Raw genomic sequence first — 57671 nt, 5'->3', positions numbered from 1 at the left:
TTTAATTCACCTTCTGCAAATTTATTAAATATTATCATCTTTTCTTCCAGCATATCTTCTGGTTTTTCTACTTGTTCTAAGCCTGATATTAAATCTTTTATCTTAACATTGCCCATGTCCTTGTTAATTTTTATAACTTTTCCATAGCGTTGTTTTATTTTATTAATTTCATTATCCTCTAATCCGTATGCTAATATGCACTTAATATTAGGAATCATAATATCACCGCCTTCACTTATATATAAATTTGGCTACATTTTAGTAAAGTGTTGATACATGTATAAATCAATAAATTTAATTACATATATCAACACATATTTAAACTAAAACTTTTTTATTTTATAAACTATTCTTCAATTATTTCTGGTTCTCCATATGTTTCACCTTGAGTATCAACAGTCATCTTTTCAATAACTTGATCTTCATAAGGTCTGTCTTGCATATCTCTTTTTGCTGCAACTATTTCATCTGCAATTTCAATTCCTTCAATAACTTTACCAAATGATGCATATTGACCATCTAAATGAGGCGCATTTGCAACCATAAGGAAGAATTGGCTTCCTGCTGAATCTGGATGCATAGCTCTTGCCATAGATAATACACCTTTGCTATGTTTTAAATCATTTTTGAATCCATTAGATGTGAATTCACCCTTTATACCATATCCTGGGCCACCCATTCCTGTACCTTCTGGACAACCGCCTTGTATCATAAAACCTGGTATTACTCTATGGAATATTAATCCATCATAAAATCCTCTATTAATTAAATCAATAAAATTCTTAACTGTATTTGGAGCTATTTCTGGATATAATTCAGCTTTTATTGTTCCTCCATTTTTCATCTTTATTGTAACAATTGGATTTGCCATAAAAATTCTCCTTTCAAACATTACGATATTTAATATATTTCATATATTTATATAATATAAATATATATTTTCACTTAGTGCAATTTCATAACATATATTATTAGCTAAAATATTTGCATAAATTCATTTATATGCTAATTAAGAAATTTCTATTAATTTTTTAGAAAGTTCTATGGTCTTTTCGCTTCCATTTGAATTTATTATAGTTATACTACCTTGTTTCTCTTCAGTATTCAATAAATTCTTTTCTCCTAACCTTCTTCTTAATTCTTGAGAAGTACCAAGTCCACCATCTATTATAGGTATATCTTTATCAATTACTTTATATAATGTTTCTTTTATAAACGGATAATGAGTACATCCTAAAACAACTACACCTATATCATTATTTTTATATGGATTAAACTTTTCTTTTAAGTATTCTTCTAATTCTTCTCCACTTAGTATACCATGCTCTATAAATTCAACTAATTTAGCACATGGTAATGATACTATATCATAATCTTCACCGTATTTTTCCATTAAAGATTTAAATTTTTTTTCCTTTAAAGTCATAGGTGTAGCCATTATTATTATGTTGCCTTTTCTATTGTACTTAGTTGCTAATTTTAATGCTGGTTCTATACCTATTATAGGAATATTTTTATATTTACTTCTAACTAAATCTATTGCAGCACTAGTTGCAGTATTACAAGCAACTACTATTGCCTTTACATTTTTCTCTAATAATAATTCTACTGCATCAACTGTAAGAGTTTTAACTTCTTCAACAGTTTTAATTCCATAAGGTGCATTTTTAGAATCTCCAAAATATATATAATTTTCATTTGGCATTAAACGAATAGCTTCTTTCATTACACTTAATCCGCCTACCCCTGAATCAAAAAATCCTATAGGCCTATTTTTTTTCTCCAAAGTGTTCACACTCCAATTTTCCTATATTATCTAATAAACATTTTATTACTTTATTAAAAATAAATCTATATTGAATTATTTTTTATGTATAATTTTATTCCATATTCTATTTACAATTATACTATAATTATTAAATTAAAAATTTAGCTTTAAATATATTGACAGTATAGTATACTTGTAATAGAATTTTTATAATTAATAAATACGAATATTTTTATGTTTTATTTATTGTTTGTTCGATATATATCAAAATTAACTCTAAATTGCGAAAGGATGTGAATAGCAACTTACAGAATTATCTGTAACTGCTTATTATATGAATAATTTACTTTATGTTATTAAAAAAGAGAATCATAACGCTAAAGATCTAAATGCAATATTAAATGAAAATAGCCAAATTAAGTTCGTCTCATTTGTTGGTATTGATTTATCTGGTAATGATACTGATGAAAAAATTCCAGTTAAGCTTTTCTTAGAAAATATAGATTCATACTTAAACGGAATTGCTGTTCAAACAGATGGTTCTTCAGTAGTATTGCCTGGTATTGCTACATTGAACAATGCTAAAGTTGATATGATTACTGATCTAGATAGCAAGTGGTTTGTTGATTATAACTTTAACTTTATAGACCATGAGACTAACAGACCTGTAGGTACATTAAGAATACCATGCTTCTTATACCATGATAACAAACCTGTTGATTCTAGACACATTCTTAAAGCATCTGTCTCTGCTGTTAAGGACACTCTATCTAACTTATTTAAAAACAAACCTGAACTTTTAAATATTTATGATATTACCCCTGATGATATAGATGATATAATCGTTACTTCTGCCACTGAATTAGAATTTTGGGTTAAAACACCTAATGAAAATGCTGAAGTAGAAGAATTATCAACGTCTCAAGTACTACATGAACATTATTGGACTAGAACAAAAGGAGCTGTTAGAACAGCACTTGAAGAAACACTTCTTTTAATGGAAAAATATGATTTTGAACCTGAGATGGGTCATAAAGAGGTTGGTGGAGTAAGAGCTAAATTAAATTCATCTGGTAATTTTGATCATGTTATGGAACAAATAGAAATAGATTGGAAGTATTCAGATGCACTTCAATCTGCTGATAATGAGTTATTTGTAAGAATATTAGCTCAAGAAACTTTCAGAAGAAATGGTCTTGAAGTAACATTCATGGCTAAACCAATAGAAGAAGTAGCCGGATCTGGAATGCATACCCATTTAAGTATTAGTTTAAAATTAAAGAACGGAAAAATAATAAACATATTTAATGGTCCTAAAAATCACTTCTTAAGTGTAATAGGATATGGGGCTATAATGGGAATTCTTAAAAACTATGAAGTTATGAATCCATTTATTTCTTCAACAAATAATTCACTTAAGAGATTAAAACCCGGATTTGAAGCACCAGTATGTATAGTAACTTCACTTGGTAAGAGTCCTGAAAATCCATCAAGAAATAGATCTATCTTAGTTGGATTAATTAGGGATTTAGATTCTCCTTTAGCTACTAGATTTGAGCTTAGATCTCCAAATCCACATTCGAATACTTATATTACAATGGCAGTTTCTTATATGTCAATGCTAGATGGTATATTATATGCTGTAAACAAAACAGAAGATGAATTACTTGCTGAATTATCAAAGAAACCAGGTGAAGATGCCGATTATCTTGAAAAAGAAAGAGCTTATAGAAGTGAAGCAGATGTATTTGAAGACTTCTCAGAAGATGAAAGAAATAAATTCTTTGGTATAGCTCCTGCAACTATTTATGAAAATTTATCACAATTAGATAAATACCCTGAAAAAGTTGAAATATTAAAGAAAAATAATGTAATGACATCAGAAATAATAAATAGCTTTAAATTAGCTATATTACAAAGATGGACTACTGAAATTATTCACAGAATAATTAATAATTACATTAATGAAATAAGATCATTTTCATCACTTCATTCATTAGATAAAGCTTTAGACTTAGATGTGTCTAACTGGATGAAAATAAATGATCTAAGAATGTATATAATGAAAGATACTTATACTACTAAAAGTTTATTTACAAGAATTAAGATAGCATTTGTAAGTAAAGATTACGCAAAAGCATCAGAATTATATATTGAACTTGAAGATAAAATGAGACTTCTTAGAAATTTATATTCTTCTTATAGAAAAAATCTTTTAGATATATAAACAAAGTTGTATTTAAATGATACTTAAAATATAAAACTTAATAATCTTAAGTATTTTCTAAATAAAAAATGGGTGATAAAGTTTGTGCTTTTTCGCCCATTTTTTATTGCAAGTTTTGTCTAAATATCCTATATATGATATAATAAAGTGTAATTGTTTAACAAAAAACTTTTTTCTATATTCTGATATAATTATATACTTATTTGAATTTATGGGAATAATATTATATTATAATATTAATTATGAGGTGCTAATCATGCGTTTAATACCAATTGAATGTGTAAAAAAAGACACTATATTAGGTAAAACTATATATGATTCCGAGGGTAGGATTTTGTTAAAAAAGGGTGTAAAATTAACGCAACCTTTAATACAAAAAATCAAGCAGTTAAGTATACTTTCAATATATATAATCGATGAATATAGTGATTATGAAATAGAAGATATAATAAAACCTGAACTACGTCAAAAAGCTATTAGAATTCTTAAAGAAACATTTAATGATATTCAAAGAGTTTCTTCACTTCATAGCTTTGAAAAATGCTCAATTAATAATTATTCAAAACATGAACTAAAATATTTTGAAAATATAAGTACTATCTCAGAAGAATTATTAGATAATATATTATCTAATAAAAATTTATTAATTTCTTTAGTAGATATAAAAAATATGGATAATTATACTTATCAACACTCTGTAAATGTAGCTGTTTTATCTTTAGTTTTAGGAATAAGTTTAAAACTCCCAAAAAGAAAGCTAATTCAATTATGTAGTGGTGCATTGCTTCATGACATAGGTAAAACATTTATAGACAAAGATATACTATTAAAGCCTGGTAAATTAACTCCTGAAGAATTTGATGTTATAAAAAAACATCCTGAAAGAGGATATAATTTTTTAAGCAATTTATATAATATTAATTCTAATAGTAAATTAATAATATTACAGCATCATGAACGAGTAGATGGCTTAGGTTATCCTTTCGGATTAAGTGAAAATAAAATTAATTATATGGCTAAAATAGTAAGCATTGCAGATGTATATGACGCTTTAACGTCTGATAGACCATATAAGCGTGCTATGTATCCTGGTGATGCATTAGAATACATAATGTCTAACTCAGGAACTTTCTTTGATTATGAAATGGTTAAAGTATTTTCTAGAGTTATAATACCGTTCCCAAATGGAACTATAGTATGTTTAAGTAATGGTGATGTTGGCATAGTTGAAGAGACTTTTCCAAATTATCCTCTTAGACCTCAAATAAAAATATTAAAAAGTGATAACAAGAAAATTATTGGATCTCGTATTAATTTATTGACTGAATTGTCAATAGTAATATCCAGTATAAAATATGAAGCATAAAAAAATGTTACAATAATTAAATTGTAACATTTTTTACTTATAACTTATTTATTTAGCTATATCAAATACTTCTAAGTTCTTACTTTTATCAAATTCTTCTAATTCAACATCTGCAATTGCTCTTAGTGTATCTAATGCAGTAATAACTCCTAAATTTCTCTCAACAGCTGCTCTTCTAATTAAGAAACCATCTCTCTTAGAGTCATTACCTTTAGTTGGAGTGTTAACTACTAAATCAACTTCTCTATTTTTAACTATATCTAAAATATTAGGCTTTTCTTCATCTATCTTACGAACTTCTTCTGCATATATTCCTTCTTCTCTTAATAAATTGCATGTTCCTATTGTTGCTATAAACTTATAACCAACTTTAGCAAGATCCTTAGCTATCGGTAAAAATTCTGCTTTATTATGCTTATTAATTGTTGCGAGTATTTTGCCTTTTTCCTTTGATGGATACATATTAGCACCTACAAAACCTTTATAAAGAGCTTCTTTTAAATTTCTACCTACTCCTAAAACTTCTCCTGTTGATCTCATTTCAGGCCCTAAGCAAACTTCTACATTCGGTAATTTCTGAGTTGAGAATACTGGAACTTTAACTGAAACTAGTTCTGGTTCTTTATATATATCTACTCCATATCCTAAATCATTTAATTTAGCCCCCATCATAACTTGTGTAGCTATATCAACAATTGGTACTTTGCTAACCTTACTTATATAAGGTACCGTTCTTGATGCTCTTGGATTAACTTCAATTACATACAAGTTTCCTTCAAACTCTATGAATTGAATATTTATCATTCCTTTTATTCCTATTGCTAAAGCCAACTTCTTAGTATATTCTAAGATTTTCCCCTTAATTTCATCACAAACATTTTGACTTGGATACATAGTTACACTATCCCCAGAGTGAACTCCTGCTCTTTCTAAATGTTCCATTATGCCTGGTATAAGAATATTTTCCCCATCAGATATAGCATCTACTTCTATTTCTCTACCCATTAAATATTTATCTATAAGTATTGGATTCTTTTTATCTTTTGCAAATGCATTAGTTAAGTAGAAAATTAATTCTTCTTCATCATGAGTTATTTCCATTCCTTGACCACCAATTACATAAGACGGTCTAACAAGTACTGGAAATCCTAATCTTTCTGCTTCTTCTAATCCCTCTTCTACTGACCATATACCTTTACCTTTAGGTCTTGATATATCTAATCTTTCTAATAGTTCATCAAATTTTTCTCTATCTTCTGCCATATCTATTTGATCTGCTGTAGTTCCTAAAGTCTTAATATTTTTTTCCTTTAAGAAATTAGCAAGTTTAATTGCTGTTTGACCACCAAATTGAAGTATTACTCCATATGGATTTTCCTTTTCAATTATATTTAAAACATCTTCTTCTGTTAATGGTTCAAAATATAACTTATCTGATATATCAAAATCAGTACTTACAGTTTCAGGATTATTATTTACTATTATAGTTTCAATATCAAGTTTCTTTAATGCTTTTACACAATGAACTGATGCATAATCGAACTCAATTCCTTGACCTATTCTTATTGGACCTGACCCTATTACTATTACTTTTCTTCTGTTTGATACTTCAACTTCATCATATTGTTCATAAGTAGAATAGTAATATGGTGATAATGCTTCAAATTCTCCTCCACAAGTATCAACCATTTTATATGATGGTTTTATGCTCCAAATATCTCTTAATCTATATATATCTTCTGGACTTACCTTTAACATATCTGCTATTGCTTTATCAGAAAAACCTTTTTTCTTTAAGTTTTGTAACCATTCTTTATCTAAATCTTCTATCTTGCTTAATTTTAATCTTTGTTCTTCTTCAACTATCCATTTAATTTTTTCTAAGAAGAATTTATCTATACCAGTAATTTTATTTATTCTTTCAATCATGTAATCACGTCTTAACATTTCTGCTAAAGCGAATATTCTTTCATCATCTGGTTTCATTACCAACTCTTTAAGTTCTGACATACTATGTTCTTTAAATTTTTTATGATCTAAAGAATATTTTCCTATTTCTAAGCTTCTTATTCCTTTTAAAAATGCTTGCTCAAAATTAGCTCCTATAGCCATTATTTCTCCGGTTGCCATCATCTTAGTTCCAAGCTGTCTATCAGCACCAAAGAATTTATCAAAAGGCCATTTTGGTATTTTTATTACAATATAATCAAGTGTTGGTTCAAAACATGCATATGTCTTTTGAGTTACAGCATTTTTTATTTCATCTAATCCATATCCAAGAGCTATTTTAGCTGCAAGTTTTGCAATAGGATATCCTGTTGCCTTTGATGCTAAAGCTGAACTCCTTGAAACCCTAGGATTAATTTCTATTACTGCATATTCAAATGTATTCGGATTTAATGAAAACTGAACATTACATCCTCCCTCTATACCTACAGCATTTATTATATTTATAGATGCTGTTCTAAGCATTTGATATTCCTTATCCGAAAGTGTTTGTGACGGTGCAACAACTATACTATCACCTGTATGTATACCCACAGGATCTATGTTTTCCATATTACATACAGTGATGCAGTTTCCATAAGAATCTCTCATTACTTCATATTCTATTTCCTTCCAGCCCTTAACACTTTTTTCAAGTAAAACTTGACCTATTGTGCTTAATTGAAGACCTGATTCTAGTATTGTTCTTAACTCTTCTTCATCATCTGCAATACCGCCACCAGATCCACCTAATGTGTAAGCTGGTCTTACTATAACTGGATATCCAATTCTACTAGCAAAATCTATACCTGCTTGTAAGTCAGTAACAATTTCACTTTTTATAACTGGTTCTCCTATTCTGTTCATCATATCTCTGAATAGCTCTCTATCTTCGCCTTCTTTTATAGATTCAATAGATGTTCCTATTACTTTTACATCATATTTTTCTAAAATGCCTGAATCATGTAATTCTACAGCAAGGTTAAGTCCTGTTTGACCTCCCATTCCTGCAAGTAAACTATCTGGTCTTTCTTTCGCAATAACTTTTTCAATAAATTCTAACGTTAAAGGCTCTAGATATACCTTATCTGCAACTTCTTTATCAGTCATTATTGTTGCTGGATTAGAGTTTATTAAAACAACTTCTATTCCCTCTGATTTTAAAGCTTCACAAGCTTGAGTTCCTGAATAGTCAAACTCAGCTGCTTGACCTATAACTATTGGACCTGATCCTATAACTAAAACTTTTTTTATATCTTTATTTAATGGCATTTATCTTCATCCTCCTATAGTGCATATTTTAAAAATTTATCAAATATATATTCGCTATCCTTGGGACCCGCTGATGCCTCTGGATGGAATTGGACTGAGTATATTGGTAAAGTCTTATGCTTTAATCCTTCTACAGTTCCGTCATTTATATTTACATGAGTTACTTCAACATCTTCTGGTAATGTTTCTACTACATAACCGTGATTTTGAGAAGTTATATGAACTATATTTTCTTCTAAATCTTTAACTGGATGATTGCATCCTCTGTGACCAAACTTTAGCTTTGTAGTTTTTCCACCTAAAGTTAATGCTAATAATTGATGTCCTAGACAAATACCTACAATAGGCTTTTTACCTACTATTTTTTTTACATTTTCTATAACAAAATCTAAATCCTCTGGATCTCCAGGTCCATTAGACAAAAATACTAAATCTGGATTAACACTTAAAATTTCTTCTGCACTTGCTGTTGCAGGAAATACTGTTAACTTACAACCTCTTTTTTTGAAATTAGTTATTATATTTTGTTTTATTCCAAAATCCATTATAGCTATATGTTTTCCACTTCCGTTAATTACATACTTTTCTTTAGTAGTAACATTCTTTACTGCTTCTTTATTAGAAAAACTAGCTATTTTTTCTTTTATAGATTTATCATCTAAATCTTCTAATGCAATGATTCCTCTCATTGTTCCACTGTTTCTTAAAACCTTAGTTAAAGCTCTTGTATCAATGCCCTCTAATCCAATAACCTTTCCTTGCTTTAAGAAATCTTCTAGTTCTAATTCACACCTAAAATTACTTGGTAAATTGCATTTTTCTCTAACGATAAATCCTCTAACCTTTATTGAATCTGATTCCATGTCCTCAAGATTTATACCATAATTCCCTATTAAAGGATAAGTCATAGTTACTATTTGACCATAATAAGATGGATCTGTAAGTACTTCTTGGTACCCTGTCATTCCAGTAGTAAATACTACTTCCCCAATACTTTCTTTTAAATATCCAAAAGCCTTACCTTCAAAAACCATACCATTTTCCAATATAAGCTTTGCTTTCATAATTAATCCTCCTTAATCTATGTTTTAAAATTTATATTTTTATATAAAATAAAAGGATACTAAAGAGACAACCATAAAAGAGAGCTCTTTACTATCCAAACATATTTATCAAGTATACTAATTGCTTTAAACAAAGCTGTATTATTTTTTTCTAACTCATAATATATCATAGAAATAGACTCCTTTCTGGCCTCACTGGACCAATTTAAAGTGTATCTTTAGACAGATATTTATTTATATATATTTACCTTGTTTCTTATTGTAGTTTATCGTACATATACTGTCAAGAAAAATAGATTATTTTTTATTTAAATATATTTACTATTATTTTTGACTATAACAATTTTATAAGAATAATTTACAAACTAATTATTATATACATTCTTGTTTGAAGAATCTAACTCTTTAGCAAGATTTATTATCTTTTTAAAATCATTAATTAAATCAACTGAGAGTTTTTCTGCTTTGCTGTAGATTTCTCTTATAGTATTATCATTAATATTTGATTTTAATCTTGATATTATGTCTCTTCCATAAGAGTGGAATACTTTGTGTTTTTCATCTATTTCATTCCAAATTACTAATATTTTTTCATTTTTAGGCTTCATAGAATAATAGAAATGTCCAAATCCACACTTATGTTCATTTACTTGAAGTGCTGATATTTCTCTATCATTAACAATTTTACTTAAAGTTTGTAGCCAGTTTTGATGAGCTGTAATTGCTTTATTAATTGTTTCTATAAACAAATTATTAGTTATCATATAATATTCATCATTAACTAAAGTACCTATTATTTTAGATGCATTATCTAAATCTTCTTCCATTAAACTTATGGGTTCTATAATGCTTCCTAACGTATTACTTATATCTTTTAATGCTATCGTATCCTCACCTAATTTTTCAATATCCTCATCAAATTTTCTCATACTAGTTGCTACTTCATCCATAGATGTATTTATTTCTTCACTATTAGCTGCAATAGATGTTATTGATTCATTTATATTATTAACACGCTCTCTATTCTCTTTACTTGTTTTAACAACTGAATCTAAATTTTGATTTAACTTTCCTAAAGAATCAACAGTATCATCAACACTAGCATTACTTTTATTAGATGCAGATTCAATATCAGTTATAAAATCAGACATACTATTAGTTAAATTTTTAGTCTCATCAGCTAACTTTCTTATTTCTTCTGCAACTACTGCAAACCCTCGTCCACTTTCTCCAGCTCTTGCAGCTTCTATTGACGCGTTTAAAGCCAAAAGATTAGTTTGTTCTGATATTTCACTTATAGCTTTTATGACATTTTGTACATTTTCTATTACATGAATTAAATTACTCATATCATCTTTCATTCCAATAGAATGAGATATTGCTGTGTCCGAAAAAACCTTTATTTCTAATAATTCATCCTCGCTTCTTTTTATGGAATCTAATAAAGTTGTAGAATTCAATGATAAATCAGATATTGATTGTGTCATATCAGTATGTGCAGCTGTTACTTCTTCTGATGTGCTAGATAATATTTCAGATGTGTTGGACACACTTTCCATTAATTCAGCTATTTCGCCAGTTACATATTCTATCTTTTCTTCTTTATCCTTTAAAGTTAAATCTAAATTACTCATCTGAATAACAGAATTTAAAACTAATCTAGTTATATCTTGAAATTTATCCTTACCACTATTCAATCTCATATGTATTGCTTTAACTTTATCTAAAACATCTCTATCTATTTTTATATTCTCTTTTGGTAATTTTAATCTAGAAATATTATTTATAACTTCACTTATAACCCTATTTTTATTATTAAACATATAAAACCTCTCCTTCTTAATATCCTTATATTAATTATCGTTTTTAATTTATTTCTTTTAACAAAATTTTGTAATTTAAGCTATTATTTTATGATATTATTATTAATCCACTTAATTACATAATCTATTGCATTCTCATCATTACTTGGTGCTATAAATTTCGAATTATTGATTAACCTTTCCGCTCCACTTCTAACGCAAAATCCATAGTCAGCTAATTTAACCATTTCAATATCATTCATATTGTCACCAATGGTTATTAGATTCTGTGATTTTATATTGTATATATCTACTAATTTTTCAATAGCTTTTCCTTTGGAAGTATTATTAGGTACTATTTCTAAATATCTAGCACCACTTCTTATTATATTTCCGTTACCATAATTCCTTATAAAGTTTTCTTCAAGTACATCTATTTCCTCTTCTTCTCCCACAATAAGAACCTTTGTCCATTTTTTATTCCAAACCTCTGTAGGTAAATTATATATAACTTGATATCCTAGTTTTGAAAATCTATCTGTATATTTACATGAAGAATAAATATATACTTTTTCCTCAGAATACACCTCAATTCCAAGAGTAGGATTATCATTTTTTACTAAAGTAATTGTATTTTTTCTCTCATCTTCTATAAACTTTTCATAAATAACTCTATTATTTTTATAATCATATATTTTTGCTCCATTATACAATATCACTGGTAAAGTAACATTTATATCATTTAAAAATCTCCCAGCTGATGCCACTATTCTTCCAGTAGCTAAAGTAAAGTTTCCACCCTTACTTATAAAATAATCTATTGCTTTTTTATTTTCATAAGATAACTTACCATCACTATCTAATAATGTTCCATCCATATCTGAAATTAACAAACATCCATAAAAAAATTTCTCCATAATTTCCCCCTAATTACTACTTGCTATTAAAAAATACTAACCCAACTTATTATTATCTTAGTATAAGTAATATTTTAAAACTATGTTGATATCTGCATAAGTAAAGTGGACTGAGTAATTNNCTTGCTCCCAATATAAAATTTAGACAAGCAGTAAATGTGGTTATTAAAAGGAAACTCGACTTCGCTGAGTAAGTTCGAGAAACAAAATATAAAATTGCACTGTGTGAAAGTTCGTGTTCCCAAATATAAAATTTGGACACTTACTTTTGACTCTCACTTAACGATTCTCAAAGTCCAATTACAATGCCACTTTACCTATTGCAGATATCAACATTCTCCTAAAACATGATTCTATTTTATATGAGCAATATTTTATTATAAAGACGGACAGGAATTGGAATTTATTTTTAAATTTCTTAAAGTAAATTCCTCTATCCAGTGAGCCTTATTCTAAAATATCATCTTAACTTAAGCATTATTTTTTAATATTATCTTTCTACTTATTGATCTTGGAATTAATTTAGTTCCCCATACTAATAATTTATTTTTATATCCTGGAATTATAATAGCTTTTCCTTTAAAAAATTCTTTATATGCTATTTTAGCAACTTTATCTGCATCCATTAAATACTTTTTAGCCTTTTCAGATTTCTTTATTCCAGCCTTACTTTGAAAAGATGTTTTTACAGGTCCAGGACACACACAACTTACCTTTATTCCTAAATCTTTTACTTCTTCATACAAAGCTTCAGTTAGTGATAACACATATGCCTTACTAGAATAATACATTGCCATCTTAGGTCCACCAACAAATGCAGCTGTTGAAGCTATATTTATTACTCCGCCATGATTTTTTTCTACCATTTTTTCTATAAAATATTTCGTTAAATTTGTTAAAGAAACTATATTTATATTTATTAAGTTTTCTTCAAATCTTGATTCACCTTTGTGGAAAAATCCAAATGATCCTATTCCCGCATTATTTATTAAATAATCCACAGTTATATTTTTTTTATCCACAAATTTAAATATTTCTTCACAAGAATTGTGGATAGATAAATCCACAGATAAAATATCAACATCCACTTTATACTCGTTTTCTATATAATTTTTAACTTGTAATAACTTTTCTTTATTTCTTGCTACTATAAGCAAATTACAGTTATCTTTAGCAAACAATTTAGCCAATTCTAATCCTATACCTTCTGTACCACCAGTAATTAATGCATGCTTCCTCAAATTGTTAACATCCTCTTTCTGTACAATAACTTAATTTAAATCAGTATTAATAATATTAAAATTAAATAACTTTCTTTATAAAATTTATTGATTATATAATATAATGTTTTTTTAATTTATTAATAAAATTATATCAAATAACATAATTATAATATATTAAAAAATGTGTAGATTAACCATATTAAATCTACACATTTCATCTCTATAATATCTCTTCATATTTCTTTATATCCATATTCTTTATTTCTATTGTCTCACCAAAAGAACTTGTAGCGATATCTATCTTATAGTTGCATATATCTCTATATCTTTGAAGTATTGACTGTTTAACCTGTAATGATTGAACTTTAAACTTTCTTATTATATAAGTATTTTTTATTCTTGAACCATTTGTTAATAAAATATTATTTTCTTCTATTGCTATCCCATTATTTAAATAATCAATATAACCTAATATAATTTGAGAAGTACATAATATTAATGACAAAATAAATTTAAAACTATTTATCATATATAACTTAGGTAAAAATTGCTTAGTTAATAAAATTAATATTAAAGAAACCACTATAGAAACTATACATCTCTTAAATATAAATCTAAAAATTGATTTTTTAGACGCTTTATCTATATCTTTAGTTATCTTATATTCTGGTAAAAATTCATTTATAAATTTATCTTTTTCTGAACCTTTTAAACTTGGAAAAAGTAATGAATTTGTTTCATCATCACCTATAACTATTGCTTCAATTTTATATAAATCCAATAATTGTTGTAATAAATTTTGTTTTAATTTTAATCCTTGAATTTTTTCTAATGATATAGAATATTCTTTTAAATCAATTGTTCCATACCTTATATTAAAAGAATCTTCGCTTCTTATAATTTTAAAATTACCATATTTTAAAATTTCTATTCCTATAGAAATTATTGTTGAAAAAACATATATAAAAGCAAATATAAATAATAACTTCAACACTAAATCAAAAATAGTACCATTTAATATATAATCTTTTGCTGATTCTAAGTAGTTCTCAGCATTGTTAATAACTGATTTTTTAAATACTTTACTAAATTTATTTCCTATAATAAATAAAGCCATAATCCATCCAAATTTATTTTTTGTTAATGCATAAATTGCTATATCTTTATACTCTACTTGTAACTCTTTAACATTGCTATAAACATCTTCTTCATTGACATCTTGTCCTGATACAGCTTTTTGTATTAGTAACGCATATTCTTTTTTTACAACCAATTCAAATTCTGCTTCATTTAAAGTTGCATTACCACTATTTAATTTTAAAGTCACAGATCCGAGAATTCTATCTAAAATGGTTGTTTTTAAATCAACTGTAGTTATTTGTTTAAGCGGAATTTGTTCTTTTGTTTTTTCTATCATTCCTTTTACATAAACAAACATGTTATCTTCTATATAGAAATACTTACTTCTCCATAATAATATTGAATATAGCACAATAAAAAATCCAATTGCGAATGTCCAAATAATAAAATTAAAGTCTTCTTTTATTTTTATTAATGCAAATAGCAATATAAATATTAAATATATATTAGAAATTATACTTTTAATTATATTGCTCCAATGCCCTCTATAAATTTCTGTTTTTCTCATTAAATTCTTCAACCTTTTCTTTTATTTTATTATTTAAATATTCACCTATCTCTTCTGCAACTTTAACTTCTATATTAGGTATTTCATGCGATCCCCCAGCTGTAAAGATTTCAATATTAGCAAGTCCTAGTCTTGAATTTATAGGACCTCTATTAATTTTTATGTGCTCTATTTTTATTATTGGTACAATAGTTCTTTTTTTAGTAAAAATTCCTTGAGTAAAATCAATTTTGTCACTAGTAAGTTCATATATCCATGTTTTATATTCTATTATTGGATTTATAATAGTATCTATGATACATAATAGTCCTATTATCGATATTCCTAGTAAAATATATTTTGAATTTTTCACTATCCACTGAATCTCAAATTTAGATTCCATAATATAAAATACTATTAATGATATGAATAAAAATAATATTGTTCCAATACATCTTGAAATCACCCAAGATTTAATAGCATTTTTGTGTAACTTATTCCCCATATTTCCCCCTTGATGTTTTTCTATTTATAAAACACATGCTAGACTTATTATACAAATTAATTTTTCTCTTATAATTTCATCTTAACATGAGGAATATCAACTTCATCATATACATTAGAAATTGCTTTAAACCCCACACTTTCATAAAGTTTTTTTACATACAATTGAGATGATACAACAATTGTCTCTTCATTAAGTTCATTTTTAAGAAAATCTACACTTTTTTTCATAAGTTCAAAAGCTATGCCTTTTCTTCTATATTCTTTTAAAACTAAAACTCTTCCTATTGAAGATTCATTATATATAATTCCACTTGGAATAAGCCTTGCATATGCAACTATTTTACTTGAATCTTTCATAAATAAATGATAAACATTTTTGTCTATATCATCAAAATCATTTTCTTGATATATTTTTTGTTCACAAGCAAATACCTCATACCTAACTTTGCATATTTCATATAACTCGTCTAAAGTAAGTTCATTAAATTTTTTAATATCCCACTCCATAAAATTCCCCTTATCTTATTTGACCATTTCCATAGATAATGTATTTTGTAGTTGTAAGTTCATTTAATCCCATTGGACCTCTTGCGTGAAGCTTTTGAGTACTTATTCCGATTTCTGCACCAAATCCAAATTCGCATCCATCTGTAAATCTTGTTGAAGCATTAACATAAACTGCTGCCGCATCAACTCTTTGTAAGAATTTTTGTGAATTTTGATAATTGTTAGTTATTATTGCTTCTGAATGTCCTGATCCATACTTATTTATATGTTTAATAGCTTCATCTATATTATCTACAATTTTGATACCAATTATAAAATCTAGATATTCCTTGCCCCAGTCTTCATCCGTTGCTTCTTTTATATCATTAACTATCTTCATTACTTTGCTATCGCCTCTTACCTCAACATTTTTTTCTCTCAATGCTGAAATAATCTTAGGTAAAAATTCTTCTGCAATTTTTTCATTAACTAATAATTTTTCTTCTGCATTACAAACAGCTGGTCTGCTTGTTTTAGCATTTATTATTATATCTTCTGCCATCTTAAAATCAGCTTCTTCATCAACATAAACATGACAGTTTCCTACTCCTGTTTCTATTACTGGAACAGTTGCATTTTTAACAACAGCTTGAATAAGACCTGCTCCCCCCCTTGGAATAAGAACATCTATATATTCATTTAATCTCATCATTTCATTTGCAATTTCTCTACTTGTATTTTCTATTAATTGAAGTGAATACTCTGGAAGTCCTGATTCTTTTATACCTTCACAAAGTGCTTTAACTATTGCTTTATTAGAATTTATTGCTTCACTTCCGCCTCTTAATATTACTGCATTTCCTGCTTTTAAGCATAAACCCGCTGCATCACAAGTAACATTAGGTCTAGCTTCATATATTATTCCTATAACACCCATTGGCACTCTTTGTTTACCAATTTGAAGACCATTAGGTCTCTTCCACATGGAAATAACTTCACCTATTGGATCATTAAGATTAACTAATTGATTTAATCCATCCGCCATATCTTCAAGTCTTTTTTCATCTAAAGACAGCCTATCAAGCATAGCCTTTGATGTACCTTTTAGAATAGCATTTTCTAAGTCTTTCTTATTTTCAGCAAGAATATACTCTTTATTTTCTAATAATTTTTGCCCCATTTTTATTAAAGCATCATTCTTTTCACTTGTTGTAGCATTCATAAGAACATATGATGCTTCCTTTGCTCTTTCACCTTTTAAAATCAACGCTTTCATTTCTATACCCCCAATTATTTTATTTTTTGTGTTATTTTTTCATAGCGTACTTTACACTATCTATTTTTTACCTAAAAATAAAGTTCCCACATCTTCACCATCTAAAACATTTAATATTACGCTTGGATCACTTCCATTAGCTAAAATCATATCTACACTTGAAGATACTGCTTTTTTAGCTGCTGCAAGTTTTGTTACCATTCCGCCAGTTCCTAAATTTGAACCAGCACCTCCAGCGCAACTTTCTAGTTCTGGTGTTATCTCTTCTACAACTTTTAATAACTTTGCATCATTATTGCTTCTAGGATCTGAATCATAAAATCCATCTATATCAGATAATATTATTAATAAATCAGCTTTTACTAGTGTTGCAACTATAGCTGATAAGTTATCATTGTCCCCAAATCTAACAATATTCTCTATCTCATCTATTGAAACTGTGTCATTTTCATTAACTATTGGAATTATTTTATTTTCCATTAATGTTTCAAATGTGTTACATACATTTTCTCTAATATGATCATCTTCTACTACATCTCTTGTAAGTAAAACTTGACCAACAACATGACTATATTCACCAAAGAATTTACTATATATATGCATAAGTTCACATTGTCCTACTGATGCAACTGCTTGTTTTTCTCTTATACCTTCGGGCTTTTCTTTTAACTTTAATTTGCTTACACCAACACCTATAGCGCCTGATGTTACTAAAACAACCTCTTTTCCTGAGTTAACAATATCAGATAAAACTCTAGTTAATTTTTCAATTCTTCTTAAGTTGATATTACCATTATCATAGGTTAATGTTGAAGTTCCTACCTTTACAACTATTCTATTTGCATTAATTAAATTTTTACGAAAGCCCATATTTTTTCTCTCCTTAAAGTTAAATTCTTATGATATTTATATTACTATACCTTATTTCTCTTATCAAGGTAACTAAAAAAGCTATACCCTAATTTTTATTAAGATATAGCCTATATATTTTACTCAACCCACTTTGCTTATGCATATATCAATACTTTGCTAAAATATAATTCTAGTTCTTTAGTCTAAATTTTGATATTTCTTGTTCTAAAATTTCTGCTTGCGATGCTAATTCCTCTGTTGCTGCTGCTGTCTCTTCTGCTGTTGCTGAATTAGTTTGAATAACTTCTGATATTTTATCTACCTTAACTGACATATCTCCCAAAGCTTCTGATTGATCTTCAGATGCTTTGGCTATTTGTTTTACTAATTCAGCTGTAGTATCTACATCTTTTACTATTTCTCCTAATGCATTTAAAGTTTCCTTCGCTAATACATTACTATTTTTTACAAACTTCATAGAGTTTTGTATTATTTCATTTGTATGCTTAACTTCTTTTGATGATTGTTCTGCTAATGATTTTACTTCTTCGGCAACTACTGCAAATCCTCTTCCTGATTCCCCAGCTCTTGCTGCCTCTATGGCAGCATTTAGTGCCAATAAATTGGTTTGTGAAGCAATTTCCTCTATTGTACTAGTTATTATTTCAATTTCGTTTGACATTTCACTAACCTTTTCCATAGATAGCATCAATTCTTCCATTTTTTTATTTCCATCTAAAACCATTCTTTTAGTATTTTCAAAAACTTCATCAGCTTTTTTAGTACTCTCAGTATTTTTATTTATCTTAATTAAAACTTCATTAAATTTAGAAAATAAATCTTCTACTGCGTTTGCCTGTTCCACTGCACCATCAGACAAACTTTGAGTAGTTGAAGCTATTTCTTCTGAACTACTTGCTACTAAATCAGATGCTTGATGTATATTTTTAAATATACTGTTAAATGAATTTATAATATTATCTAAAGAATCTTTTATAGGCTTAAAATTTCCTTTATACTCTATCAATGTGTTAACATCTAAATTTTCATGGGCTATATTCTCTATAACTCTTGAAATATCATTCACATAACCACTTAAATTTTTTATAGTTTCATTTAAATCTCTACTCATTTCGCCCATTTCATCCTCAGATACATAACTATTATCTATGCTTAAATTTCCTTCCGATAAGTCTTGAGATACTTTTTTCACATGATTAATTCCTTCAAGTAAACTAGATTGAATTACTCTACTTATTAATACAATTGAACTTATCATTAATATTAGTATTATAACTGCTAATATAAATATTAAATTTCTGGTTTTTTTAGCTTCTTCTACAAATGTTAAAGCATTGTTGTTAGTAGTTTCTCCAATATCTATTAGATTTTCCCTTGCTCTATCTATCCCTTCATTATATTTTCCATTAATTAAATCATAAGCTTCTAAATCCTTATTCTCTAAAAGTAATGAAAAAATCTGTTCTCGTTCATCTTTAACTTCATCTATATTATTTTCAAATTTACCAATTAAATTATGATCGTCTATATATATTTTTCTAAGATTATTTATATCTTCTTCTAAAAGCTTCACTTGATCATCTACACTAGAAATATTGTTCTTTATTTTATCTTCGTTATTTTCAATTAAAGCTTGGTACATATCTCTTTGCATTTTCAGGAATTCAGTTTTCATATTCCAAGTTATTTCAACAGCCTTAAATGGTTCATTATATAATTTGTTAACTTTTTCAGATATAAATTGTAAGCTTATTAATGACATAATCATAAAAATTAATGTAAATACTAATATTATAGAAAAGCTTTTTCTTACTTTTTTTCTTATGGAAAGATTCTTAAATTTTTCCTTAATTCTTTTGTACATATAAATTTCCTCCTTGGATATTTAATCCTAATCTAAAGAAAATATAAATAATTAAATTCTTTTATATATTATATGTAAGTATGTGCATTAAACTGCAAATTTTTACATAGCTTTAGTTGAAATTTTTATGTAAAAAATATAATATTTCAAAATAAAAATTAAACTTTTATTTTAAATTAGCACTATCTTTTTTGCTTTTTCTATATTAAAATAATAACTGTTGTATATTTATAAAGAAAAAGGGGATAAATATGAATAAAAATACAGATGTAAATATAAATTTAAATATTTCCTCATTATTGAAGTTTATAATTCCTTCACTTATAGGAATTGTATTATTTATGACTCCAATAATGCTAGGTGGACAATTCACAATTCCAGTAGCATTTTTATCAAATTTATTTGTAGATACATTAAAAGGCATTTTACCTTTTATCTCTCTTATATTGATATCAATTTCTGCTATTGGAAGTATATTAATAAAAGTTTTTAAAACTGAAAATAAAATTTTAAATTCATTGTTTAATGTTAGTTATTCTTGGTTAACAGCTAGAATAGTAGGTATGATTTTAGTTATAATGACTTATTTTAAAATAGGACCTGAATTTATATGGTCTGATAGTACTGGTGGAATGATTTTATTTAGTCTTCTTCCATTATTAACTGCCGTATTCTTATTTGCAGGTTTATTTTTACCATTATTACTTAACCACGGTTTATTAGAATTTGTAGGTGCTTTACTTACTAAGGTAATGAGACCTTTATTTAAACTTCCTGGTCGTTCTTCAATAGATTGTATCACTTCTTGGCTAGGTGACGGAACTATTGGAATATTACTAACTAGTAAGCAATATGAAGAAGGCTTTTATACAAAAAAAGAAGCTTCTGTTATAGGAACTTCATTTTCAGCAGTTTCTATAACATTTAGTTTGATGGTTATAACTCAAGTTGGACTTTCACATATGTTTGTTCCATTCTATTTAACAGTTACTTTATCTGGTATCATTGCAGCTATAGTACTTCCAAGAGTGAGACCATTATCTAAGAAGCCTGATACATATATTGATGGAAGACCATTAGAAAAAAATGTGGATCTTATACCTAATGGATATACTCCATTTACATGGGGATTAAAAAATGCTATTGATAAAGCTGAAGATAATTTTAGCTTTCACTCATTTGTTGAAGATGGTCTAAAGAATGTAGTAGATATGTGGCTAGGAGTATTACCAGTAGTTATGTCTATGGGCGGAATTGCTCTTATGATTGCTGAATACACTAACTTCTTTTCAATGCTTGGATTACCTTTTATACCATTACTAAAGTTATTACAAGTTCCTGAAGCTGTTGCTGCTTCTAAAACACTAGTGGTAGGTTTTGCAGACATGTTTATACCATCTGTATTAGCTACAAGTATTCAAAATGAAATGACTAGATTTATAATAGCGTGTACATCAGTAACGCAATTAATTTATATGTCTGAAGTAGGTGGATTACTTTTAGGTTCAAAAATACCAGTTTCATTCAAAGATTTAGTTATAATCTTCCTAGAAAGAACTGTTTTAACATTGCCTATAATAGTATTAATAGCAAACTTATTGTTTTAAAAATGTGTTAATAAAAAATTAAGCAATAGAATGATTTATGAACAACATTCTATTGCTATTTTTATTCTATATAAGATCCACTGATTTTCTTATGATTCTCCAATACCATCTATTTTCCATTCACCTAGATTATTTTCTCTAATCAAAGTAAACATCTTCTCATAGTCTCCACTATCTTCTGGCTCTTTACTTTGATCTTTGTATTGTACATTATATTTAACAGTATATTTTCTTACATTTTCTCTTTTTATCTCTACTCCACTTGTAAAATAGCTTTTACAAATTCCTTCATCTGTTATTAACTCTAAAGAATCCAATCTGCAACTTTCTAAATTATCTAATCTAAAATTAACATCCTTATATCTTGTTGTATAACAGGTCAATAAATTTTTTAATTGATGTGAATTTTTATATTTAAATGACTCTCTTATAACATCTTCTGGTGATTTTATAGCCTCAGGTAATTTTATAGATTCTATAAAACTTTCTTCAACTACACATTCATTTTCACTTTTAGCGTCATTAACTTTTTGCTCACTACATCCAACTGCCAAAATTGAAGCTATAAATATCAATAATATTAATATCTTATTTTTTAAACCTCTCATATTTTCCGTTGCCAAAAATCTATAAATATCTATAAATCTTGTTTAATTACCTATTCTACCTGTCTGATTTTGCAATGAATAAATCCATATGCTACTTTCATTTGATATGACAGTCCAAGGTCTTAAATTCCGATACAACGAATCGTACATATTAGCATTATCTTTTGGGTGATATTATGCTAATTCATATTTTGAAAGATTTATTGAAGCGTTAAAATCTCTATCTATCTTTAGTCCACAAGAACATTGATAAATTCTGTCTTTAAGCTTTAAATCTTTCTTGATAGCTCCACAACAACTACAAGTTTTACTTGACGGAAACCATATATCAGCTTCTATAAATTCTATTCCATAAAACTCACATTTGTATTTCATTTTTACTTTAAAATCATACAAACATTGTTCTGCAATAGCTTTTGATAAATGACGATTCTTCATCATATTTTTGATATTAAGAGTTTCCATCACAACTTTAGAAGGTTTGGTTTTCACTATCCTATTCGTTGCTTGGTGAACATGATTACTTCTGATATTGGTTAATCTTCTATGAAGTAATCTAATCTGCTTTTCAAGTTTTATAATATTGTTAGTCTTTTTGAATCGGCAACATTTTTCACCACCTTTCTCTATTTTATTCATTTCATATTTTCGACTAACTTTTCTTTGCTTTCTCTTTAAAACTTTTTTAAGTCTTTTAACTTCTTTTGTTTTATTTATATTTTTGAAAGTCATACCATTGCTACAGATAGCTAAATCCTTGACTCCAACATCAATCCCTATGCTTTCTTTTGTAAGTTCTACTTTAGGTATTTCTCTTTCAATCCCTACTGATATATACCAATACTTTCCATCAAAACTTATTCTTGGATTTGAGTATTTTGTATCTAAAGGAATTGAATAAGGTTTAATATTTATCCAACCTACTTTTTCAATATTTACTGCATTATCTTTAACTTTTAGCTTACAATTATCATTATAAAATGATGGCTTAGACTTTCTTCTACTCTTAAATTTCGGCTTATCAGAAAGCCCTTTAAAAAATCTTTTATAACTATCACAAGCATCTTTAACAGCTTGTTTTGCTACATTATTTGAAACTTCTTTAAGCCAAGTTAATTCAGTTTTTTTGAGTTGAGTTATTTCTTTTCTTAAATTATTATCTGAAATAAACTTACCATCATTTTTATAATTTTCTTCTTGTCTTGCAATAGTCCAGTTATAAATGAATCTTACCGTACCAACAGATTGCCATAGCTTTTGCTCTTGAACTTCTGTTGGATATAATCTAACTTTTTTCGCAAGTATCATCTTCTAACAACTCCTTAATCATCTTCTTAACCCAATTCCTCAAAGTTTATGTTGTTTTTTCCTGTAAGTTTAGAAAACTTGCCTATCGAATAAAATTTCATCTACATCACCTCTTGATTATATATGTATATCTACAAAAAGCAGATATATTTTTATAGATATTTATAGATTTATTTTAACTGTTCACTACCCCCATTAAATTCTTCTAACCCATATTCAAAATTTATTTTTGCTAATCCTAATTCTATGCTGAACATTTATAAAAATAGAGTTTATATTTTTAAACTACGAAATCTATTGAATGCGGCCATTATTTCTTGTCTTCTTGGCATTGATAGTCTGCCATGACCACCTTTTATATTGCTAATTGATATAATTCCGTTCTTTTCTATATAGTTCATTATTTCATCTGTTACTTCTATTAATGTTTTCTTTCCATCTATAATATTATCTTCTGCCCATTTCATAATCTCTCCAATAGTGTTAATTTGCTCACTATCCACTATTTGCTCAACTGCTCTTAAATCTATATTTTCTTTATTAATTACTAATCCATCTATTCCTAGAGTTTTTATTTTTACACCTTTATAACCTTTTTCAATGCTTCCTTTTTTAATAACCCTATTTAAATTTATCTTTATATCAAGATTTCTTTCCTTGATTTTAGAAAGTATCTTTCCATTACTTAAACTTTTAGCTTGCTCTGTTACATTTTTTATATTGTAACAATCCATTTGTATTACATTATCTGCAATATCAAAATAATCTCCAGAACTTCCTACTACTATAATTGTTGATATATCTTTTTGATTATACAAATCTCTAGCAACTTCAATAAAAGGTGTTATAGGTTCTTTATCTTTAGAAACCAGCATCTGCATTATATCGTCTCTAATCATAAAATTAGTAGCCGATGTATCTTCATCTATTAAAAATACATTAGTTCCACTTTCTATTCCTTCTATTATATTTGCTGCTTGAGATGTACTTCCACTTGCATTTTCACTATAAAATTTAGTTGTATCTTTTTTATTAGGTAAATTATTTATAAATAATGATATATCATCTTTATTTATTACTCTACCATCTTCTGCTCTAACTTTTAATGCTGCATTATCTGTTATTACAAATTCTCTTCCATCACCTTCAATATGATTATAAATACCTAATTCCAATGCATTTAATAGTGTTGATTTTCCATGATAACCTCCACCAACTATAATTGTTATACCTTTTTTAATTCCCATTCCTACAATTTCACCCTTATTAGGTAAATTGAATTTAACCTCTAAATTTTCAGGAGATTTAAATGGTATTCCATCCTTTAAAGGCCTAGTTGATACTCCTGATTCTCTAGGTAATATCGATCCATTTGCAATAAATCCAATTAAATCATTGTTCTTTAATTCATTTCTTATAAACTCTTGATCTTCAACTAATCTCACTTGTTTTATAAGTTTATCTTTATCTATGTTTTTATAAATTAATGATGACTCTACAATTTTAGGTAGAAAATCAAATAAAATCTTTTCTAATTCCTTAGCAAGAACACTTCTACCCCTTGCTGGAAATCCTACTTCTATTCTAGCTTCTATTTTTTTATCACTTATCACAATAGAAGTTCTGTCTAAAATTTCTTGTGTGCATTTACTTATAGAAATTAATCCACTTTTTCCTGACCCAAAAATCTTACTGCTACATGAATATATATTTTTATAAAATGTTCTAGTTAAATAATCTTTAACAGCAATCTTTTTGTAATTGTTATTTACTAATTCTTCTGGGATATTTGAAACTTTTTTATCCATTATTATTCTTACTCTAGAAGGCGTTGCAAATGGATCTCCTTGTACATGATCTATTGCTAATATATACTCATTAAACTCATAACTACCTTCAAGTTGCTTATATGACTTGTATCCTTTTCCATCTATACTTATTAAATCTCTACGCAAATCATTAAAATTTTTCATTTACTTTTCATCTCCCATAAAGTACTCATCAATTAAAGCTTCGCCCATTCTTCTATACATATTACTCATAGATATCATTGATCCAACAAGTAAAAATTTTTCTTCAAAATCACCATTTATATTATTTTCGCTTAAAAGATTCTTTACATTTTCTTCTTTGTCATTCATGTATTCCTTAAATTCATTAACATCTTGAGAATTCATATCTAAGTACGTTTTATAAAGAGATCTCAAATCATATTCTTCATTATTTTCATACTTTTTAACTATATTATCTAATGTAAGCTTTATATCATTTATTGATAATGCACCCTTTAAATCGTATATTAAACTCATTAATATTAAATGTTCTTTTGAATATTTTTTATTCTTTATACTCATTAATAATTTCGCCTTAGCATAGTTATTAATCATAGTTTTAGTTAATACTTTATCATCTTCCTTTCTTTTAAGGACTGATAATTTATTTTCAAACAATTGAATAACCTGATCCATATATAGATCTAGTTCAGGTATATCTTCTAAATTTATTTTTTTATCTAAGTTTAAGTTTTCCATTATATTTAATATATCTTTTGTCATTCTTCCACTTCCTAATCTAGTTTTTGAAACTACATATTATCTTGTCTATATTTAATATTAATAGTATTACTTATAAAATTCAAGAAAATAGCTAAAAATATGATTTAAATAGCTTAAAATAAGTTTTTATGATCTTTGACTTTTATATAACTATATATAATAATATTAATATATTGTTATATAGTTTTAAAAACTACGTATTGAGTATGGAGGTATTTATGGATAAATATTTAAGAGAACCAGTTAATGGATTAACACATCTTATAGGAGCTGTTTTATCATTAGTAGGATTAGTTTTAATGATAATTAAAGTAAATATGTCACAAGGATCTTTGATAGAATATGTGTCTATCATCCTTTTTGGAATTAGCATGATTCTATTATATAGCGCTTCAGCGACATATCACTCTGTTATCGCAGATTCAAAAATTATTAAAGCTTTAAAAAAAGTAGATCACTCTATGATTTTTGTACTTATAGCAGGATCTTATGCACCATTTTGCTTAATTGCATTACAAAATTCTATTGGTAATAAACTTTTTATAGCAGTTGCTGCATCTGCTTTAGTTGGGATAATATTTAAAATTTGTTGGGTTACATGTCCTAAATGGTTAAGTAGCGTTATATATATTACTATTGGTTGGTTTGCTATTTTTGCAATTTACCCATTATCAATAGCACTTTCACCAATAGGTGTAAGCCTGCTTGTTTTAGGCGGCTTGATGTATACAATTGGTGGGGTAATATATGCCTTAAAGAAAGATAAAATAAAGATAGGCGTTTTTGGATCTCATGAAATATTTCATGTTTTCATAATGCTAGGAACACTATGTCACTTCATTTGTGTTTTTAATTATATAATTTAAAAAGTATTTAGTAAGCAAAAAGCACTCCATTCAACTAAAAATGGTAGTGCTTTTTCATATGATTTTATTTTATTGTTTATTTTTTATTTAACCAATACCACCATATATAACTCCAAGTATTATAACTACTATAGTTATAATTACAAAGACATATTTAGCAATATATATGAAGTTAATTCCTAACTCTCTACTAGACCCTTTGTTTATCTCTATAAGTGCCTTTTTAGAATCTCCTACATAGTAAAATACTAAAAATACTATAAGCGCTGCTAATGGTGATACTATTATTGTGATGAAATTAGTGAAATTATCAAAGCTAGCCATGCTTAAATTTAAAGGTATTGATAATATAAATCCTATTATAGCTATTATAATGGATGCCTTTTTTCTATTAAGCTTTGTTTGTGAAATTAATGCTTCAACTGGACCTTCCAACATATTAATAGATGATGATACAGCTGCAAATATTAAACTTAAGAAGAATACTATCGCTATTAGTCTTCCACCAGGCATAGCCTTAAATATTGTTGGCATTGTTATAAATAATAATGGTGGACCTGCCATTGGATCTAAATTAAATGCAAATACAGATGGCATTATAACAAATGAAGCAAGTAATGCTGCTATTGTATCTAATATTGCTGTACTTAAAGCAGACTTTGGTATATCGAAATCATCTTTTATGTAACTACCATATACAACCATTCCGCAACCATTTAATGATACTGTAAAGAAAGCTTGTCCTAAAGCCATTATCCAAGTATTAGGTTTAAGTAAAAATTCCCACTTAGGATTTAATAAGTATTTAACACCTTCCATTGCTCCTGGGAGTGTAAGTGATCTTATTGATAGTAAAATAAATATTACAAACAATGCTGGCATAATTATTGAATTTATTGTTTCTATACCTTTTGTTACTCCTACATAAACTATAACTAATGTTAAAGCTATAGCTATAAAGTTCCAAACTATTGTTTGACTTGTTCCTGAAAATCCTGTAAAAAAGCTATTAACATCTACTGTAAACAGTTCTCCTGTAATACTCATTGCAAAATATTTCATTATCCATCCTACAACTATGTTGTAAAACATAAATACACCTGCTAATCCTATTACAGGTATTAGCGCTACTAACTTTCCACCTTTTTTATTTTTTTCAGCAAATGTTGTTATAATTCCTGTTGCTGAACCACCTTTAAATTTTCTTCCAAATGCAAATTCTGTTATTAATCCTGTTGAACCTAATAACAATACAAAAATAAAGTATGGAATTAAAAAAGCTGCTCCTCCATTTTGACCTAATCGATATGGAAACATCCATATGTTTCCTAGCCCTACTGCTGCTCCTATACATGAAAGTATAAAACCAGTCCTACTCTTAAAATTTTCTCTTTTAGCCATTCCTACTGTCCCTCCTAAAATAAATAAAAAATCATAAAGACTACTTTGAACTAATCATAAAATTCTTCTTTTTTTATAATTTACAAAGAATAAAAAAACCACATAGTGTTACTATGTGGTTGCCTACAATACTAATACTCTACATCCACACAGCTTATCCATGTGGTTAAAATTGAGAATAATGAATAACTCTAACCATCACAGATACAAACTTAAATTCATACTTTAAGCTCGCATCTATAATAAAAAATTATTAATACAAGCTCTGTCTATAATAGTTACAGTAATATGCGTTATTTAATTTTAATAATATAAATCTAGTGCATATCATAATAATTACTCTCCATCTTTACAATTTTCTTAATTTTATCATCTAAATTACAAAAATGTCAATAATAAAGATGCTTTTAATTCCTTTAAATATTCTCTTTATGTAGCTTTATGTGGTATAATAACGAAATGAATATTCAATGAAATGAGGGAAATTTATTGATAACTGTATCAAATGTTAGTCTTAGATTTGGTGGACGTAAACTTTTTGAAGACGTAAACCTTAAATTTACAGCAGGAAATTGTTATGGAGTTATTGGAGCAAATGGTGCTGGAAAAAGTACTTTTCTTAAAATACTTTCAGGTGAAGTTGAACCTAATACTGGTGAAGTTATAATTGCTCCAAATACAAGAATGTCAGTATTAACACAAGATCATTACAAATATGATGATTGTCAAGTTTTAGAAACTGTAATAATGGGTAATGAAAGATTATATCAAATCATGAAAGAAAAAGATGAGATATATGCAAAGCCAGATTTTTCTGATGAAGATGGAATTAAAGCATCTGAATTAGAAGGTGAATTTGCTGAACTTAATGGTTGGGAAGCAGAATCTGAAGCTTCTTCATTATTACAAGGTTTAGGAATTGGCACTGATTATCACTTTAAAAATGTGTCAGAATTAACTGGAGGAGAAAAAGTTAAAGTTCTTTTAGCTCAAGCTTTATTCGGTAATCCAGGAATATTAATCCTAGACGAACCTACTAACGGTCTTGACTTAAAGGCTGTAAATTGGTTAGAAGATTTCTTAGGAAACTTTGATGGAACTGTTATAGTTGTATCACATGATAGACATTTCCTAAACTCAGTTTGTACTCAAATGGCTGATGTTGACTTTGGAAAGATTAAGATTTATGTTGGTAACTATGATTTCTGGTATGAATCAAGTCAATTAGCCCTTCAAATGTCTAAAGATCAAAATAAGAAAAAAGAAGAAAAAATTAAAGAATTACAAGACTTCGTTGCAAGATTTAGCGCTAATGCATCTAAATCTAAGCAAGCTACTTCTCGTAAGAAATTATTAGATAAAATCACTTTAGATGATATCCAACCTTCAAGCAGAAAATATCCTTTCGTAGGATTTACACCTGAAAGAGAAGTTGGTAATGACATATTAACAGTTAAAGATTTATCTAAAACTGTAGATGGAGTTAAGCTTTTAGATAACATTAATTTCATGGTAAATAAAGGTGATAAAATTGCTCTTATCGGTAATGAAATTGCTGTAACTACATTATTCAAAATACTAGCTGGAGAAATGGAACCAGATAGTGGAGAATTTAAATGGGGAATAACTATAACTAATTCTTACTTCCCAACTGATAACTCAGAATATTTTGACGGATGTAATCTTTCTTTAGTTGATTGGCTTAGACAATACTCAGAGGAAAAATCTGAAAGCTACATAAGAGGTTTCTTAGGAAGAATGTTATTCTCTGGAGAAGAAGCTCTAAAGGAAGCTAATGTATTATCTGGAGGAGAAAAGGTTAGATGTATGTTATCTAAAATGATGCTTTCAAATGGAAATGTATTAATGTTAGATCAACCTACTAATCACCTTGACCTTGAATCAATTACTGCTGTAAATAATGGTTTACAAAATTATAACAGTAATATAATTTTTGCTTCTCATGACCATCAATTTGTTCAAACTATAGCAAATAGAATTATAGATATTAAAGATGATGGTTCTATTGTTGATAGAGCTATGACATTTGATGAATACTTAGAATTTGCTGCATCAAATAAATAATAAAATTAAAAGGCTATTCCTTAATTGGAATGGCCTTAATTTTTTCTCTTTATTTTCTTCAGTTTACACAAAATTATTTACAGGTGAAACTGAAAAGCTGTTTTTAGATGTTACATAGATAAACCAAGTAATATGAATACTTTAAAGATTTAGTTTATAATAATCATCTCCCCATTTGCACATCATACTAAGAATAGGCATTAAACTCTCACCTACATCAGTTAATGAATATTCAACCTTTGGCGGAACTTGAGGATAAACTTTTCTATTAACTAAATTATCTGCTTCTAGTTCTCTTAGCTGTTGAGTTAGCATTTTTTGAGTTATTTTAGGAAGTGCTTTTTTTAATTCATTAAATCGCTGTATTCCCTTAGTACCTAAATGCCAAATAATAATAGGTTTCCATTTTCCTCCAATTAAGTCTATTGTAATTTCGAAGGTACATCTATAATTCTTATTTTTAAATTCTAAAGTATTGCAATTAGAACTCATAGTTATCATCCTTTCAATAGTATCCTTTTAGGTACTATAATACAAAATAGTGCGTACTTGTTATATATAAACTTATTTTTTATAATAATATCATTGATTATAAAAAATATCAATTAGGAGGTATATATAAATGGATGCAATATTAAACAGGAAAAGTATAAGAAAGTATAAGAACATAAATGTAAGTGATGAGATTGTTGAAGAATTATTAAAAGCAGGTATGGCAGCACCTTCTGCGGCAAATGAACAACCTTGGGAATTTATAGTCTTAAGAGATAAAGAGATTATGAGAAAAATAACTGAAGTACATCCATATTCAAAAATGCTATTAAATACAGATGTAGCAATTATAGTTTGTGGAGATGAATCAAAAGAAATATTTAAAGGCTTTTGGGTACAGGATTGTTCAGCTGCCACAGAAAATATATTAGTAGCTGCTGAAGATAAAGGTTTAGGTGCAGTATGGTTAGGTGTTTACCCAATAGTAGATAGGGTAGATGCAATAAAAGAACTTCTAAATTTACCATCTAGTGTAATTCCTTTATCAATAATACCTGTTGGATATCCAGATGAAGAAAGAAAAGTAGCAGATAGATTTAATAAAACAAGAATACATTATGATAGATGGTAAAGATTAAAAAAGTGAGGGATATAAATGATAAAAGTAGTCGCAAGAAATTTTGCCAAAGAGGATAAAATTAACGAAATTATTGAACTATGTAAAGAACTAGTAGAAATCACAAGAAAAGAAGAAGGATGCATAAAGTATGAAATGTATCAAGATGAACAGGATGCTAAAATTCTGACAATGATTGAAGAATGGGAAAATAAACATTCTTTAGATAAGCACTTGAGATCTGAACATTTCACTAGAATTGTTCTAATGATGGGAAAGCTTATGTCAAAAGAAACAGATATGAATGTTTACAATAAATTGATTTAACATGTTTATGCAGATAGATCAATTTAAATTGTATTAAGAATTTCATAGTGAAATGATAAATTTTTGCTCATAAGTTAGGTTTAAAAATAACTTAGATAAAAAGTAAAAATATAAAACTTAAAAAAATTCAATTTAAAAGAAGACTGTAAATATTTTTGTGTATGAGTGCAGTGGCGTTGGAATTTGCTTTTTAGAACTATTAATGGAGATTTGTCAAAAGTAATTTTCCAAAAGTAAATTCCTATATCCACGAGCTTTATACTACAATATCAACACATTTTTAAAATAGATCCTATTTTAATTACTTAGATAATAAGTCCTCAATAACTTCATATACATAATCAACTTCATTATTAGCATATTTTTTTACCTTATCTTCTGAATCATTAAAAGTATAGCTATTATGAGTTATGTTAAACATTGAAACATCATTGAATGAATCTCCAATAACATAAAGATTATCTTTTGATAAATCTTCTACTTCTAATATTCTCTTAAGCGCATTTCCTTTTGAACATCCTTTCGGTACTATATCAACAAAAAATTGATTTCTATATACTTCTACATGCTCACCATACTTTTTAATTATTTCATCTTTTATTTTTTCTGCTTTAATCTGATCTTTATCTACAGGTGATAAACTTATTATTTTATAATCATCTTTTGATGATGTTGCATCTTCAATGTATATCTTCTTTGTAAACAAATCCATCATATCACCAATTTCAGATTTATCAAGATTAGGATTATCTATAAAAATAGAATTCTTAAAATTATCTAAATAAACTAATGTTTCATCATTGTAATAATCATTTATTATCTTCTTTGATATTTCATTAGATACCCACTCATCAAATACCATTTCATGTGCTCTATTCATAATTAAGCTTCCATTGCAAAGTAATAAATAATCATATTCTATATCATACTTCTCCATTAAAGGTATTACCATGTCATAACTTCTACCTGTTGATACAATTAATTTATGTCCTCGTTCTTTAAGCTTATTAATTAAAGTTAAATCCTTATCATTTCTTAAATTGTTTCCAACTACTAAAGTTCCATCTAAATCACTTGCTAAAAGCTTCATATGTACCCCACTTTCAATTCTCAACTAAATTTTTTCTAGTTTTATATTTGAATTAATTTTATATTATATACTTTTTAAATGGTTTTAATAAACTAAGAATTTGATTTAGTATCTAGTATTTTTTAATTCTTAATTAAGTATTTAATTTAAAATATAAAAATAGATTCTACAAAATATATTTTATACTAAATAACATAATTAAAACAATTAAATTACCTAATATCATTATATCTATAGAGTCTAAAATACTTCATATTTAAATATGTGTTCATATATGCAATATGTAAAGTGGCATTGTAATTGGACTATACTCATTTTAGTATTCCTAATTTCAATTACTCAGTCCACTTTATTTATGCATATATGAACACTCTACTAAACCATGCCATGTTTAAATAAACATCTTATCTTTTCTTATATTTTATATGTAATAATTCATGAGCTAGTCCTTTTCCTGGTTTGCCCATATAAGTTTCATACATCTTTAATAATGATGCATTTTCATGAGACTTTCTCTTAGCTAATCCCTTATCTTGGTTGTACAAAACAGATGCTCTTACAGTTCTAACATCTACTTTATTTCTGTCTTTTGAATTTACATGAGGTTGTCCACCACCATTTACACATCCACCTGGGCAGGACATTACTTCAATGAAATGATATTGCTTTTCGTCCATTCTTCCACTCTTAACAAAATCAAATACATTTGCAGCGCCATTAATAACAGCTATATTATATTCTTGTCCTCCTAATGTAACTGTAGCTTCTTTTATTCCATCTAAGCCTCTTACTTGTTCATACTCTATTTCTTCTAGTGATTTATTTTCTATAAAGTCTTTTGCGCTTCTTAAAGCTGCTTCCATAACACCACCAGTAGCTCCAAATATAGCTCCTGCACCAGTATATTCTCCCATTGAAGGGTCGGCTTCACTATCTTCTAAGCTAGCAAAATTTATTTTTGCATTTTTAATCATTTTTGCTAATTCTCTAGTTGTAATTACAGCATCTATATTTCTTAAACCGTTATTTTCCATTTCTTCTCTATCAGCTTCAAATTTCTTTGATGTACAAGGCATTATTGTCACTGTAAATACATCTTTAGGATCTAATCCTTCTATTTCAGGATAATAAGTTTTACTTGCAGCACCAAAAATTTGTTGAGGTGACTTTGCACTAGATAAGTTATCTATAAACTCTGGGAAGTAATTTTCAACTTCTCTTACCCATGATGGACAACAAGATGTAAACATAGGGAATGGACCACCTTCATTTACTCTACTAATAAGTTCTGTTGCTTCTTCCATTATTGTCATATCAGCACCAAAGTTAATATCAAATATCTTATTGAATCCTAACATTCTTAAAGCTGTATATATTTTTCCTGTTACATCAACACCATATCCCATTTTAAATGCTTCACCCATAGCAGCTCTAACTGATGGAGCCATTGCAACTATTACGTGTTTACTTGGATCTTCTAAAGCATTTTGCACTCTTTCAGTATGAGATTTTTCTGATAACGCATCTACTGGACATGCAGCTATACATTGACCACATAATAAGCAATTTGTATCATCAAAGCATTTTCCATCAATAGTTGATACTTTCTTATCACAATTATCATCAACAATTTTTATAGAATTAGTAGCTGTTTTTTCGCTACAAGCAGCTTCACATCTTCCACAAAGCACACATTTACTTCTATCTATAACAATTGACTTACTTCTATCATCTACATATTCTGATTTATCTTTAACTATGAATGGCTTATTTGCTCTAGCTTTAGTCTTTATTACTAATTTTAAAAATTCACAGTCTTCTCTTCTTTTACAAGGACCACATTTAAATTCATGTTTATCTAACATTTCTGCCATTCTTAATTTAACAGCTTCTTGTACCTTTTCTGAATCAGTTCTTATAACCATTTTATCTTTGACTAATGTTTCACAAGATAATGCTAGTTCTTCTTGTCCTTCTATTTCAACAGCACACACTCCACATTTTCCTGTATTACTGCAATCATTTAAATAGCATAAGGTTGGTATCTCTATATTATTCTCTAATGCAACTTCTAAAATAGTTTTACCCTCTTCTTTTACAGAAACCTCTTTTTCATTTATTAATATATATGCCACTAAATGAACCTCCCCGTCTTTAGTATACTTTTTTATTTAACTATATTTTCAATGTGTGTTAATATTTAAAAACACATTTTTTATCAACGTTACAATTTTAGCATACTTATTTATTAAAAATAAGTATTAATTAATAGTTTTTATTGGATAAATAATCTATTAATTATACTATTTTATATATTATGAAATATATGTATCAACATAATTTAAATATTTATATTTAAAACAAAAAAACTATCCTAAAAGAACTTTTAGGATAGACTACTATGATTGTATAACATTTATACATATTTCAATTTTAAAAATTTTCTATACTTCTTTATTTATTAAACCATTAAAAATAAATTCTAATGTCTTATTAATAATATCTTCTAAACTAACTTTTTCTATGTTTATTAACTCATATATTGCTGTTGAACATAATGTTCCAAAAAATTCATAGGCCATTACTTCACTATCGCCTTTTCTAATACACCCTTCTTTCATCCCCATTTGTATATACATTTCTATTTCTTTTATATGACTTTTTACCTTTTCTCTTAAAATAAATTGTCTTTCTTCATCTCCCCATAATTGACTCATTACAACTCTAAAAAAGCTATTATGTTCATAAAGAAATGTTAATTGTATTTTGCAGATTTGTTTTAATTTTTCAATTGCATCATCATTTAATTCATTTACTGCTGCAATTTCATCATTAAGTAACTTAAGTCCATTATCAACTATAAAGTTGAATATTTCTTCTTTGCTATTAAAATTATAATATAGTGTTCCTTTAGCAAGCCCCGCAGTGGTTGCTATTTCATCCATTGTTGCTCCCCTATACCCTGATTTTGAAAAAACTTCTATTGAAGAATTAAAAATCAATTTTTTTGTTTTATTCACACCAATCCCTCATTTTCATAAACTGATAATAATTACATTATACCACTAAAATTTTACTATTTATTACTTTTTACTTTCATTTTTTTGATATTTAAAATATATATGTTAGAATCAGTATATAATATATAAATATATTTTTAAATTAATGAAAAGAGGAATTTATGATTAAAGTATATAACAGAATTACTAACGAATATGAAGAGGAAAACGTGGCAGGTAAAAAGTTCATTAAGTGGACTTATGAAACACCCGTTGGAAAAGGTATGACAGAATTGATTGCTAAGAGAAAGATTTTTTCAAAATTTTATGGTAAATTTTGTGATACAAAATTCAGTGCAAGAAAAATACCTGACTTTGTTAAAGACTTTAATATTGATATGAATATTGCAGAAAAAAATATTTCTGAATTTAATTCATTTAATGACTTCTTTGTTAGAAATTTGACTTCTACTTCAAGACCTATAGATTACAATGAAGATATTTTTATTTCTCCAGGAGATGGGCGAATTACTGTTTACGATAATATAGACTTAGATAATATTGTTCAAGTAAAAGGCTTAACTTATAGTTTAAGAGAATTAATAAAAAATGATGAAATATCAGAAAAATATAAAGATGGTATTTGTGTAATATTAAGATTATGTCCTACAGACTATCATAGGTTTCACTTTGTAGACTCTGGTATACCTTGCGAAACTCATAAAATTAAGGGCCATTACTATTCTGTAAATCCTATAGCTCTTAATTCAATTCCAAAATTATTTTGTGAAAATAAAAGAGAATGGTGCATATTTAAATCAGAAAATTTTGGAGATATTTTAACTGTAGAAGTAGGTGCTACTTGTGTTGGATCAATAATTCAAACATATGAGCCTAACCAAAAAGTAACAAAAGGCGATGAAAAAGGGTATTTTAAATTTGGTGGATCAACAACTATACTGTTCTTAGAAAAAAATAAAGTAAAAATAGATCCTGATATTTTAGAGCAATCAAAACAAGGATATGAATGTAAAATCTTATTTGGCGAAAAGATTGGAACTAAAATCTCTAAATAAGCAAGTTCTGTTTTAGCATGTTTATATATGCAATAATCAAAGTGGCATATATAAACACATTGCTAAAACATAGCATTATTTATTAATGACTTTTTTTAATTCATTCTTAAATTTTTCTATATCTTTATCTAATATAATTAAACTAATCCCCATCATTTCTGCTCTTTCTTTAATACATCTTTTATAAGGTTCTTGAGTTGCAACCAATATTTTTTTCGCATTATTTCCACCTAATCTTTTACTATATACATCTAATTCATTTAGTGCATCTTCATCATATTTTGCACTATCTTTACATGATATACATATTAAAACATCATCCTTAACTGCTAATACATCAAATTCATTTTTAACTTTGATTTCATTATTGTTCCATAGAAATATAACGCCACTTTTAACATCATCAATTTCTTCAATTTCTCTAACAACTATATTAGTTAATACTTCTAGCCAAGTACCACTTTTAAATATAAATCCTTTCATATAATCTTGTTGAAAATGTACTACTATATCATTCTTGCTCTTTTTATATTTTATAGCATTAATTTTCTCTAGATAATTTAAGCAAGAATTTAATATTCCTTTTTCCTCTTGCCCATATAAGTCAGACAAATTAATAATAACTTTGTTACTTTGAGAATAATCATGAATAAATAAATGATTATCATAAAGACATTGCTTATACTTATACCATAATTCTAAGTTTTCATAAATTTTTTCTGTTATATTAATCACATCAGAATATTTACTTATTTTGCTAGAATCTAACAAAATATCAGAACCAGTTATCTTAAGTATGTCATCTATATATATATCCTTAAACTCTTCTGACTTATTTTTAATATCATTTCCTAATTCATATATTCTCTTATTTAAAATATCTATATAAACAATATTAAATTTCTTTATTAAAGCTTGATTTAATAAAATTAATGAGTTTATTCTTTTTCCCCCAGTTACATTTATAATAGTTTTTTCTATATCTAAGCTATTTAATAAATTGTTTATTTCTTTTATATTACCTTCACTTATAATGTAGCTTTCTATATCAATACTCGGAAAAATTTCTTTATGATACTTTTTTAGCTTCTCATATAATTCACTATTTTCTTCATACTTTAAGTAAATTACTTTACAAGGTCTAAATTTATCAGTAGCTAACAAATTCCCCTCATTATGCTCATCTAATAAATTAATTAAAATATCTTCTTTCATTAATAATTGCCACCTTTACTTCATCACTATTGTTTATTAAATATCTAATATACTTATATAATTTATTATTAGCATTTATTAGCATGTTTATTTATACAACAAAAAAGACTTAACTAAAAACATAGCTAAGTCTTTTGGCAGAGCGTGAAGGAATCGAACCCTCAATGTACCGTCCGTAGCGGTAAGTTATATCCGTTTAACTAACGCTCCATATTAATTTAAAACTAACTTTCTTCAAGAAATATATTATCACAAGCCACCATAATAAGCAAGTTTATAAAATAAATACTTAAGATTATTTTTCCATAATATTAAGTATTTATTTCAATAAATTTCTTTTTTATAAATAAATATCTGAAAATTCTATTTCTAATATTTCAATATTGGTTTTTGCATGAATTATATGATTATCTTCATTATTCTCGCTTAATTTTATTATTGGGAGTCTTATTATAAATTCACTGCCTCTATCTTCCTGACTCTTTAGTGATATATTACCATTATGTGCTTTAGTTAAGCTTTCTACTAATGACAATCCAATTCCACTACCTGACTGTTCTATTTTTTTATGATTAGATGACTGAGCAAATCTATTAAAGATTTTATCCTGTTCTTTTATTGGAATTCCCATACCCTCATCTTTTACTGATATATTTAATTCATTATTTCTCTTCCATAAGTTAATGTATATATTTCCATTATTATAAGAGAACTTTATGGCATTAGATAAAAGATTCATAATTATCCTATCTATTGCCTCTGGATCTATTGCCATAATACATTTTTCAACATTAGTATCAAATATTAATGATATATTTTTTTGTTTTGCGTATTTATCTATTGAAGAAACCGTATTTTCTATTAATTTAACAATATCTAAATTTCTTCTTTCAATTTTATAATATTTTTTTTCTAATCGTGTTGTATCTATAAGATTATCTATAAGTTTTAGCATCCTATAACTATTTCTCTTTATGCTAGTCATATATTTATTCATGTTATCATTGCCAGTTATGTAACCTGATTCGTAAAATTGAAGTATGCTTAAAATCACATTTAATGGCGATCTTAAATCATGAGAAACACTTAAAAGGAGATTTTCTTGTAAATTCTTATAATTATTTACATCCATGTATTTATCTATTAGTTCTTCTTTTGTTAATTTAGAAAGTTCTAATCTATTTAATTCTTTATCCTCTTCTATAAAATCATTTATAATTTTTTTCGCTACACTCATTTACAGCTTCTCCTTATAATTAATATCATTTTCCATTTTTTTGAATTTTATACTTTTATATTATCACATACTATAAATACTAACAACCATTTTTTAACATTTTTTCTTCTACCTTAATACTCCAAATATCCTAAAATTATAAAAAATTATTCATATTTACACATATTATTTTATAATTTTATGTAATTTATTTGTAAAATATTCGATAATTTTATTATTTCGAGTAAAATTTTATATAACTATTGACCGCACTAATAATTTAATGATATATTTGTACTTGTAATACATACATATGTATTTCATATATGAACATTAATTATAAAAGGGGGATTTATAATTGAAGAATTTATCACTAATTAAAAGAATATTTACATTTTTAATCTTAGGAATAATACTCGGTTTAACATGTAGAAGTTTAAATATAATCTTCCCAATAAGAATATTAGCCACTTTTAGTTCTTTATTTGGAAACTTTTTATCATTTGTTATTCCGTTAATAATAATAGCCTTTATAGTTCCTGGAATAGCTTCACTTGGGAAAAATTCAGGAAAAGTACTTATAGGAACTACTATACTAGCTTACATATCAACTATTATTTCTGGTGTTATTGCTTATTTTGTAGGAATATCGTTTCTTCCTAAAATAATAAAAGCAGCTACATTAGTCTCAACTGAAACAATTAAGGTAGAACCATATTTTACTATTGATATACCACCTATGCTTAATATAATGTCAGCTTTAGTATTTGCATTTGTTTTTGGTATAGGACTTTCAAAAATAAATAATAGCTCATTATTAAGAGGATTTCATGAATTTAGTTCAATAGTTTCAATGATTATTTCTAAAATTCTTATTCCACTTGTTCCGCTTTATATTGCAGCTATATTTTCTAAGTTAAGTTTAAGTGGTGAAATATTTACTACTATAAAATCTTTCGCTACTATTTATTTAATATTGTTTATATTGCAATTTGTATATTTATTATGTCAATATTCTATAGCTGGTGTACTTAAAAAGGAGAATCCTTTTAAATTATTAAAAAATATGATTCCTGCATATCTTACAGCTGTAGGAACTCAGTCATCTGCTGCTACTATACCAGTTACATTAAGCTGTACTAGAGAAAATAATGTATCTGAAGAGGTCGCTGATTTAGTTGTTCCTCTATGCGCTACAATACATTTGGCAGGAGATACTATAACTTTAGTATTAACTTCAATTGGTGTAATGCTAATGAGAGGACAAACACCTACTTTAGTTACTATGATTCCATTTATATTAATGCTTGGAATAACAATGGTAGCTGCACCGGGAGTTCCTGGTGGTGGAGTTATGGCCGCTCTTGGATTATTAGAATCTATGCTTGGATTTGGAAACATAGAAAAGCCTATAATGATTGCATTACATGCAGCTCAAGATAGCTTTGGTACTGCAACTAATATTACTGGTGATGGCGCCTTATCTTTAATAGTAGATTACTTTGTAAGCAAGAATAAAACTAAATAAATATAAATAAAAAGGATATATCATTAAGTGGTTAAAACTTAATGATATATCCTTTATTACATTCCGTCTTTATTTAATTTAGTTTTTATCATTTCATCTTTTATATACTTAAGTATAAATATTACATATACTAATGTGCCAACTATAAACATCGTATCTAAATTTATATTTGGAAAAATAGTTTGTAATATAATTTGAAATATAAATGGTAATGTACATGCATATAAACTTAATGAATATAATATGCTATATTTCATAAATACTCTCATAATTATCAATGCAAATGATGCAAAAGCGGTTGCAAATAAACAATTTATTAATATGTTGATAAATGTAAATAATATCGTATACAAAATTACAATAGCTACTACTATTTTTAGTACATATGATAATTCTTCAAATAAAATCTTATTATCTAATTTATTGTCACCTATTAAATCTTTATAATCTGCTTGCTGTTTATAAGCTCCTATTTCTAAATATATCCCGTCTTTTAAAAATAATATGTTGTTATCATTCTGAATTGTTGTATCTCTTAAACCATCAATTTCGCTCAAGCTTTTATTTTCATCAATATATATTAAACTAGACGTTCCCTCTACCTTTAATGGTGAATTTTTCGTATGTAATATACCTTCTTCTATATTAAATTTATATTCATCATTTTGCAGTATTGTACTTAAATTATTTAATTCCTTGTCTATTCTATATCCAATAGTTATTCCTCTTATTCCGCCTAAAAGAGTGCTCATTAATAATACATATAATATAGCCTTCCATATTCCGTATTTAGGATATGTTACTAATGCTTTTAAATTATAAATACAATTAATAAATTTCTTAAAAAAATTATCTGTTTTATTCATCATTTCCTCCAATATCCTTTTTTAAATAAGAACGTCATTAATAAATATATTAACATATACTTCCTATTTTATAAAATATAAATGTTTATTATTAGTAATTTATGTTCATAATAAAAAAAGTATATTTTATTTTTAGATAAAAATAGGAGGTATGTTTTGAAAATCAATAAAAATATTCATATAAATAAATCCATTATATATATCTTATTATTTACACTAATTACATTAACTACACTATTTCAAGGTTATCAGTATAAAAAATTAGTTAATAATTTTAAGATAAATTTTGATGGTAACAAGTTTTCTCAGGCTAATAATATTTTATTAACCCAAGAAAATTTAAATCCTTTTAAAAACTTAATGCTAAAGAGAGATTTAAAAAAATATTTTTCAGATAATATAACTACATTGAAGCAATATTTAGAAACCTCTAAATTAAATGAAGAAGAAATTTTAATAAAAGTTAATGAAATAAATAGATATGGTTTTAATTCAAGCGAAGTGATAGAATTAGTTAATTCTGTCTCTAGTCTTCAAGATTCAATAAACAACTATTCTAATGGAATAGAACATTTTAATAACAAAGAATATTATGAAGCTATAACTAACTTTTCAAATTTATCTTCCTTAGATTTAAATTACAATGAATCATTAATTTACTTAAGGAAAGCCAAGAATCAAATTAAAGAAGAGTTATTCGCTAAATGTGATGAATTATGTTCTAACGATTATTATAGTCAGGCATTAAATCAAATATCTAATATTCCTTCTGTTCTAAATGATGACGAAGATATAAAAACAAAAATTGCTGAAATTAAATCTAGTAAACAACAATATTTAGATAAAACTGCTGATTCAAAAACAGTATCAGATTATTATATAAATAATATTTCTTCACAAAACATAAATACATTAAATTTAGTTAGTAATACCCCTTATTTAATTTTTATAGATATAAACAATCAAAAAACTTATATTTATAAAGGTAAATCAAATAAATGGGATTTAGATAAAACATTTTCTTGTTCTACTGGAATAGATTCCGAGCCAACTCCTTGTGGTGCTTTTTCTATTAAAGAAAAAGGTGAATGGTTCTTCTCAGATAAGTTTAAACAAGGTGGAAAGTATTGGACTCAAATTGATGGTGATATATTATTTCACTCAGTTCCATATGCTCAGGATAAAACTACAGTAGTAGATACTACTTTAAACAAAAAATCATCACATGGATGTATAAGATTAGCATTAAGCGATGCTAAATGGATATATGATAACATCCCAAGAGATACAAAAATCATAATTAAATAGCTAATTATCCCCCCAATAAATATAGAAAAGTAAGTGTCTTAATTATAATTACCCATACATTTAAGACACTTACTTGTTTTTTATCTAAATTCTTTATTCAAAATCTGTTTATATGTTCAAAAGACAATTATATTATAATGTAGTTTTTTATCTTTTGAAATTTTATCTATATTTGCTTACACCTGTACAATACAGAAATCAACTTTTAGTTACTTATCCATGTCCTTGAAATAGAAACTACTTTATAAACTCAATACGCTTATGACAATTTCTATATTAAAATTTCTTTCTCTAAATAGAATGAATATAGATATTTTTTATCAACTTTCTTTCCTGTCATTTTAAATATTGCTTCACTATAATATAATAATTGACTTTTATATTTTTCTTTAAATTCTTTTTCATTTTCTACATAATCTGTTTTGTAATCCAACAAAATTATTTCATCATCACATTTAAAGAAACAATCTATTATACCTTGTAATCTTATTTTTTCATTAGCGTACTTTTGTGGTAAAGATTCGTCTAATTCTAAACTACTTATTTCAGTATAGAATGGAACTTCTCTATAAACTTTGCCACCCTTATTATATACATCAAGGATTTTCTTACCTAAATTGCTTTTAAAGAAACTTAATATCTTATATGGATTAATTGAGCTATATTCTTCCTGTAATATAAACTCCTCATCATATAAGTTGTTTAGCTGTCCCTTTATTTCTTCTAATGTTCCAACTTTACTAAAATCTATTTTTTTCATTGCAAAATGGATAGCTGTTCCTCTTTCTGCTGCTGATATTCCTTTTTCTTCTTGAAGAAATTTAGGAGTTATTATATCTTTATTTTTATTATCCTCTTCTTCTAAATCAAATATCTCAAGGGTATCAATATTATCGTCCATATTTCTTCTTTTTAAATCAGACACAGATATATTACTAGTAAGCTTAGTTGATTCTTTAAATTCATACTCATAACCTAATCTTCTATAAACTTCACTTTTAACCTTTTTATTTACATCTTTATCTAAAATTGAAATTTTAATATCCTCTTCCTCTTGATTTTCATCTAGTTCATCATACATATCTAATTCATGTTTGTTCCATATGTTGATTCTCCATCTTGATAAGTCATCTTTACACATTTCACTAGAAAATCCTAATTTCTTTCTAAGGATTTCACCATCTTTATGCTTGCATAAAGCCATACCAATCCAATCTAAATACGATTTACCTTTTGATATCTCATAAGGTAATACAACATCCTTATCTAAAACTGCTGAGTTAATCCACTTTTCAATAGATTTTTCTGCATTTCTTACTGCTCCTGTTATAATTAATTTTTCCTTAGCTCTAGTAAATGCAACATATAGTACTCTCATTTCTTCAGATAATGTTTCTAATTTCATTCTTTTTTTAATTGCTTCTTTAGGTAAAGTTGTAATACTAGTTCTATTTTCTAAATTAATATATTCAGGACCTAATCCTAATTCTTCATGATAAAGTATCTTATTATTTAAATCCATTAAGTTAAAATTCTTACCACATCCAGCTAAAAACACAACTGGGAATTCTAACCCCTTACTTTTATGAATACTCATAATTCTAACAACATCTTCATTTTCACCTAAAATCTTGGCACTTCCCATATCACCTGATGATTTAGTTAATTTATTTATGAAATTAATAAAATTAAATAGTCCTTTAAAACTAGTATCTGAAAACTGTCTTGCTCTTTGAAATAGTATCTTTAAATTTGCTTGTCTTAGAACTCCATTTGGCATTGCACCTACATATCCATAATAAGCTGTATCCATGTATAAATACCAAATAAATTCATCTATAGGCATATATATTGATTTTTTTCTCCATTTATCAATGCTAGTTAATATATATTCACATTTTTCTTGAAGTTCTTTTGAAATTAATTTTTCCTCAGTAATCTTAATTATATTTTCATAAAAATACTTTTCTTTATCTATAAGTCTAATATCACTAAGTTCCTCTGCACTTAATCCTATAATAGGTGAAATCAATAATGAAAGCATTGGTACATCTTGCATAGGATTATCTATTACTTTTAATAATGACATAATGGTCCTTATTTCAATTGATTCAAAATATCCTGATCCTGTATCCGCATAGACTGGTATCCCTGCTAATCCTAATTCATCTAATAGCACTTCTGACCAGTTTTTAGTTGCTCTTAATAGAATTACTATATCCTTATATTTTAAGTCTCTATATTCACCTGTATCTTTATCAAGCACTTTAAACTTACTTCCATCTTTTTTAGAAATCAATTCATTGATTCTCTTTACTATAATTCTTGCTTCTAAATTTACGTCACCGATTTCTTCTTCTTCCACCTGTAATTTAGAGTCATCATTTTCTTCTTTATTATCACTTCTATCTAAAATATGAACCTCAATTGGACCACCAATTATATCATCATCATTTTTCTTTTCAGGATAACTTGCACCTAAATTTAAAGCTTCAACATCAGTATATTCTAATTCACCTACAGTCTTAGACATAACTGATTTAAATATATAATTAACACCATTTATAACTTCTTCTCTGCTTCTAAAGTTTTTATAAAGTTGAATTTTTCTATTAATTCCTTTATCCAATGAATAGCTATTATATTTATCAATAAATAGTTCTGGTTTTGCTTGCCTAAATTTATATATACTTTGTTTTACATCACCAACCATAAATACATTAGGAATATCAGAGTTTTTTCTTGATACTAATTCTATTATTGCTTCTTGAACATTATTAGAATCTTGGTATTCATCTACAAGTACCTCTTCAAAATAATCTTTAAACTTTTGTGCTATTGTTGATGGTACTATTTGATTTTCCTCATTCTCCTCAATTAAAATCTTTAAACATAAATGTTCTAAATCATTAAAATCTAATATATTCTTTTCTTTCTTCTTAGCATTAAATCTATCTATAAATTCTGAAGTAAGCTGTGTTAATTGATTTATATATGGATAAGATTTTATTATATTATCAAGCATTTTATCTGGAGATGCTATAAAAGTTCCCTCAATTAATGCTGATATTTTCTTTTTAACTTGATCTCTAATTTGCTTAACTAGATTTTGTATATTTTCATCACTTACAGTATTCTTCTTGATAGTCTTTAATCTATTAAAAGTTATTAAACTTAATGAATTATATAAGTCATTTAAACTAGATTCAACATTATTATAAGCATTAACTATTAAATCTAACTCACTGCTAAATCCCTCAAAATAAGGTTCCAATCCATCAGTTTCATTTATTAATTCAACTGCCTTTTGCATCATTTTTATATATCCATCTAGTTCTATTTTTATACTTTCTTTTAATACACTTACCCACTTACTTTCATCTAACTCTTGTAATGTTTTTATATCAAAATCCTCTGAAGCATCCTTTAGCCATTTTTTAGGCCATGGTCCTGCCATTGTAAAATTATATAAGCTTAAAACTAATTCTTTTAACGCATTATCACTTTTATAACTACTAAATGCCTCAATAAATTTTATAAATTCCTGATTTTCTTCATCATACTTATCATCAAATAATTCATCTATTATTTCCATCTTTAAAAGTATACCTTCTGTTTGATCACATATTCTAAAAGATGGATCTAAGTCTATCTTATGAAAATTATTTTTTATTACACCTAAACAAAAAGAATGAATAGTCATAATGTTAGACCTATTTAATAAAGTCAATTGCTTTTGAAGGTTTTTAGAAGTTGGAGTTTCATCTAATTTTTTTGATATGGCATTAGCTATTCTTTCTCTCATCTCAGCAGCTGCTGCACTTGTAAATGTAACAACTAAAAGTTTATCAATATCTATAGGATTTTCTTCATTTGTAATTATTTTTATAATTCTTTCTACCAATACGGCTGTTTTTCCAGAACCTGCTGCTGCTGCAACTAATAGATTACAATCTCTTGTTGTAATAGCACTTAGCTGTTCCTCAGTCCATTTTGTTCCACTCATAAATTAATATCTCCTATCTAAATAGCTAATTTTCTTTTTTATCATCACTTAATTCATCCCTTATGTTATTCCAAATTTCATCCTTGGATTTTTTCATTATAATTTTATATTTATTATCTTCTATGCTACTATCGAATTGGCATATAGATGAGAAATCACAAAATTCACAATGACTACCATCAGAATCCTTTGTTGGCTGAATCTTTATGTCTCCACATAACATATCTTCACATAAATCAATCATTTTCTTATTTACATACTCTCTAAGTAAATTAAATTGTTCTTCAGTCACTACTTCGCTACCAGCTTTAAAATCGCCATCTTTCTTCAATGCAGCTGGAATAACTAATGAATACCCATCTGTTTCAATACCTCTATCCATAGCTTTAACCACTTTAGCATCTTTTAATATTAATCCATTCATCTTTAAATTACTTAAAACTTCTTTTTCTAATTCTTCAGTAGTTATGTCGCCTTTAGTTTTTATTATAGGGTCATCAACTCTGAAATATAGTACTGCTCCAGGTAAGGCTTGTTTTTTTAATATATACTCAGAGTTTTTTAGTAATGCATCTAAATAAACCAACAATTGCATTTGAAGCCCATAATAAAATTGATTTAAATCAAAATGTTTATTTCCTGTTTTATAATCTACAATTCTGAGATACGTACTTCCTTCTAAATCTAAAGTATCTATTCTATCAATTCTTCCATTTAAATATACCTTTTCGTTAGATGGCAACTCTAGCACAATAGCTTCTCCGTCATTATAACTTCCAAAAGAAAATTCATTATTAAATACCTCAAATTCCCCTCTTCTCATTTGTTCTGATATAACAGATACTGATTTAGATATAACTCTCTTAAATCTCTTTGAAAAGTACTTATATTTATTAGTGCTATTTAATATAGATCCGCTATCTTCTTTTAACTTAGTATCAATTAATTCAGACACTATATTTTTGCACTTTACCATATCAAGATCTGACCACGCAATCTTTTCTTTCTTTACTTTATTAGTAAATGAATCTAAAATATCATGTACAAATGATCCTAAATCAGGTGGAGTAAATTCATATACCTTACGATTTTTAGCCTTCAATCCATATTGAATGAAATATGAAAATGGACATTCTGCATACTTCTCCAATCTAGACACACTAAAGGATAACTTTCCTAAATCATTTTTATAAAGGGAAAGTAATTTATTTCTAGACACCTTTTCTCCTGTGTTAGAATATCTAAGCCCTTTAAATGTATTTTCTATTTTCCATTTAAAATCTTCATTTTCTTTAAACCAATTATATACTTCTCCCCAATACTCCTCATCTATCTCTTCATCCTCTAGCTCTCTTCTTAATGCAAATATTAATTCATTAAAAGTTGGTATTGGAGAAATAACTTTATTAAAATGATCATTTCTTTTGCTTAAATCATATAAAGAACTTTCCTCAACTAAATTAGGCAATATTTTCTTTATTCTGGATATTATTATAGATGGTCTTAAAGATTTACCTTCAAAGTCTGCCATAGGATATGATAGCATTAAATATTCACTGGCGATTGTTAATGCCGTATACACTACAAACTGCTCCTCAAAAGCTTTGCTTCTACCATCAGCTGCTAATACTACTCCAAACTCTTTAAGTTCAATTCTATCTCTATCTGATAGAATTCCCTCGTCTTTATGTGCAGCTGGCAATATCCCATCATTAATTCCAACTATATATAATGCCTTTACTTCTCTACCTTTTATTCTAGCTATATCTCCAACATTAACTTGGTCTAAAGCTACTGGTATAACACCTATTTCTTCATTTTCAAAACCAGAATTTAATATTTTAAAAAATTCAAAAGTATCTACTACATCAGATCCCATAACTTCTACAGCTTGATCTAATATATCTATTACTATAGATTCAACTTGTTTATATTCCTTCACCTTATCTTCTAGCTTTAATTCTTCAAATTTAATAATCCACTCATCTATTCTTTCAAAAGCTTTAACACTTAATAAAAACTCATATAGAGCTTTACATATATCTCTAACATTATGTTTACCTTCTATTAATTTATGGAATGATATAAGAGAATTTCTCACCTCTTCCATCACATTGAATATAGTGAGTTCTTCTTCAGTAGCACTATTTTCTATGCTTATATTTTTAAGTTTTTTAATCTCTTCTTCATTCCATTTATAACTCTTTATTCCATGTTCTAATACAAAGTTTTCTAATCTATCAATATCATAAGTATTAAAGCCTGTTAATCCGCTCTTTAAGTATTTAAATACACTTTCGTATGACCAATTTTTTAATAAAACTTCAAATGCAGAAGTTATTAAAATAATTAATGGGTTATTTAATAATTTTATTTTTTGATCCATAAAAAATGGTATTTCATAATCATTAAAAATAACAGAAATTATCTTGTTATAGTCCTCTATATTTCTGCACACCACAGATATATCTCTAAATCTATAATTTCTATCCCTTACTAATCTAATTATATCCTGAGCTACTTTTTCAATTTCATCATAGGTGTTATTTGCTTTGTATAATCTTACATCCTTATTTTTTCCCTTATAAGATTTAAATGGATATGTTATACAATACTTTTCTATATGAGCTAACTGTTCACTATTTTTAAATCTATATGGTAATTTAGAATTTAAATTAATAGGATTTAAATAACCTATATTATTTTCCTCCATTAACTTTAACAACCTATTTTCTGTATTTTCAATACTACTAAATACATTAGTTATATCTTCAACATCACTATTTTCTACTTTATCCATACAAAAAGTTATGTTAACCACTGATGTCTTAGAAAGTATCCTTATAATCTCTAATTGTTGAGGAGTAAATGTTGTAAATTCATCTATCCAAATTTCGCTATTTGCATAAATGTTATTATCTAACAACTTTTTAGCTAATAAAGTAAGCTCATCATCAGTATCTATATAAGAGCTGTGCATTTTTACATTAAACTCCTCGTATATTAAAGATAATTCTCTTATCTTTTCAACTAATTCATTATCATCTATTTTATCTGTTAAATCTTTTAAAGCATCTATATCTATATTATATTTTTTAAATTCAGTAATTAATTCAGATATTATATTATTAAAGCCTTGTTCTCTAGACATTTTTTTAAAATAGCTTAAATCATCTATCTTTTCATTTAATACTTTGTTAATTAACATATGCTTACCAGTGTCTTTTATAATTTGTTTTACTCTTCCACCACATTCTTCAAATACCTTTTGACACATAGTTCTAAAGCTCAATACATGAGTATTTAAAAATGCTCTTTCACCTATATTATTTAAAACCTTATTTTCAGTAGTAAAAGTATACTGTTCTGGAACTAATAATATTATTTTCTTTTCTTTATCTAAATCTATTAACTTTTTTATCTGATTTATACAAAATGAACTCTTTCCACTACCTGCTCTTCCATAAATAAACCTTATACTCATAATTACTCCTATATTTTTATTTAATAATTTATAAAGCCCTCTGTTTTTTTAGAATGCCCATAATTATTATGTCTGTATACTTTCCATCTATATAATATATAGCTTTTCTTATTTTCTCTTCAATAAACCCACACTTCTTATAACATTTTATAGCTCTTATATTTTCTGCCGCAACCTCTAATTGTATTCTTTTTGCATTTAAATCATCAAACAAATACTTAATTAATGTCTTTATAGAATCCTCACCATACCCTCTGTTCCAATATTTTTTTCCTATAGTAATACCTATTGAATAAACATTGTTGCAATAATCATTTGGTTTATAAGTCATAAATCCTACTAAAACATTCTTCTTATTAATTATACTTACTGCTTTTCTTTTACATATGCTAACATTACTTGAATCTTCATCAATATGAATTTTTTTATCAATATCTAACATCTCATCATTATATTTTTTTACCTCATAATCGTTAGATAAATCAGATAATCGTTTAATATCGCTAGCTTGCATTAATCTCAAATAAACTTTTTCCCCTTTAAGCATAGTTCACCTTCTTAAGAATTACTTATATTATTATTATACTATCTCTAATAAAAATGCTGCATCATATTTGCAAATATTACTATCTAAATTCAAAAAAATATTTATAATCTATTTCTAACTTAAAATTAGAAAGTTAATTAATCCTGCAAATTATATAAACTCTATAATTTTATACAACAAAAAAACACCTAGTAAAAATACTAGGTGTTTTGGCGGAGAATCCGGGATTTGAACCCGGGCGCCAGTTGCCCGACCTACGCCCTTAGCAGGGGCGCCTCTTCAGCCACTTGAGTAATTCTCCATGTGCCTTCTAAATTAATTTTTATATAAAATTAATGGCGGAGAGATAGGGATTCGAACCCTAGGTACGCTCACACGCACGCCGGTTTTCAAGACCGGTGCCTTAAACCAACTCGACCATCTCTCCACAACTTACGAAGTTTATTATAACAACTAATATTTAATATGTCAATATAATTAAAAAAATTTAGTTATGATTTTTTAATTAAGTATAATTATATCTAATATAACGTAATCGATTTTTTATTCTTTAGGTTTTACTTCTTAATCCTTAAAAAATATATATTTAGAAATAACGTTGTTATTTCAACCTAAATTGTCAATTGTTCATTGTCAATTCAAAAATATATCCATAACCTTAAATTTCATCAGCCTTTCAAGCTTTAAAATTCTATAATTTCCTATACATAAAAAAACATCTAGTAAAAATACTAGATGTTTTGGCGGAGAATCCGGGATTTGAACCCGGGCGCCAGTTGCCCGACCTACGCCCTTAGCAGGGGCGCCTCTTCAGCCACTTGAGTAATTCTCCATGTGCCTTCTAAATAATTCTATATAAAAAAAAAGTGGCGGAGAGATAGGGATTCGAACCCTAGGTACGCTCACACGCACGCCGGTTTTCAAGACCGGTGCCTTAAACCAACTCGACCATCTCTCCGTGACTACATGAGTTATTATATCAACATATATATACTCTGTCAACATAATTTATTAAAAAATTTTATATTTTTATATAAATTATAATTTATGAATTTATACATCCCTCTAAATAATCTATTTTACTACATTTCATTAATTTATTAGATCTAAAATAAGCTTTATATGCTATCTTTATAATTATTTTACACTTGTAAAAACAGAATTTATTATAAGTTATAATATTAAACTAAAAACTTAATACTATTATAATGACTAATTTTTATTATAAAAATTTCATTCAATAAAAAGTAGCCTACATCAACTTACCGTGTCAATATAGACTACTTTATAATCTATCTTAAATTAATTATTTTATAAAATCTACGTTCATAAATCTTTTTATTGCTTCTGGAATTTCAACTGTTCCATCTTCTTTTTGGTAGTTTTCTAGTACTGCTGCTACAGTTCTACCTATCGCAACACCTGAGCCATTTAAAGTATGGATAAACTTAGGTTTATCTTTTGGTGTTTCTCTATATTTTATATTAGCTCTTCTAGCTTGGAAATCTTCAAAGTTAGAACAACTTGAAATTTCTACATATCTATTATAACTTGGCATCCAAACTTCTATATCGTATTTTAATGCTGCAGTAAATCCTAAATCACCTTTGCATATTCTAACTATTCTATAAGGTAATCCTAATCCTTGTAAAACTGATTCAGCATCTTCTACTAATTTATCTAATTCAGCATAAGAATCTTCTGGTTTACAGAACTTAACTAATTCTACTTTATTGAATTGATGTTGTCTTACAAGGCCTCTAGTATCTCTACCAGCTGATCCTGCTTCTGCTCTAAAACAAGCTGAATATGCTGCATGTTTTATTGGTAAAATATCACCACTTAAAACTTCATTTCTATACATATTTGTAACTGGTACTTCTGCTGTTGGTATTAAGAAGTATCCATTATTTTCTACTTTAAATGCATCTTCTTCAAATTTAGGTAATTGACCAGTTCCTGTCATACTATCTCTATTAACCATGTAAGGTGGTAATATTTCAGTATATCCATTTTCAGTAGTGTGTTTATCTAGGAAATAGTTTATTATTGATCTTTCTAATCTAGCTCCTAATCCCTTGTATACTGTAAATCTAGATCCAGCTACCTTTCCACCTCTTTCAAAGTCTAAGATATTAAGATCAGTTCCTAAATCCCAGTGAGCTTTAGGTTCGAAATTAAATTTAGTAGGTTCTCCCCATTTTTTAATTTCAACATTATCTTCATCAGTTTCTCCATCTGGAACTTCTGGATTTGGAATATTAGGGATTCTAAGCATTATGTATTCTATTCTCTCATTTATCTCATTTACTCTAGTATCGAAATTTTTAATTTCTTCTCCTAGTTTTCTCATATCATTCATTATTTCAGTAACATCTTCGCCAGCTTTTTTTAACTTAGGTATTTCTGCTGAAACTTGATTTCTTTTACTCTTTAAGCTTTCAACTTCAACTAATATTTTTCTTCTTTCTTCATCTAAAGTTACAATTTCATCTATAACTGCTACGTTAAAATCTTCTCCTCTATTTGATAATAATTTCTTTATTTCTTCTGGATTATTTCTTATTCTCTTTAAATCTAACATTATTATTCTCTCCTTTTAATTTTTTATATAAAAAAAGAGCCTTTCTCCCCTATAAAAGGGACGAAAAACTCCGCGTTGCCACCCTAATTAATAACATAAATGTTATTCACTCTAAAATTTAACGATATTACCGTACTGCTTAAATCACAGTCCCTCAAAGGTGGATTCACAATACATGAATATTAGTTTACACCAACCACTAACTCTCTAAAAATCATGATATTACTACTAGCCTTATCTAAGGTTTACATATTAACTTGTATTAAATATATTATATTAAAATGCTTATATTTGTCAATATATTATAAGTTTTTTTATATATTATTATCAATTTTTTTAGTACATATAATATCTATTCCCGTATTCATTATGTTTTTACATATTATATCACCAATATCTATAGGTGCACTAACATAAATTCTACTGAGAACTTTTGAAAATTCCCTCCATAATTCCTTTTCTATAGGATTATTGCTTTTTACAGAAACAACTTTATGATTGGGGCTTCCTTTTACTCTAACTAAACTAGTAAAAATATCCTTACTGCTCATAAATACATCTCCTAAATTCTATATTTCCTTAAATTCCTTAATTCTACTAGATACTATATTTGAATCTTTAGAGTCTTCCACTATATCTAAAATATTTTTATCCATTTCTCTTGCTAATATTTTTATTATCTTTATATCGCAATAAGCTCCATTACAATTTCCTCTACCAATACCAGTACGTCTCTTTACACCTTCAACAGTACGAGCACCTAAAGGTCTTCTAATACTATCAATTATTTCACCTTCAGATATATTGTTGCACACACACACTATATTACCATATCTTTTATCTAAAGAAATAACTTCATTTCTTTCTTCATTTGATAAATTCTTAAATCTATATACTTCTCTTCTTTTATCTATATAATCTTTTTTTCTAATAATATTTAAATTATCCTTTAAAGTATTTTTTATCTTAAGGGCAATAGCTGGGGCAATAGTAATTTTACCATAGTGAGTTCCTGTAATCTTTATATATCCATTATCTAACTTACTATCATCTATTATCATTATATCTTTATTATATACTTCTGCAAACATATTACTCACAAAATCCTTTTTACCTTCAGGAAATATACTTGCAGACATATCAATTCCCTCTTCTAAAGATAAAATATGATTACTTTTTATTCCTATTAAATTACCATTTTGTAATTTAGGATTATTTATAACAAAAGTCGTATCATCTATATCGTCTATAAGAATTGTTTTTAATTTGTCTTCTGATTTATTTTCAAACATTATATAGTTCATATTTTTATAATCATATTCCTCTTGAATATGATTAAAAGATATTTCATCAGGTATTGTATTAACTACAACTTTACAAGTAAACTTATTTTTATTAGTAGTTACCTTGAAACCACTAACAAGACTTTGAATATCAATTACTTCTTCTTCTAATTTAAAGTTTACTCCATTATCAGCAGCAACTTCAGCATAAGATATCGCTAGATCATATGGAGAAATAACTGCTACATTTTCAGAATATAGTGCCTTATTAACTTCTATATTTAAGTTAGGCTCAATCTTATAAAGAAGTTCTTTATCATTCTCTATTAAATGAACACCTTCTATATCTCTTTTTTTAGCTCTTCTATACATAATGTCTAATTTATAATCTTGATTATTATTAGATGTTATTCTCAAAGCTCCTGTTTTTTCATATGATACATTAAACTTTTTGCAATGTTCTTCAATTAATCTTCTACCTATGCTTTCAAGCCTTGCCATCATATCATTAGAAGTTTCTGACCCATCATAAATAACAGCTGTATTTATGAAAGATATGTCATCTGCTACATCATAATCCTTTTCTATTAATGCTATATTAATATTATATTTTGATAATTGATAAGCTACAGCACATCCTACTATACCTCCACCTAAAATAAGTACGTCATAATCCATATATACTTTCCTCCTAATCAGATACTATAAATCCATTTTCTTTTAATTCATTTATAATACTATTTATATCTTCTTGAGTATCTGCTGATATAGTATGAATGTGTACACCATTAGTTAACACAGATAACAATCTACCTTCTTGCTTCTTATATTTTTCTGCAAATTTATTTAACTCATTATAATTCTTAATCATTAACATCCCTCTTATTTCTCCATACAAAGGATGCTCTACTATAACATCTTCAATAGTACCACCATACTTAATAACTATACTCATTTCATTAATTAACTCTTCTTCTTTATGATTTACAGCTATTATAGCTTTTATTTTATTTAATTCCTTATTAATAATATATCCATCAGGAGTAGCCATTATATTATTTCCTTTAGCTCTAAGTATAGCTATATCTCTTACTATTATTTGTCTTGTTACTCCATATTTCTTTGCTATTTCAATTCCTTTTAGTGGAATTTTGCTTTGAATTAAACTTTTAAGTATGTTTTCTCTTCTCTCAATAGAATTCATAAGATTTTACCCTCCATAGTTTAATTATGTTTACTTAAACTTAATTTCTACTATCACATATATTTAATATCTTTAAATATAAATTATATTCAATTAATTCTAAATTTTTATGATGATTTTCTATGCAATACAATATTTCCTTATCTTTAAAGTTTATATTTTCTAATAATTCTTTACCAATTGCAGGATGATTATAATATTTAGTTATTCTACCATATTTATTATACTTTAAAAAGTTACCCATAGTAACTTTATTTATAATTACTACTGTCCCTTTTTCAATTATATTTAATGAAATTTTCACCTTACCTATATCATGTAACAATGCACATTTAGCCATTTTAAATTCATCTACAGTATCATAATCTTTTCCCATAAGAATTGCTTCTTTGCATACTCTAAATGAATGAATTCTGTCCGGTTTACTTAATTTCATAAATAAATTTTTTTCTTCTATACTTAAATATCTATTTATAAAATCAATATCATCATCTTCAAAGTAAGATAGCACCCCTAAAATAAATTGTTTTATTCTATATAACATAATTTGTTTCTCCTAATAAAAGTTAGATACTTTTAATTATAACAAAAAAAGCTATGAATTAACTTCATAGCTTTTAAATAAATGGTGGAGATAAAGAGATTCGAACTCTTGACCCCCTGCGTGCAAGGCAGGTGCTCTCCCAACTGAGCTATACCCCCAAAATGGTGGACCTTCAGGGACTCGAACCCCGGACCTACCGGTTATGAGCCGGTTGCTCTAACCAACTGAGCTAAAGATCCCTTACCTGGCAACGTCCTAATCTCCCACACAGTCTCCCGTGCAGTACCTTCGGCGCTATAGATCTTAACTGTCCTGTTCGGAATGGAAAGGAGTGTTACTTCTATGCCATCATCACCAGATTCGGATTGAAAGAAAGTTCTTTCAAAAATGCACATAAAATGTATATAACAATTATTTTTTTGGCAAGCCCTCGACCTATTAGTATCAGTCAGCTAAATATGTTGCCACACTTACACCTCTGGCCTATCAACCCTGTAGTCTTTAAGGGGGCTTACTAGCTTACGCTATGGGAAATCTCATCTTGAAGGAGGCTTCACGCTTAGATGCTTTTAGCGTTTATCCCGTCCCGGCCTTGCCC

General features: G+C 27.0%; 44 protein-coding genes, 7 tRNA genes, 2 rRNA genes and 1 other annotated feature (1 of these 54 running past the window's edge). Of the genes, 10 read left to right on the top strand and 43 right to left on the bottom strand.

Annotated features, from left to right (window positions below):
• The 3 genes from NG918_RS01560 to murI form a co-directional block, all read right to left on the bottom strand.
• Positions 1-218 carry the 5' portion of a DUF3783 domain-containing protein gene (locus tag NG918_RS01560; protein WP_252224199.1) on the bottom strand. The gene continues 151 nt to the left of window position 1, outside the view, so 218 of the gene's 369 nt are visible here — the first part of the coding sequence; its start codon is at positions 216-218; the stop codon falls past the left edge of the window.
• A 128-nt stretch (positions 219-346) separates the two neighbouring features.
• Positions 347-871, bottom strand: coding sequence for a peptidylprolyl isomerase (locus NG918_RS01555; protein WP_205449062.1), 525 nt, complete (start codon positions 869-871; stop codon positions 347-349).
• 138 nt (positions 872-1009) lie between these two features.
• A complete protein-coding gene (gene murI, locus NG918_RS01550; RefSeq protein WP_252224197.1) occupies positions 1010-1786 on the bottom strand; it encodes a glutamate racemase in 777 nt (258 codons plus the stop codon).
• A 316-nt stretch (positions 1787-2102) separates the two neighbouring features.
• Here murI and NG918_RS01545 point away from each other — a divergent pair, with 316 nt between their 5' ends.
• Positions 2103-3995 (top strand): type I glutamate--ammonia ligase, encoded by a 1893-nt coding sequence (locus NG918_RS01545; RefSeq protein WP_252215744.1) that lies wholly within the window; start codon positions 2103-2105, stop codon positions 3993-3995.
• A 256-nt stretch (positions 3996-4251) separates the two neighbouring features.
• Positions 4252-5361, top strand: a complete 1110-nt coding sequence (locus NG918_RS01540) for an HD-GYP domain-containing protein (protein WP_252215746.1) — start codon at positions 4252-4254, stop codon at positions 5359-5361.
• 48 nt (positions 5362-5409) lie between these two features.
• On the opposite strand, the gene carB is transcribed toward NG918_RS01540, so the two are convergent.
• The 11 genes from carB to NG918_RS01485 all read right to left on the bottom strand — a co-directional run bounded on the left by carB (position 5410) and on the right by NG918_RS01485 (position 20258).
• Entirely contained in the window at positions 5410-8619 is a 3210-nt protein-coding gene (gene carB / locus NG918_RS01535; RefSeq protein ID WP_252215757.1) for a carbamoyl-phosphate synthase large subunit, read from the bottom strand.
• A 14-nt stretch (positions 8620-8633) separates the two neighbouring features.
• On the bottom strand, positions 8634-9683 hold the full coding sequence (gene carA, locus NG918_RS01530) for a glutamine-hydrolyzing carbamoyl-phosphate synthase small subunit (RefSeq protein WP_252215768.1): 1050 nt from the start codon (positions 9681-9683) through the stop codon (positions 8634-8636).
• A gap of 365 nt (positions 9684-10048) precedes the next feature.
• Complete coding sequence (locus NG918_RS01525) at positions 10049-11506, bottom strand: methyl-accepting chemotaxis protein (RefSeq protein WP_252215770.1); 1458 nt, start codon at positions 11504-11506, stop codon at positions 10049-10051.
• Positions 11507-11589: 83 nt separating this feature from the next.
• Positions 11590-12402 (bottom strand): HAD family hydrolase, encoded by an 813-nt coding sequence (locus tag NG918_RS01520; RefSeq protein ID WP_252224194.1) that lies wholly within the window; start codon positions 12400-12402, stop codon positions 11590-11592.
• 470 nt (positions 12403-12872) lie between these two features.
• On the bottom strand, positions 12873-13643 hold the full coding sequence (locus NG918_RS01515; protein ID WP_252224192.1) for an SDR family NAD(P)-dependent oxidoreductase: 771 nt from the start codon (positions 13641-13643) through the stop codon (positions 12873-12875).
• A gap of 202 nt (positions 13644-13845) precedes the next feature.
• Positions 13846-15273 (bottom strand): PH domain-containing protein, encoded by a 1428-nt coding sequence (locus tag NG918_RS01510; protein WP_252215774.1) that lies wholly within the window; start codon positions 15271-15273, stop codon positions 13846-13848.
• Positions 15251-15757 (bottom strand): PH domain-containing protein, encoded by a 507-nt coding sequence (locus NG918_RS01505; protein WP_252215775.1) that lies wholly within the window; start codon positions 15755-15757, stop codon positions 15251-15253. Before NG918_RS01505 ends, NG918_RS01510 begins: the two co-directional genes overlap by 23 nt.
• Before the next feature lie 68 nt (positions 15758-15825).
• Complete coding sequence (locus tag NG918_RS01500; protein WP_252224188.1) at positions 15826-16266, bottom strand: GNAT family N-acetyltransferase; 441 nt, start codon at positions 16264-16266, stop codon at positions 15826-15828.
• Between the two features lie 10 nt (positions 16267-16276).
• Positions 16277-17521: a glutamate-5-semialdehyde dehydrogenase gene (locus tag NG918_RS01495; protein ID WP_252224185.1), complete on the bottom strand. Its 1245-nt coding sequence runs from the start codon at positions 17519-17521 to the stop codon at positions 16277-16279.
• A 60-nt stretch (positions 17522-17581) separates the two neighbouring features.
• Positions 17582-18391 carry a glutamate 5-kinase gene (gene proB / locus NG918_RS01490; protein ID WP_252215795.1) on the bottom strand — a complete coding sequence of 270 codons (810 nt, stop codon included), beginning with the start codon at positions 18389-18391 and terminating at the stop codon, positions 17582-17584.
• Between the two features lie 172 nt (positions 18392-18563).
• On the bottom strand, positions 18564-20258 hold the full coding sequence (locus NG918_RS01485; RefSeq protein WP_252224181.1) for a methyl-accepting chemotaxis protein: 1695 nt from the start codon (positions 20256-20258) through the stop codon (positions 18564-18566).
• Positions 20259-20509: 251 nt separating this feature from the next.
• On the opposite strand from NG918_RS01485, the gene NG918_RS01480 reads away from it, so the two are divergent.
• Positions 20510-21865, top strand: coding sequence for a YjiH family protein (locus tag NG918_RS01480; RefSeq protein WP_252215801.1), 1356 nt, complete (start codon positions 20510-20512; stop codon positions 21863-21865).
• 89 nt (positions 21866-21954) lie between these two features.
• Here NG918_RS01480 and NG918_RS01475 read toward each other — a convergent pair whose 3' ends face one another.
• The 4 genes from NG918_RS01475 to NG918_RS01460 form a co-directional block, all read right to left on the bottom strand.
• On the bottom strand, positions 21955-22473 hold the full coding sequence (locus NG918_RS01475) for a DUF4829 domain-containing protein (protein ID WP_252224179.1): 519 nt from the start codon (positions 22471-22473) through the stop codon (positions 21955-21957).
• Positions 22474-22647: 174 nt separating this feature from the next.
• Positions 22648-23781 (bottom strand): RNA-guided endonuclease InsQ/TnpB family protein, encoded by a 1134-nt coding sequence (locus NG918_RS01470; protein WP_252224177.1) that lies wholly within the window; start codon positions 23779-23781, stop codon positions 22648-22650.
• A gap of 272 nt (positions 23782-24053) precedes the next feature.
• Complete coding sequence (locus tag NG918_RS01465) at positions 24054-25754, bottom strand: ABC-ATPase domain-containing protein (protein WP_252224175.1); 1701 nt, start codon at positions 25752-25754, stop codon at positions 24054-24056.
• On the bottom strand, positions 25755-26336 hold the full coding sequence (locus NG918_RS01460) for a DUF1836 domain-containing protein (RefSeq protein ID WP_205449058.1): 582 nt from the start codon (positions 26334-26336) through the stop codon (positions 25755-25757).
• 218 nt (positions 26337-26554) lie between these two features.
• Here NG918_RS01460 and trhA point away from each other — a divergent pair, with 218 nt between their 5' ends.
• Positions 26555-27202 carry a PAQR family membrane homeostasis protein TrhA gene (gene trhA / locus NG918_RS01455; RefSeq protein ID WP_252215821.1) on the top strand — a complete coding sequence of 216 codons (648 nt, stop codon included), beginning with the start codon at positions 26555-26557 and terminating at the stop codon, positions 27200-27202.
• A gap of 87 nt (positions 27203-27289) precedes the next feature.
• On the opposite strand, the gene NG918_RS01450 is transcribed toward trhA, so the two are convergent.
• Entirely contained in the window at positions 27290-28603 is a 1314-nt protein-coding gene (locus tag NG918_RS01450; RefSeq protein WP_252224172.1) for a sodium-dependent transporter, read from the bottom strand.
• Positions 28604-29092: 489 nt separating this feature from the next.
• Between NG918_RS01450 and NG918_RS01445 the strand changes: the two genes are divergently transcribed.
• A complete protein-coding gene (locus NG918_RS01445; protein ID WP_252224170.1) occupies positions 29093-30688 on the top strand; it encodes an ABC-F family ATP-binding cassette domain-containing protein in 1596 nt (531 codons plus the stop codon).
• Positions 30689-30829: 141 nt separating this feature from the next.
• Here NG918_RS01445 and NG918_RS01440 read toward each other — a convergent pair whose 3' ends face one another.
• Complete coding sequence (locus tag NG918_RS01440) at positions 30830-31180, bottom strand: winged helix-turn-helix transcriptional regulator (RefSeq protein WP_252215831.1); 351 nt, start codon at positions 31178-31180, stop codon at positions 30830-30832.
• A gap of 130 nt (positions 31181-31310) precedes the next feature.
• Here NG918_RS01440 and NG918_RS01435 point away from each other — a divergent pair, with 130 nt between their 5' ends.
• Together NG918_RS01435 and NG918_RS01430 are read left to right on the top strand one after the other, a co-directional pair.
• Complete coding sequence (locus NG918_RS01435; protein ID WP_252224168.1) at positions 31311-31811, top strand: nitroreductase family protein; 501 nt, start codon at positions 31311-31313, stop codon at positions 31809-31811.
• Between the two features lie 24 nt (positions 31812-31835).
• Positions 31836-32123, top strand: a complete 288-nt coding sequence (locus tag NG918_RS01430) for a putative quinol monooxygenase (RefSeq protein ID WP_252215837.1) — start codon at positions 31836-31838, stop codon at positions 32121-32123.
• A 301-nt stretch (positions 32124-32424) separates the two neighbouring features.
• Here NG918_RS01430 and NG918_RS01425 read toward each other — a convergent pair whose 3' ends face one another.
• The 3 genes from NG918_RS01425 to NG918_RS01415 form a co-directional block, all read right to left on the bottom strand.
• Positions 32425-33213, bottom strand: coding sequence for an HAD-IIB family hydrolase (locus NG918_RS01425; RefSeq protein ID WP_252224166.1), 789 nt, complete (start codon positions 33211-33213; stop codon positions 32425-32427).
• A gap of 404 nt (positions 33214-33617) precedes the next feature.
• Complete coding sequence (locus NG918_RS01420; protein ID WP_252224164.1) at positions 33618-35348, bottom strand: ferredoxin hydrogenase; 1731 nt, start codon at positions 35346-35348, stop codon at positions 33618-33620.
• A 309-nt stretch (positions 35349-35657) separates the two neighbouring features.
• Positions 35658-36233, bottom strand: a complete 576-nt coding sequence (locus NG918_RS01415; RefSeq protein ID WP_252215846.1) for a TetR/AcrR family transcriptional regulator — start codon at positions 36231-36233, stop codon at positions 35658-35660.
• Between the two features lie 161 nt (positions 36234-36394).
• On the opposite strand from NG918_RS01415, the gene NG918_RS01410 reads away from it, so the two are divergent.
• Positions 36395-37288 carry a phosphatidylserine decarboxylase gene (locus NG918_RS01410; protein ID WP_252215849.1) on the top strand — a complete coding sequence of 298 codons (894 nt, stop codon included), beginning with the start codon at positions 36395-36397 and terminating at the stop codon, positions 37286-37288.
• 75 nt (positions 37289-37363) lie between these two features.
• On the opposite strand, the gene NG918_RS01405 is transcribed toward NG918_RS01410, so the two are convergent.
• From NG918_RS01405 to NG918_RS01395, 3 genes are all read right to left on the bottom strand, one after another.
• Positions 37364-38503: a Card1-like endonuclease domain-containing protein gene (locus tag NG918_RS01405; protein WP_252215852.1), complete on the bottom strand. Its 1140-nt coding sequence runs from the start codon at positions 38501-38503 to the stop codon at positions 37364-37366.
• Between the two features lie 135 nt (positions 38504-38638).
• A tRNA-Arg gene (locus NG918_RS01400) sits at positions 38639-38713 on the bottom strand.
• Positions 38714-38843: 130 nt separating this feature from the next.
• Complete coding sequence (locus tag NG918_RS01395; protein ID WP_252215855.1) at positions 38844-39740, bottom strand: sensor histidine kinase; 897 nt, start codon at positions 39738-39740, stop codon at positions 38844-38846.
• Between the two features lie 337 nt (positions 39741-40077).
• Between NG918_RS01395 and NG918_RS01390 the strand changes: the two genes are divergently transcribed.
• Positions 40078-41247: a dicarboxylate/amino acid:cation symporter gene (locus NG918_RS01390; protein ID WP_252224158.1), complete on the top strand. Its 1170-nt coding sequence runs from the start codon at positions 40078-40080 to the stop codon at positions 41245-41247.
• 56 nt (positions 41248-41303) lie between these two features.
• On the opposite strand, the gene NG918_RS01385 is transcribed toward NG918_RS01390, so the two are convergent.
• The gene (locus NG918_RS01385) at positions 41304-42113 is read right to left on the bottom strand and encodes a DUF1189 domain-containing protein (protein ID WP_252215859.1); all 810 of its coding nucleotides are present in this window, start codon (positions 42111-42113) and stop codon (positions 41304-41306) included.
• Positions 42114-42269: 156 nt separating this feature from the next.
• Here NG918_RS01385 and NG918_RS01380 point away from each other — a divergent pair, with 156 nt between their 5' ends.
• Positions 42270-43421: a L,D-transpeptidase gene (locus NG918_RS01380; RefSeq protein ID WP_252215862.1), complete on the top strand. Its 1152-nt coding sequence runs from the start codon at positions 42270-42272 to the stop codon at positions 43419-43421.
• 271 nt (positions 43422-43692) lie between these two features.
• Here the strand turns inward: NG918_RS01380 and addA are convergent, their stop codons facing one another.
• The 16 genes from addA to NG918_RS01300 form a co-directional block, all read right to left on the bottom strand.
• Entirely contained in the window at positions 43693-47427 is a 3735-nt protein-coding gene (gene addA, locus NG918_RS01375; protein ID WP_252224154.1) for a helicase-exonuclease AddAB subunit AddA, read from the bottom strand.
• A 25-nt stretch (positions 47428-47452) separates the two neighbouring features.
• Complete coding sequence (addB, locus tag NG918_RS01370; RefSeq protein ID WP_252224152.1) at positions 47453-50911, bottom strand: helicase-exonuclease AddAB subunit AddB; 3459 nt, start codon at positions 50909-50911, stop codon at positions 47453-47455.
• Positions 50912-50939: 28 nt separating this feature from the next.
• Positions 50940-51458 (bottom strand): GNAT family N-acetyltransferase, encoded by a 519-nt coding sequence (locus NG918_RS01365; protein WP_252215870.1) that lies wholly within the window; start codon positions 51456-51458, stop codon positions 50940-50942.
• A gap of 210 nt (positions 51459-51668) precedes the next feature.
• Positions 51669-51759 (bottom strand) — tRNA-Ser (locus NG918_RS01360).
• 35 nt (positions 51760-51794) lie between these two features.
• Positions 51795-51885 (bottom strand) — tRNA-Ser (locus tag NG918_RS01355).
• Positions 51886-52199: 314 nt separating this feature from the next.
• Positions 52200-52290 (bottom strand) — tRNA-Ser (locus NG918_RS01350).
• Positions 52291-52325: 35 nt separating this feature from the next.
• A tRNA-Ser gene (locus tag NG918_RS01345) sits at positions 52326-52416 on the bottom strand.
• Positions 52417-52764: 348 nt separating this feature from the next.
• On the bottom strand, positions 52765-54042 hold the full coding sequence (gene serS / locus NG918_RS01340) for a serine--tRNA ligase (RefSeq protein WP_252224150.1): 1278 nt from the start codon (positions 54040-54042) through the stop codon (positions 52765-52767).
• Between the two features lie 53 nt (positions 54043-54095).
• Positions 54096-54292: a binding site (T-box leader), on the bottom strand.
• A gap of 64 nt (positions 54293-54356) precedes the next feature.
• Positions 54357-54593, bottom strand: a complete 237-nt coding sequence (locus NG918_RS01335; protein WP_252215872.1) for a DUF1667 domain-containing protein — start codon at positions 54591-54593, stop codon at positions 54357-54359.
• Positions 54594-54611: 18 nt separating this feature from the next.
• Positions 54612-56003 (bottom strand): NAD(P)/FAD-dependent oxidoreductase, encoded by a 1392-nt coding sequence (locus tag NG918_RS01330; RefSeq protein ID WP_252224148.1) that lies wholly within the window; start codon positions 56001-56003, stop codon positions 54612-54614.
• 13 nt (positions 56004-56016) lie between these two features.
• A complete protein-coding gene (locus NG918_RS01325; protein WP_252224146.1) occupies positions 56017-56529 on the bottom strand; it encodes a transcription repressor NadR in 513 nt (170 codons plus the stop codon).
• A 40-nt stretch (positions 56530-56569) separates the two neighbouring features.
• Entirely contained in the window at positions 56570-57073 is a 504-nt protein-coding gene (locus tag NG918_RS01320; protein ID WP_252224144.1) for an HD domain-containing protein, read from the bottom strand.
• Between the two features lie 82 nt (positions 57074-57155).
• Positions 57156-57231, bottom strand: a tRNA-Ala gene (locus NG918_RS01315).
• A 4-nt stretch (positions 57232-57235) separates the two neighbouring features.
• Positions 57236-57312, bottom strand: a tRNA-Ile gene (locus NG918_RS01310).
• Between the two features lie 3 nt (positions 57313-57315).
• Positions 57316-57432, bottom strand: a 5S ribosomal RNA gene (rrf, locus tag NG918_RS01305).
• A 59-nt stretch (positions 57433-57491) separates the two neighbouring features.
• Positions 57492-57671, bottom strand: a 23S ribosomal RNA gene (locus NG918_RS01300); the annotation flags it as partial.

It is taken from the genome of Clostridium sp. ZBS2, assembly GCF_023845855.1.
GTDB lineage: Bacteria > Bacillota > Clostridia > Clostridiales > Clostridiaceae > Clostridium > Clostridium aquiflavi.
The sequence above is the reverse complement of the archived record's forward strand: the minus strand, read 5'-3'. Positions and strand labels throughout refer to the sequence as shown.

Bases quoted from the DNA above. Each gene is read 5' to 3' on its own strand.
- NG918_RS01555 (WP_205449062.1), bottom strand. From the start codon at position 871: ATGGCAAATCCAATTGTTACAATAAAGATGAAAAATGGAGGAACAATA.
- NG918_RS01545 (WP_252215744.1), top strand. From the start codon at position 2,103: ATGAATAATTTACTTTATGTTATTAAAAAAGAGAATCATAACGCTAAA.
- NG918_RS01540 (WP_252215746.1), top strand. From the start codon at position 4,252: ATGCGTTTAATACCAATTGAATGTGTAAAAAAAGACACTATATTAGGT.
- carB (WP_252215757.1), bottom strand. From the start codon at position 8,619: ATGCCATTAAATAAAGATATAAAAAAAGTTTTAGTTATAGGATCAGGT.
- carA (WP_252215768.1), bottom strand. From the start codon at position 9,683: ATGAAAGCAAAGCTTATATTGGAAAATGGTATGGTTTTTGAAGGTAAG.
- NG918_RS01525 (WP_252215770.1), bottom strand. From the start codon at position 11,506: ATGTTTAATAATAAAAATAGGGTTATAAGTGAAGTTATAAATAATATT.
- NG918_RS01520 (WP_252224194.1), bottom strand. From the start codon at position 12,402: ATGGAGAAATTTTTTTATGGATGTTTGTTAATTTCAGATATGGATGGA.
- NG918_RS01510 (WP_252215774.1), bottom strand. From the start codon at position 15,273: ATGAGAAAAACAGAAATTTATAGAGGGCATTGGAGCAATATAATTAAA.
- NG918_RS01505 (WP_252215775.1), bottom strand. From the start codon at position 15,757: ATGGGGAATAAGTTACACAAAAATGCTATTAAATCTTGGGTGATTTCA.
- NG918_RS01500 (WP_252224188.1), bottom strand. From the start codon at position 16,266: ATGGAGTGGGATATTAAAAAATTTAATGAACTTACTTTAGACGAGTTA.
- NG918_RS01495 (WP_252224185.1), bottom strand. From the start codon at position 17,521: ATGAAAGCGTTGATTTTAAAAGGTGAAAGAGCAAAGGAAGCATCATAT.
- proB (WP_252215795.1), bottom strand. From the start codon at position 18,391: ATGGGCTTTCGTAAAAATTTAATTAATGCAAATAGAATAGTTGTAAAG.
- NG918_RS01485 (WP_252224181.1), bottom strand. From the start codon at position 20,258: ATGTACAAAAGAATTAAGGAAAAATTTAAGAATCTTTCCATAAGAAAA.
- NG918_RS01480 (WP_252215801.1), top strand. From the start codon at position 20,510: ATGAATAAAAATACAGATGTAAATATAAATTTAAATATTTCCTCATTA.
- NG918_RS01475 (WP_252224179.1), bottom strand. From the start codon at position 22,473: ATGAGAGGTTTAAAAAATAAGATATTAATATTATTGATATTTATAGCT.
- NG918_RS01470 (WP_252224177.1), bottom strand. From the start codon at position 23,781: ATGATACTTGCGAAAAAAGTTAGATTATATCCAACAGAAGTTCAAGAG.
- NG918_RS01465 (WP_252224175.1), bottom strand. From the start codon at position 25,754: ATGAAAAATTTTAATGATTTGCGTAGAGATTTAATAAGTATAGATGGA.
- NG918_RS01460 (WP_205449058.1), bottom strand. From the start codon at position 26,336: ATGACAAAAGATATATTAAATATAATGGAAAACTTAAACTTAGATAAA.
- trhA (WP_252215821.1), top strand. From the start codon at position 26,555: ATGGATAAATATTTAAGAGAACCAGTTAATGGATTAACACATCTTATA.
- NG918_RS01450 (WP_252224172.1), bottom strand. From the start codon at position 28,603: ATGGCTAAAAGAGAAAATTTTAAGAGTAGGACTGGTTTTATACTTTCA.
- NG918_RS01440 (WP_252215831.1), bottom strand. From the start codon at position 31,180: ATGAGTTCTAATTGCAATACTTTAGAATTTAAAAATAAGAATTATAGA.
- NG918_RS01435 (WP_252224168.1), top strand. From the start codon at position 31,311: ATGGATGCAATATTAAACAGGAAAAGTATAAGAAAGTATAAGAACATA.
- NG918_RS01430 (WP_252215837.1), top strand. From the start codon at position 31,836: ATGATAAAAGTAGTCGCAAGAAATTTTGCCAAAGAGGATAAAATTAAC.
- NG918_RS01425 (WP_252224166.1), bottom strand. From the start codon at position 33,213: ATGAAGCTTTTAGCAAGTGATTTAGATGGAACTTTAGTAGTTGGAAAC.
- NG918_RS01410 (WP_252215849.1), top strand. From the start codon at position 36,395: ATGATTAAAGTATATAACAGAATTACTAACGAATATGAAGAGGAAAAC.
- NG918_RS01405 (WP_252215852.1), bottom strand. From the start codon at position 38,503: ATGAAAGAAGATATTTTAATTAATTTATTAGATGAGCATAATGAGGGG.
- NG918_RS01395 (WP_252215855.1), bottom strand. From the start codon at position 39,740: ATGAGTGTAGCGAAAAAAATTATAAATGATTTTATAGAAGAGGATAAA.
- NG918_RS01385 (WP_252215859.1), bottom strand. From the start codon at position 42,113: ATGAATAAAACAGATAATTTTTTTAAGAAATTTATTAATTGTATTTAT.
- addA (WP_252224154.1), bottom strand. From the start codon at position 47,427: ATGAGTGGAACAAAATGGACTGAGGAACAGCTAAGTGCTATTACAACA.
- addB (WP_252224152.1), bottom strand. From the start codon at position 50,911: ATGAGTATAAGGTTTATTTATGGAAGAGCAGGTAGTGGAAAGAGTTCA.
- NG918_RS01365 (WP_252215870.1), bottom strand. From the start codon at position 51,458: ATGCTTAAAGGGGAAAAAGTTTATTTGAGATTAATGCAAGCTAGCGAT.
- serS (WP_252224150.1), bottom strand. From the start codon at position 54,042: ATGTTAGATTTAAAGAGAATAAGAAATAATCCAGAAGAAATAAAGAAA.
- NG918_RS01335 (WP_252215872.1), bottom strand. From the start codon at position 54,593: ATGAGCAGTAAGGATATTTTTACTAGTTTAGTTAGAGTAAAAGGAAGC.
- NG918_RS01330 (WP_252224148.1), bottom strand. From the start codon at position 56,003: ATGGATTATGACGTACTTATTTTAGGTGGAGGTATAGTAGGATGTGCT.
- NG918_RS01325 (WP_252224146.1), bottom strand. From the start codon at position 56,529: ATGAATTCTATTGAGAGAAGAGAAAACATACTTAAAAGTTTAATTCAA.
- NG918_RS01320 (WP_252224144.1), bottom strand. From the start codon at position 57,073: ATGTTATATAGAATAAAACAATTTATTTTAGGGGTGCTATCTTACTTT.